Genomic DNA, 55,033 nt, shown 5'->3' with positions numbered 1-55,033 from the left:
CATCGATCTGGTTGAGCGCACGGGCGATGCCGAGACGGAGGGCTCCGGCCTGGCCGGAAGGTCCACCGCCCGAGATACGCGCGATGACGTCGTAGCCGCCGGCGAGGTCGAGGATCGTGAACGGGTCGTTGATGAGCTGCTGGTGCAGCTTGTTCGGGAAGTAGTCGGCGAGCTCACGGCCGTTGACCGTGATGGTGCCGGAGCCGGGGACCAGGCGCACGCGGGCGATGGCCTGCTTGCGACGGCCGACGGCTGCGCCGGGAACGCTGAGCGCCGGACGGGCCGCCTTGGGGGCTGCCTCGGTCGGCGTCTCGGTGGAGAAGCTCTCCGGGGTCTCTGCGATGGAATCTGCGATATTCGCCACTGTAGGAATCCTTATGTCTCTTCGGCGCTTACTGGGCGACCTGGTCGAGGGTGTACGTCTTGGGCTGCTGAGCGGCGTGCGGGTGCTCTGCGCCGGTGTAAACCTTCAGCTTGCGCAGCTGCGCAGCGCCGAGGGAGTTCTTGGGGAGCATGCCGCGAACAGCCTTCTCCACCGCACGGCCCGGGTTTTTCTCGAGCAGTTCGGCGTAAGTCACGGCCTTGATGCCGCCCGGGTAACCGGAGTGGCGGTAAGCCTTCTTCTGGAGGAGCTTCTGGCCGGTGAGGGCAACCTTGTCGGCGTTGATGATGATGACGAAGTCGCCGGTGTCCATGTGGTTGGCGAAGGTCGCCTTGTGCTTTCCACGGAGGAGGATGGCGACGTGGCTGGCCAGGCGGCCGAGCACGACGTCAGTGGCGTCGATGATGAACCATTCTCGCTGGATCTCAGATGCCTTGGGGGAATAAGTGCGCGTCACAGTAGTGCTGCTTTCTTGTCGTAAGTTGGTTGGTCGTGAATCCCGCTCCGTTGGGAGTTCCAGAGGTGGAACGCCGCAGGTGGAGGGCTCAACTTCGGATGCCGCGCTGCAGTCAGCACAGACACCAAGGAGCAATCTTAGCCGCCGTCATCGTCCGGGTCAAACTCAGCGAAGGGATCCCGTCCGTCGGTCAGGGATCTTCGCTGCCGGGTTAGTTCAGCGCGCTGGCCGAGGAGCGCGTCCGACGGATATCCGACCTCGGCGAGCGTCAGCCCCCGAGCCGGCAGAACCGCGAACTCGTTCGACCGTTCCAGCTCGCCGCGCAGCCGTTCGGCGTCGTCCACCCCCAACTTCCCCTCCCCCACGGCGACGCAGACGCCGACGAGGGCGCGGACCATGCTGTGGCAGAAGGCATCCGCCCGCACATCAGCGACAAGGACGCCCCGGCTGTCGCGGGTCCAGCCGAATCTCTGGAGTGTCCGGATGGTAGTCCGGCCCTCCCTCGGGCGGCAGTATGTGGCGAAGTCGCGAAGTCCGACGAGCGATTCGGCGGCGGCGTTCATCCGGTCGGCGTCGAGGGGCGACGGGTGCCAGACGGTCTGTGCGCGCTCGAGCGGGTTGCGGAACGAGAGGCTGTCGGCGATGCGGTATTCGTAACGGCGCCACACGGCCGAGAAGCGGGCGTCGAATCCCTCGGGTGCCGGCGCCGCGTTCGTGATCAGGACGTCGGGATACTGGCCGAGCACGCCGTTCACCTTCCGGCGCAGCGCGCTGCCGGTGGGATGGAGCCCGTCCCGCGGCGGTCGCCCGCGCCTCACCCGCGCCGCCCGGTCCTCGTCGAGATCGATGTGGGCGACCTGTCCGGTTGCGTGCACACCGGTGTCGGTGCGCCCGGCGACCGAGACCCGGATCATTTCACCGTGGCGCCCGAGGATGGTCGTGATGGCCTCCTCGAGCACACCCTGGACCGTGCGAAGGCCCGGCTGGATCGCCCAGCCGGCGAAATTCGAGCCGTCGTACGCGATGTCGAGTCGGAATCGCTGCGGCTGGGTCACCCCGCCAGTTTACGAGACGGCGTCAGTACTCCCGGACGAGCGCGACCTGCTGCGTCGTGGCCCGGAAGCCCAGGCGTTCGTAGAGGCTGTGAGCCCCGGTCGGGCTCGCCGTATCGACGTCGAGCACCGCCCGTTCGAGCCCGGCGTCGCGGTAGGAGCCGAGCAGCCGGGAGATGAGGGCGGGAGCGAGTCGTCGGCCGCGCCATTCCCGGACGACTCCGATGAGGGCGATGTAGCCGGACGTGAACCTTTGCAGCTCCCAGTCGTCCTCGTTGAGAACGCTCAGCGCAAGGGCGATCACCCGGCTGTCGGCGCCGTCGCCGGCGAGGGCGACCCACGACAGGTCCGACCGGAACTGCGAACTCCCGGTAAAGGTCGCCCACTGTTCCGGGAGCCGGGGCTGACTCCCCCAGTGATCACGGAAGGCATCGTTGCGGGCCAGCCGCGTCGATTCGAAGAGGTCCGGCGTGCACGGCACGATCCGGATGCCGTCGACCGGTGCGATCTCGGGGATAGGATCGGCGAGGATCCGGTCCATCCCGGTGAAGTAGCGGGCGATCGTGAAGCCGGTGCTCTCCGCGAGCGCTATCGTGCCGGCGTTCCGATGCTCGGCATGGAGCATCGACCACCCGGGCAGGGTCATGTCCGAGCTTGCCAGTTGCTGCTGCGACCGGCCGACCTGCCAGCCGATCAGTTGCCTGCCGATCCCGCGGCCGCGCCGGTCGGGGCGCACGGTGCCGAAGAGGTACGACTGAACCCGGGTTTCCTGCCCGGGGCCGAGCACGACGTAGCCGTACGCGACGACCGTCCCGTCAGCGGCGAGACCGACGATCGAATCCGACGGGAGGTCCACGTGGGAGGCACCGAAGTCGTCTGCGATCTCCTCCCGCGTCGTCGTCCACTCCGGGTGGTCCACCCGGTCAGCCAGTCTCTGCGCCTCGAGGATCGCGTCGACGTCGTCCATCCGCGCCGCCCGCCAGGTGGCGACATCGGGGTGGTCGGGCACCGGCAGGACGGCCGGGGCATCCACACGGCTGCTGAGGGGAAGAAGAACCTCTGTCATGACACCAGCCTAGGCGGGGAGAACGACGAAGCCCCCGGCGTCGCGAGGACGCCGGGGGCTTCGTGTGAATCGGATGCTTACTTGTCGTCGGCCTTCTCGGCGTCGGCGACCTCTGCGTCGGCTTCGACAGCCTCAGCTTCGGGTGCCTCTTCGACAGGTGCGGCTTCCTCGGCTTCGACCTCAGGAGCGGCTTCTTCCGTGGCGACCGGGGTCGACGCAGAAGCAGCGGTCTTCGACTTCTTCACCTTGGGGGTGACGGGCTCGAGAACCAGTTCGATCTGCACCATGGACGCGTTGTCGCCCTTGCGGAAGCCGAGCTTCGTGATGCGGGTGTAGCCACCTTCGCGCTCGGCGACGAGCGGAGCGATCTCGGTGAAGAGTTCGTGGACGACCGAGGTGTCACCGATGACGCGCATGACGCGACGGCGGGCGTGGAGGTCTCCACGCTTCGCGAACGTGATGAGGCGCTCAGCGACCGGGCGGAGGCGCTTGGCCTTCGTCTCGGTGGTCTTGATGCTCTTGTGGGTGAACAGGGCAGCGGCCAGGTTGGCGAGCATCAGGCGCTCGTGCGCTGGTCCGCCTCCCAGGCGGGGGCCTTTAGTGGGCTGAGGCATTGTCGTTAATCTCCAGTGTCAAAAGTGAAAAGGCGTCGAGGACGAGCCTTAGTTGCTTGTCTCGTCTTCGTAACCCGAGTAGAAGTGGGCGCCGTCGAATCCGGGAACCGAATCCTTGAGCGAGAGGCCCATCTCCACGAGCTTGTCGCGAACTTCATCGACCGACTTCTGGCCGAAGTTGCGGATGTTCATCAGCTGCGTCTCGCTCAGTGCGACGAGCTCGGACACCGTGTTGATGCCCTCGCGCTTGAGGCAGTTGTATGAACGAACCGACAGGTCCAGGTCTTCGATCGGGATCGAGAGTTCGCTGGAGAGCACGGCGTCGACCGGCGCTGGGCCGATCTCGATGCCTTCAGCGGCGTTGTTCAGCTCGCGGGCGAGGCCGAACAGTTCAACGAGCGTGGTACCGGCGGATGCGATGGCGTCACGGGGCGTGATGGCCGCCTTCGTCTCCACATCGACGACCAGGCGGTCGAAGTCGGTACGCTCACCGGCACGAGTCGCCTCGACGCGGTAGGTCACCTTGAGCACGGGCGAGTAGATCGAGTCGATCGGGATCTGGCCGGCCTCGGAGAACTCGTTGCGGTTCTGGGTGGCGGACACGTAGCCGCGGCCACGCTCGATGGTGAGTTCGAGTTCGAACTTCGCCTTGTCGTTCAACGTCGCGATGACGAGCTCGGGGTTGTGCACCTCGACGCCGGCCGGAGCCGAGATGTCGGCTGCGGTGACCTGGCCTGCGCCGGTCTTGCGCAGGTACGCGGTGATCGGCTCATCGTGCTCGCTGGAGACGACGAGGCCCTTGATGTTCAGGATGATCTCGGTCGCGTCTTCCTTCACACCGGGGATGGTGCTGAATTCGTGCAACACGCCGTCGATACGGATGCTGGTCACAGCAGCGCCCGGGATGGAGGACAGCAGGGTACGGCGAAGTGAGTTACCGAGGGTGTAACCGAAGCCAGGCTCCAGGGGCTCAATCACGAACCGGCTGCGGAACTCTGAGATGTTCTCTTCGGTGAGCGTTGGGCGCTGTGCAATAAGCACTATGTGTTCCTTTCGGCTAAGTGTCCGCTATATGACACTTGCAATGGCGAGGTATGAAGTTGTGTTCGTCAACGGGCGATTGAGCAGTGCCGGCAGGCACTGCTCAATCGACCATCAGAGATGCTTAAACGCGGCGACGCTTCGGCGGGCGGCAACCGTTGTGCGCCTGCGGGGTGACGTCGTTGATCGAGCCGACCTCGAGGCCTGCAGCCTGGAGGGAGCGGATCGCGGTCTCGCGGCCTGAACCGGGACCCTTGACGAAGACGTCAACCTTCTTCATACCGTGCTCCTGCGCCTGGCGGGCGGCCGACTCTGCAGCGAGCTGAGCGGCGAACGGGGTCGACTTGCGCGAACCCTTGAAGCCCACTCCACCGGAGGAAGCCCAGCTGATGACGGCACCAGTGGTGTCCGTGATCGACACGATCGTGTTGTTGAAGGTCGACTTGATGTGGGCCTGGCCCACAGCGATGTTCTTCTTCTCTTTTTTACGCGGCTTGCGAGCAGCCGACTTGGGTGCAGCCATTGATTTCTCCTAAATCTTTCTGGCGAGACTCGAGGCCGAAGGCCTAGCGAGCCTTCTTCTTGCCGGCTACGGTGCGCTTCGGGCCCTTGCGGGTGCGAGCGTTGGTCTTGGTGCGCTGACCACGGACGGGCAGGCCGCGACGGTGGCGGATGCCCTCGTAGCTGCCGATCTCGACCTTGCGGCGGATGTCGGCCTGCACTTCGCGGCGGAGGTCACCCTCCACCTTGTAGTTGCCTTCGATGTAGTCGCGGAGCTGGATCAGCTGTTCGTCGCTGAGATCCTTCACGCGAATGTTTCCGTCGATTCCGGTGTCCGCGAGGGTCTTGACGGCCCTTGTGCGTCCAACACCGTAAATGTACGTCAGTGCGATTTCCACGCGCTTATCGCGGGGAATATCTACGCCGGCGAGACGTGCCATGGTGGCTTCTCCTAGGAGTTAGTGGAGGTGTGGAGCAGTTCCTGTGCCCGGGCCTCCGACCCGAGGTGTCACTCGAATGAGATCTGGAACTGCCGATATTGTGTTGCTGGTTTCGCGGTTGAGTTATCGAAATCTGGATTTCGACTGGATCCGGCAAGCGTGCCGGATCCGCTCAATCTTGATCACTCCGAACGCTTCGCGTTCGGGGTGATCAACCCTGACGCTGCTTGTGGCGCGGGTTCTCGCAGATGACCATGACGCGTCCGTTGCGACGGATGACCTTGCACTTGTCGCAGATCTTCTTGACGCTGGGCTTGACCTTCATTGTGGTTCTCTCTTTTCGCTGTCGTCGTGCCCTGATCAGCGCGTGCGGAAATCAGGGCCGTTACTTACAGCACGTCCTACTTGTAGCGGTAAACGATCCGGCCGCGGGTCAGATCGTAGGGGCTGAGCTCAACGATCACACGGTCCTCAGGGAGGATGCGGATGTAGTGCTGACGCATCTTGCCGCTAATCGTGGCAAGTACGCGGTGGCCGTTGGTCAGCTCAACGCGAAACATCGCGTTGGGCAGAGCTTCGACTACTGCGCCTTCGATCTCGATGACACCGTCTTTTTTGGCCATACACTCACTGTCGCTCAAGGTAGTTCGCACTGGTCGTGCGGATGGATTGTGGTGCTGCTTGCTCCGATTGGAGAACACGCCGAAAGCGTGCACAAAGCACCAACGGACAATCCTATGTTAAGAGGGCTGATTTCGCCAATCGGAATCAGGTGCGCCAGGCGGAGACGACGGCGACCAGGTCACCGAACAGCGGATGCTCCGGATCCAGGCCGGTGACGCGTTCCACGAACGCCGAAGCGTCCAGTTCGGCCAGCATCGAGCGCATCTCAAGGCTTTGTTCGTCGTCGGCGACATCGAAGTCGAGGGCCTTGCCCACCGCGTCGAGAAGCGACGGATGCGGGATTCCCCGTTCGGCCAGTTCAGCGGCCGGACCGATGAACCGTTCGTTGCGCGACAGCTTGCGGAGCGGCTGGCGACCCACCCGCTGGACGGTGTCCGGGAGGTGAGGATTGGCGAACCGCACCAGGATCTTCTCCCGGTACGCGCGCTGGGCGTCCTCGTCGATGCCGTGCTTGGCCACGAGGAGCGCACTGGTCTCCTCGAGGACACGGCGCACGGCATCCGCGACGCCGGGGTCGGCGAGCGCATCCGAGATCTTGTCGATGCCCGCGGCGAAACCGTAGTACGCGGCGGTCGCGTGTCCGGTGTTCACGGTGAAGAGCTTCCGCTCGATGTACGGGCCGAGCGCGTCGACGAAGGTGGCGCCCGGGATGTCGGGGCGCGCGTCGCCGAACGGCTCGGACTCGATGACCCATTCGTAGAAGGTCTCGACGGTGACGTCGATCCCGGCTGCGGGGTCCTGGCCGGGGACGATCCGGTCGACGGCGGTGTTGGCGAAGATCGCACGGGGTGCGAGCGCCTCCCACTCGTCGGGGCCGACGCTCGACTGCACCTCTGTCTTCAGCAGGTCGGTGGCGTTGATCGCGTTCTCGCACGCCATTACCGCGAGCGGCGGGAGCCCGGAGTCGCGCAGGGCGAGCGCCCGGGCGATCACCGGAGCCACGAATCTCAGGATGTTCGGGCCGACCGCCGTGGTGACCACGTCGGCCGTCTGGATCTCGGCGATCAGCTCGTTCTCGCTCGTCGCGCTGTTCACGGCCCGGAAGCCGGCGACGGTGCGTTCGCCGCCGCCGTCCCCGACCTCGTGGACCGTGTAGGAATCGCTCCCGGCGAGCGCGTCGATGAGTTCCGCGTTCACGTCGGCGAAGACCACCTCGTAGCCGGCGTCGTGGAGCAACAGACCGACGAAACCTCGCCCGATGTTGCCTGCGCCGAAGTGAACGGCTTTCATTCTGCGTTGACCTCCTCGAGCAGCGTGAACAGTTCGTTCGCGTCTGCCGCATCGATGAGCTTCTGCACCTCGTCCTCATCGGAGAACACGATGGCGATCTTCGACAGGATGTCGAGGTGTTCGTTGTTGAGCCCGGCGATGCCGACAGCGAATCTCACCGGTTCGCCATCCCAGTCGATCGGGTCCGCGTAACGCACCAGCGAGAGCGACGACCGGGTGATGGCATCCTTCGCCTCGTTCGTGCCGTGCGGAATGGCGAGGTAGTTGCCCATGTAGGTCGACACGCTCGATTCGCGTTCGAGCATCGCGTCGATGTACTCGGGCTTCACCGCTCCCGCGGCGACGAGCAGGGCGCCGGCCTCGCGGATGGCCTCGTCCTTCGACGTTGCCGTGCCCCGGGCCACCACGTTCTCGGGTGTCAGGATGTTTTCGGTCATGCGGTTCCCCCCTGGTTGTTGTTGCGCTTGACGATCTCGACGACATCATCGTATTTCGGGCTGTTCATGAAGTTGTCGACCGAGATGTGCTGCGAGTTCGGTGACTTCGCCCGCGCCCGGTCGGTGAGGTCCTGGTGCGTGATCACGAGGTCGGCGTCGCCGGTCAGGTTCGCGATGGACTGGTTGGTGACGGTCACGCCGTCGACACCGGCCTTCTTGATCTTGTTGCGGAGCACCGACGCGCCCATGGCGCTCGACCCCATCCCGGCGTCGCAGGCGAACACGATGTTCTTGACGAGGGTCGCCGTCGCCGTGCCGGTCGCCGACCCCGTGTCGGTGGTGCCCTCGGCGACGAGGCCCTCGAGCACGTCGCTTCGCTTGCCCTTGTTCGCCTCGGTGGCCGCGACGGCCGCGCTCATGTCACCGGCGCTGCCTGAGGCCAGGTCCCGCTTGCGGGAGGCCCGGAGGATGACGGCCGAGATCGAGAACGACACGGCCGCGGCGGCGAGCACCGAGAGGATCACTCCGACCATGCTCGGGAACGGTGTCTGGATGAGAACGGCGATGATGCTGCCGGGCGAGGCCGGCGCGCGGAGGCCGCTCTGGAAGGCGACGTTGACGGCCACGCCGGTCATGCCGCCGGCGATGGCGGCGAGGACCAGGATCGGCTTCATGAGCACGTACGGGAAGTAGATCTCGTGGATGCCGCCGAAGAACTGGATGATGATCGCACCGGGGGCGCTCGCCCTGGCGATCCCGAGTCCGAAGAACGAGTACGCGAGCAGGATGCCGAGGCCGGGGCCGGGGTTGGACTCGATCAGGAAGAGGATACTCTTGCCGCTCTCTTCCACCTGCTGGACCCCGAGCGGGGTGAAGACGCCGTGGTTGATGGCGTTGTTGAGGAACAGGATCTTGGCTGGTTCGACGAAGATGCTGAGGAGCGGCAGCAGAGACAGGGCGATGAGCCAGTTGACAACGCCTTCGAGCAGCGCGCTCAGTGCGGTGATGATCGGGGCGATCCCGAAGAAGGCCACGATCGCGAGGATGGCGCCGAGGATGCCTGCCGAGAAGTTGTTGACGAGCATCTCGAAGCCGGCCCGGATCTTGCCTTCCCAGAGGCTGTCGACCTTCTTCATCAGCCAGGCGGCGAGCGGGCCCATGATCATCGCGCCGATGAACATCGGGATGCTCGATCCGACGATGACACCCATGGTGGCGATCGTGCCGACCACGCCGCCGCGCTCACCGTAGACCATCCGCCCACCGGTGTTGGCGATGAGAAGCGGGAGCAGGTAGGTGATCATCGGGCTGACGAGGCCGACGTACCTCGTGAAGGTCGTGCCGTCTTCGGTCTGGGCGAGTGCTGTTGCCGCGCCCTGCCAGCCGATGACATCCGCGTCTCCGTATCCGCCGAGGATGCCGTTGGGCAGCCAGCCGGTGGCGATGAAGAACGCGGTGATGAGGCCCCACGCGATGAATGCTGCGATGTTGGGCATCACCATGCCGGACAGGAACGTTCCGAACCGCTGGACGCGGACCCGGGCTCCTCCCGGTTTGGTGGGGGTTGACGTCGTCGTCATGATCGTGCCTCTTTCAGTGTGAGTGCAGCGGCGGCAACCGCTGCGCGGGATTCGGCTGCCCCGTCGGCGGCCAGTGCGATGCGGGCGAGGTCTTGAGCCTCGTCGAGGGTGTACGTCAGGAGTGATGCCCGCACGTCGGTGAGCGCCGGGGTCGACATGGACAGGCTCGTCGCCCCGAGGCCGACGAGCACGACGGCCAGGAGCGGGTCGGCGGCGGCCTCGCCGCAGATGCCGACCGGTTTGCCTGCGGCGGCCCCCGCAGCTCCGACCTCGCCGACGAGGCGGAGGACGGCCGGATGCCACGGATCCTGCAGGGCGGCGACCGAACCGAGCATCCGGTCGGCGGCGAGCGTGTACTGGGTGAGGTCGTTGGTTCCGATCGACGCGAAATCGCTCGCGGCCAGCACCTGCGGGGCGAGGAGGGCGAGCGAGGGGACCTCGACCATGACGCCGGCGGTCTTGATGCCGTACTCGCGGGCGAGGGCGACGAAATACTTCGTCTCTTCGACCGTCGACACCATGGGTGCCATCACCCACAGCTCGGCCGACGTTTCGGCATCCGCCTGGGCGAGCGCCGTGAGCTGCTCACGGAGGATGTCCTCGCTCGCGCGAAGGGCACGGAGACCCCGCAGGCCGAGAGCCGGGTTCTCCTCATGGGCGTCGTTGAGGAAAGGCAGCGGCTTGTCTGCACCCGCATCGAGCACCCGGACGACGACCTTCTTGCCACCGAACGCCTGCAGCAACCGGATGTAGTGCTCACGCTGCTGTTCGACCGTCGGGGCCGACCCGCCGGCGTCGAGGAACAGGAATTCGGTGCGGAACAGTCCCACGCCCTCAGCGCCGGCGTCGGCAGCGGCCTGCGCCCCGGCGGACGAGCCGAGGTTGGCCAGGAGGGGGATCGCCGTGCCGTCGGCGAGGGCGCCCGGGGTGACCGGTGCGACGGCGGCGGCCAGTCGTTCGGCGATGCGCCGCTGGGCGTCTGCCGTCTGTTCGTCGGTCGGGTTCGCGATCACGGTGCCGGATGCGGCGTCGAGGATGACGGGCGTGCCGTCGGCCAGCTCCGTGGCATCCGCCGTGCCGACCACGGCGACGATCGACTTCTCGCGGGCGAGGATCGCCGTGTGCGAGGTGGGTCCGCCGTCGCTCGTGATGAGGCCGAGCACCTTGTCGAGGTCGAGCATGGCGGTGTCTGCGGGGGCGAGGTCGCGGGCGACGAGCACGAACGGGTGCTCGGGATTGGGGACGCCTGGGGCGGCGACTCCCCCGAGGTCGGCGATGACCCGCTGTGAGACGTCGTCGAGGTCGGCGGCACGTTCGCCGAGGTACCCGCCCATCGCGGCGAGCTGGTCCCTGAACGTGGCGAAGGCTTCGAAGACGGCCCGCTCGGCGGTCTTGCCTGCGGCGAGCGCGTCGTCGATGGCTTCGGAGAGCATCGGGTCCTCGGCCATCATGGCCTGGGCCTCGAGGACGTCACGGGCGGCGCCACCTGCGGCCAGCCCCCGCGCTTCGAGTTCGCGGGCGACGATGCCCAGGGACGTGCGTGCGCGTTCGGCTTCGTCGGCCTGCGAGCGCGCGCTCGGGACATCCGCGGGTGCGGGCAGAGGATCTGACATCCGTGCGACGATCCCGACGGCGACGCCCTGGCCGATTCCGGTGCCCTGGAGGATGGTCGAGGTGTTACTCGTCATGGTCGGTCACCAGCAGTTCGACGAGGCCGTCAAGGACCTGTTCAGCGTTGTCGCCGTCGGCGGTCAGGGTGACGTAGTCGCCATGGTCGACGCCGAGGGAGATGACGGCGAGGATGCTTGCCGCATTCACCGGGGCGCCGCTGCCCTTCGCGACGGTGACCTTCGAGCCTGATTTGCTCGCGGCCTGGGTGAAGAGCTTTGCCGGGCGCGCGTGCAGCCCGTGTGACGATCCGATTCGAACGGTGCGTTCAGCCATGGGTGGGTCCTCCGTCGCTGCGTTGTGGGTCCCTCTGAAGCGACGTCGCCCCTGCAGCATCCAGGGCGAGGTCGAGGGCTTCATCGCCGGTCGGCGACGAGAAGATGGTGTCGGGCAGCGCGACGACAGCGACGCCCGCCCGGTCGGCGGCGGTCCTGACGGCGTCCAGCCGGTCGCCGAGGTGCGGGCCGAGCAGGATGACGCGGGCGCCGGGGAGCCGTTCGGGCAGGAAATCCAGCGGACACGCCTCAGCGGTGACCGGAAGGGAGCGCGCCGTGGCGGACTTGCGGATGCGCAGGGCGACGAAAGTGCTCGACGCGCCTGCGCCACACACCACGAGGATTCTCACCGATCCGCCTCCGTTGCCGTCCCGTTGCCCTGCACGCGTTGCCTCCCGCAGTGTTCCGCGGGCTGCACCGATTCTCTCGCCGGAGCGCCCCCGCCCGCCACCACGAACCTTTCCGCCCCTGCGGAAAGGGCCGGGTTTCTCCGCCCACAGCGGCCGGGCAGGTGGTTGACTCGTCGTGGGCGTTCCGACCGCGAACCGAATCTCGCCGGCCGCTCGCCCGAAGGAGCCACGATGACACGCGACAGACAAGACCGGATCCTCACCTACCTCTCCCGGGCGGGCACGTGGGTGACGGCCGGGCAGCTTGCCGACGTCCTCGGGGTCACGCCGCGCAGCATCCGCAGTTATGTCACCGCGATCAAGTCGCGGGCCGCCCCGAACACGGTCGTCGAAGCCGGGCCGAACGGGTACCGGATCAACGCGGATGCCTACGCGGCGTTCCTCTCGACGGCCGAGGCCGGCGGGACGGAAACCCCGCGGGACCGGTTGTACGGCATCGTGCGCCGCCTCGTCGACAGCCCCGACGGACTCGACGTGTTCGATCTCGCCGCAAGTCTGCACGTCGCGGAGTCCACGGTCGAATCGGACCTCTCCCGGGTGCGGCTGCTTCTGTCCGAGGCCGAGCTGTCGCTCACGAGGCGCGGAAGCACCGTCGCCCTCGACGGCACCGAGCTGGCCAGGCGGCGGCTGCTGTCTCGCATGTTCCGTGAGGAGACCGAGCGGGGCATGATCGAGCTGGAGGCCATCCAGCGCGAGTTCTCGTCGCAGAGCCTGAGCGAGTTCAAGACCGACCTGATCGACATGCTGAGCGAGCGCAACTATGCGCTCAACGACTACGGGATCGACAACGTCCTCCTCCACATCGCCATCGCCGTCGACCGGGTGTCGAAGAACCGGCCGGTCCCCGAACCGGAGGAGGCGTCCGTCGCGGCGGCCGACGGCATCCCCGCCGCGCTCTCCGCTCTCATCGCGACCCATTTCGACACGGTGCTCGGGGCGGCCGACATCGACTACCTGGCGTACCTCATCACGACCCGGGCGGCGATGAGGACGCAGGACATCGCCGATTCGAGCTACCTTAACCGGGCCGACCTCGACGTCGTCAGGAGCATCGTGCGGAGTGCGGGTGAGGAGTACCTCGTCGACCTGTCAGACGAGGACTTCATCACCCGGCTCACCCTGCACGTGCAGAACCTGTTGCGGCGGGCGCATGAGCACTCGTACTCCCGTAACCCGCTGGCGCGGTCGATCAAGACGTCGTACCCGATGATCTACGAGCTCGCCGTGTACATCGCGAGCCAGTTGCAGACCCACGGCGCGGTGGAGATCAACGACGACGAGATCGCCTACATCGCCATGCACGTCGGGGCGCACCTGCAGCAGCGGGCCGGGTCGGACGACCTGCTGCGGTGCGTGCTGGTCTGCCCGAACTATTACGACATGCACCTGCTGCTGCGCGACCGGATCACGCTTCTGCTCGGCGACGCGGTCGAAGTGGTGCGGGTGGTCACGCGCAGCGACGTGTCGTGGGCGGACCTCGACGCCGACCTGGTGCTGACCACGATCGAGCCACCGGTCCCCGACGAGTCCATCGTCGTCATCCAGCCGTTCTTCACCGAGGGCGACGCCGACCGGGTGCGCCATGTGATCACCCGGGTCCGCCGGGTCCACCGTCGCGCGTTGATCAAGGACGAGGTGCTGCAGTACTTCGACGCGTCGCTGTTCGTGCGGAACGCCGGTGCCAAGGACGAAGCCGACATGATCCGGCAGCTCGGGGACCTCATGGTGGCGCGGGGCATCATCGAGAAGGCGTACGTGGACGGGGCGATCGAACGCGAACGGATGTCGTCGACCGCGTTCACCGATTCGCTCGCGGTGCCCCACGCGATGGCGATGACGGCGAAGAGCACGTCGATAGCGATCGCGGTAAACGAGTCCAGCATGCCGTGGGGTGAGAACCGGGTGAACGTCGTCGCGCTGATCGCCTTCAGCGCGAGCGAGCGGGCGAGCTTCCAGCGGATCTTCGACCAGTTCGTCGAGGTGTTCTCCGAGCGGGAGGACGTTCTGCGGATCGTCAAGAAGTCCGTCGACTTCGGGGCCTTCATCGACGAGCTCGTCCGCACGATGGACTCCTGAGCCCCGCGTGGGTGTCGGGCGCGGACGGCTGGCACGGGCAAAGCGACCCCGCGCGGGTGAAAACTCCTCGCGCGGGTGAAACGCCGCCCGCGCAGAACGAAAAGACCCGCGCCAGCGCTCCCCCGACGTGCGAAGGGTCGCCGCAGCGCCCGTCACCGAGGCTGCCCCCACCGAGCACTAGCGCCTCGCCGGCGCGGGTGAAAACTCCTCGCGCGGGTGAAACGTCGCCCGCGCGCGCCCAAAAGACCCGCGCGAACGCTCAGCAGCACGCTCAGGCGAGCAGCGCCGCGTTCATCCGGGCGGTCAGGGCGAGGTCTGTGAGGATGGCCGTCCCGTCGACCGCGGTGATCGGAGCGGCGAGCCGAACACTCGAGACCAGCCAGGCGGCATCCGACTGGAGCAACTCCCCCACCGGGATCCTGCGGTAGACGCACTCGAAGCCCACGGATTCGAGGAAGGAGAACAGGTCGGCCTGCGTCGTCCCGGCGAGGATGCCGTGCTGGATGGCGGGCGTGACGAGCGTGTTGCCCTGGCGGAGGATCAGCGACGAGGTCGGCCCTTCGAGCGCGAAGCCGTCGGTGGAGGTGAACACGGCGTCATCAGCCCCCCGGCGCTTCGCCTCACGGAGGGCCGCCATGTGAACGGCGTACGACAGGGTCTTCGCGCCGACGAGCAGCCACGGCGCGTTCTCGCCGACGTCGTTGGCGTAGCCCCGGCTGAGCGTGGCCACGCGGATGCCGTCGGTTCGCTCGGGGAAGTCGCTCGCGACGGGTGTTCCGGTGAGCCAGCAGGTCGGCCCGGACCCGGTCCCCCGCGTGATGACCAGACGGATCGACGCCTGGCCGGTGGACGGCAGGGCGTCCAGCAGGGCTTCCACTCCCTCGCGCCACTGGGCGAGGTTCGGGGCGGGGAGGTCCAGTTTGACGGCGGATGCCTCCAGGCGGGCCAGGTGGGCGTCGATGCCCCTGGCGCGGCCATCGCTCACCCCCAGGGTTTCGAAGATCCCGTCGCCGCGGCCGGCACCCGCGTCGAACGCGGTGAGGATCGGCTCGGTCGGCGGCACGAAGCGGAGTGACGCGCGGAGCGCGTTCTCGGGTGCGTCGGCGTCCGCCGGGATCGGGCTGAGGAGGAGAACCTGGGGCGTCGTCATGGATTCGACCCTAGCGCGAGGGTCAGGCGATCGGCGTGGGGGTGATCCCGAACGGCTTCAGGCCGGCTGCTCCACCGTCTTCGGCGGTGAGCACCCAGATGCCGTCCTTGTGCACGGCGACGCTGTGCTCCCAGTGGGCCGCAGCAGAGCCGTCGTCCGTGGCGACGGTCCAGTCGTCATCCTTGGTGTGGGTGTCGATGCTGCCGAGAACGACCATCGGTTCGATCGCCACGACGAGTCCCGGCTTGACCTCCGGGCCCTTCGGCCGCACCCGGTAGTTGAAGACCGGAGGGGCCTCGTGCATGGAGCGTCCGATGCCGTGCCCGACGTAGTCGGTGAGGATGCCGTAATTGCCGCGATCCTCGACGTAGCCCTGCACGGCGTCGCCGACCTCGTTGAGGTGGGAGGCGTTCGCCAGCCGGGCGATTCCGGCCCAGAGCGAGCCCTCGGTCACATCCGAGAGCTTCTGCCGTTCGGCGACGAGGTCAGGGCGGGACGGGTCAGGAAGCACGACGCTGATCGCCGCGTCACCGTTCCAGCCGCCGAGGATGGCACCGCTGTCGATGGAGACGAGGTCACCAGGCTCGAGGGGGCGATCGTTCGGGATGCCGTGGACGACGTCCTCGTTGACCGACGCGCAGATGGTGTGGAAATAGCCGGCCTCGAGCTTGAAGTTCGGGGCCCCTCCCAGCGAGAGGATGGCCTGTTCCGCGGCCGCATCGACCTGCGCCGTGGTCGCTCCGACCTGCACGGCGCTCCGCGCGGCGACGAGCGAGGCGGCCGTGACCCGGCCGGGTTCGAGCATCAACCGCAGCTGGGCGGGTGACTTGTAGATCGATTTGCGCAGCATCAGCAGGTTCAGAACGCGATTCCGGACGCGATAAGGGCGGAGCGCACCCGGGCGCTGACCTCGTCGACGGCTCCGAGCCCGTCGACCTCGACGACGATGCCACGGGACTTGTACGCGGCGATCACCGGTTCGGTCTGCTCGTGGTAGACGTCCTGGCGGTGCCGGATGACCTCTTCGGTGTCGTCGGCGCGGCCCTGCTCCGCCGCCCGCTTCAGGAGCCGCGTGACGACCTCCTCCGGATCGGCGACGAGCTGCACGACGGCGCCCAGTTCAGATCCGGTCTCGGCGAGGATACGGTCGAGTTCTGCAACCTGGTCGGCGGTCCGCGGGTAGCCGTCGAGGAGGAAACCGTCGAGGGCGTCCGGCTGGTGCAGCCGGTCCTGCACGATCGCGTTGGTCAGCGAGTCGGGCACGTATCCGCCGCTCGAGACGATCTCCTGCACCTTGAGGCCCAGTTCGGTGCCCTGTTTGATGTTGGTGCGGAAGATGTCGCCGGTCGAGATCGCGGGGATGCCGAGCGCCTCAGCGAGCACCGCAGCCTGCGTTCCCTTGCCGGCTCCCGGGGGTCCGACGATCAGCAGACGTGCGCTCATCGCAGGAGCCCTTCGTAGTGGCGCTGTTGCAGCTGAGCGTCGATCTGCTTGACCGTCTCGAGCCCGACACCCACGATGATGAGGATGCTGGCGCCGCCGAACGGGAAGTTCTGGTTGGCACCGACGAGGGCGAGGGCGATCAGCGGGATGAGCGCGATGCAACCGAGGTAGAGCGCACCGGCCAGCGTGACACGGGTCAGCACGTAGTCGAGGTACTCAGCGGTCGGCCGGCCGGCACGGATGCCGGGGATGAAGCCGCCGTACTTCTTCATGTTGTCGGCGACTTCTTCGGGGTTGAAGGTGATCGCGACGTAGAAGTAGGTGAAGCCGACGTTGAGCAGGAAGTACAGGGCCATGTACAGCGGGTGGTCTCCGCTGGTGAGGTACGTCGTGATCCAGACGACCCAGGCGGCCGGTTCCTCGCCTGCGGCAGGCGTGTTGAACTGGGCGATCAGCGCGGGCAGGTACAGCAGCGACGAGGCGAAGATGACCGGGATGACACCGGCCATGTTGACCTTGATGGGAATGTACGTGTTGTTGCCGCCGAAGGTGCGACGACCCACCATGCGCTTCGCGTACTGCACCGGGATGCGCCGCTGGGACTGCTCGACGAAGACGACGGCCATCATGATGACGAGGCCGACGGCGAGCACGAGCAGGAACGTGTCGAAGCCCTTGGACTGCTGGATCGCGAGGAGCGAGCCGGGGAACGTGGCGGCGATCGACGTGAAGATGAGGAGCGACATGCCGTTGCCGATGCCGCGTTCGGTGATCATCTCACCGAACCACATGATCAGGCCGGTTCCGGCGGTCATGGTGATGACCATGAGCAGCACGGCGTACCAGGTGTCGTTCGTGAGCAGCTGGCTGCACTCCGCGCTCGTGTTCGTGCCGAAGAGGGCGCCGCTTCGCGCCACGGTGATCAGCGTCGTCGACTGGAGGATGCCGAGGAAGATCGTCAGGTAGCGGGTGTACTGCGTGAGCTTGCCCTGGCCCGCCTGGCCTTCCTTGTGCAGTGTCTCGAAGTGAGGGATGACCACGCGCAGCAGCTGCACGATGATCGAGGCCGTGATGTACGGCATGATGCCCAGGGCGAAGATCGACAACTGGAGCAGGGCGCCACCTGAGAACAGGTTGACAAGCTCGTAGAGCCCGGAGGTGCCCTGGTTCTGCTCGAGGCAGGCCTGGACGTTGCCGAAGTCGACGAACGGCGCGGGCACGAACGACCCGAGGCGGTACAGGGCCATGATGCCCAGTGTGAACCCGATCTTCCGGCGAAGGTCTGGCGTGCGGAAGATCCGCGCAACGGCGCTAAACAAAAAAGGCCTCCTGGTTTCGAGCCGGTTGGTTCAGCTCTTGATACCGGTCATTGGTGCCGTGATCAAACAGGCCCGGCAATCGAATCTACTCGATTACCGGGCCTGTCGAACAATCGGTGTCCCGTGCGCCTGCGCGACGGGACGGACCGGCGTCTGTGGAATTACTTGACAGAACCGCCGGCGGCAACGATCTTCTGTTCAGCCGACCCGGAGACCTTGTCTACCGAGATCGTGAGCTTCACAGAGATGTCGCCGTCTCCGAGGACCTTGACCTTCTCGTTCTTGCGAACGGCGCCCTTGGCCACGAGGTCGGAGACGGTGACGTCGCCGCCCTTCGGGTAGAGCTCGGCAAGCTTCTCGAGGTTGACAACCTGGTACTCGACGCGGAACGGGTTCTTGAACCCGCGCAGCTTCGGAGCACGCATGTGCAGCGGAAGCTGGCCACCCTGGAAACCAGGGCGGACCGTGTTGCGAGCCTTCGTACCCTTGGTACCGCGACCCGCCGTCTTACCCTTCGAGCCTTCACCACGACCGACACGCTGGCGTGCCTTCTTGGAGCCCTCAGCCGGACGGAGGTGGTGGACCTTGAGCACCTGGGCGCGCGGGGTCACTTCTTCGGCCTTCTTGGCGGGAGCCTTTTTGGCCGGAGCCTTCTTGGCTGCAGCCTTGGGAGCGTCTGCAGCGGCGGTCTCGGCCTTGGCCGGGTCCTTCGCAGCAGCTGCCTTCTTGGCCGGAGCCTTTTTGGCCGGAGCCTTGTCGGCGGCCTTGGCAGGCGCCTTCTTCGCGGGAGCCTTTTTGGCGGTCTCCTCGGTGACGTCGGTCTTGTCGTCAGCCATTAGTCGATCTCCTCAACCTTTACGAGGTGAGCAACAGTGTTGACGTAGCCACGGTTCTGCGCGTTGTCCTCGCGGACGACGACAGCACCGATGCGCTTCAGTCCCAGGCTGCGCAACGTGTCGCGCTGGTTCTGCTTCTCACTAATTTTGGACTTGGTCTGCGTGATCTTCAGCTGAGCCATCAGGCACCTACCTTTGCGGTGGCCGCAGCCTTGGCAGCGGCCTGAGCCTCGATCTCCAGCAGCTTGGCAGGAGCGATTTCGGAGTACTCCTTGCCACGGCGTGCGGCAACGGCGCGGGGCTCTTCGAGCATCTTCAGCGCCGTGACAGTGGCGTGAACGATGTTGATCGTGTTCGACGAACCGAGCGACTTGCTCAGGACGTCGTGGATGCCGGCGCACTCGAGTACGGCGCGGACAGGGCCACCGGCGATAACACCGGTACCTGCGGCGGCCGGACGCAGGAGGACGACTCCGGCAGCAGCCTCACCCTGGACGGGGTGCGGGATGGTCGAGCCGACGCGAGGGACGCGGAAGAAGTTCTTCTTTGCTTCCTCGACACCCTTGGAGATCGCGAGGGGAACTTCGCGAGCCTTGCCGTAGCCGACACCGACGAGACCGTTTCCGTCTCCGACGACGACGAGCGCGGTGAAGCTGAAGCGACGACCACCCTTGACGACCTTGGACACGCGGTTGATGGTGACAACGCGCTCGAGGAACTGGCTCTTGTCAGCGTCGCGGCTGTTGCGCTCGCGACCCTGGTTGCGTTCGCCACGGCCGCCACGGCTGCCGCGGTCGCCCCGTGCGTCAACACGCCCGGAGCTCTCGGTTCCGGCTGCGGTCTCGACCGGCTTCTCAACTGGCTGGTCCGCGGAAACGGCCTCAACCTTGCTTGCATCACTCACAGGTTCAACCCACCCTCTCGAGCACCTTCGGCGATTGCCGCAACGCGACCCGCGTACCGGTTACCACCACGGTCAAAAACGACTTCTTCGATACCGGCGCTCTTTGCGCGTTCTGCAACGAGCTCGCCGACCTTCCTGGCTTTGGCGGTCTTGTCACCGTCAAAAGTACGGAGGTCAGCTTCGAGGGTGGATGCCGACGCGAGGGTGAAACCCTTGCTGTCGTCAACGACCTGGACGAAGACGTGACGAGCCGAACGGGTCACGACGAGACGCGGGCGAGCCGCGGTTCCATCGATCTTCTTACGGAGGCGCGCGTGACGACGGTCACGGGCAGCCGACTTGGACTTTACGGCCATGGTTACTTACCAGCCTTTCCGGCCTTGCGGCGAACGATCTCGCCGGCGTAACGCACACCCTTGCCCTTGTAGGGCTCAGGCTTGCGAATCTTACGGATGTTGGCAGCAGCCTCGCCGACGGCCTGCTTGTCGATCCCGGACACCGTGAGCTTGTTGTTGCCCTCGACGGTGAGCGTGATGCCGGCAGGCGGCTCGATCAGGACCGGGTGGGAGAAGCCGAGGGCGAACTCAACCGAGCTGCCCTTCTGTGCCACGCGGTAACCGGTTCCGACAACTTCGAGGCCCTTGGTGTAGCCCTGGGTGACGCCGATGATCTGGTTGCTGATGAGAGTACGGGTGAGCCCGTGCAGGGAGCGCGATTCACGCTCGTCGTCTGGACGGGTAACCAGAACCTGGTTGTCATCGACCTTGGCCTCGATCGGGCTGGCGACGGTGAGCGTCAGCTCACCCTTCGGGCCCTTGACCGTGACGACGGAGCCGTCGACCGCGACGGTGACGCCTGCGGGGATCTCAATGGGGAGTCTTCCAATACGCGACATGTGTGGCTACCACACGTAGGCGAGGACTTCCCCACCCACGCCCTTCTTCTCGGCCTGGCGGTCGGTGAGCAGACCGGAGGAGGTGGACAGGATGGCGACGCCGAGGCCACCGAGAACCTTGGGGATCTCCGTCGACTTTGCGTAGACACGGAGGCCGGGCTTCGAAACGCGCTTGATGCCCACGATGGAGCGTTCACGGTTCGGGCCGAACTTGAGGTTCAGGGTGAGGGTCTGGCCGACGCGAGCGTCTGCAACTTCCCAGCCGGAGATGTAGCCCTCAGAAGTGAGGATGTCGGCGATGTGCGACTTGAGCTTCGAGTGCGGCATCGACACGGTTTCGTGGTGTGCCGAGTTCGCGTTGCGCAGTCTGGTCAGCATGTCTGCGACCGGATCTGTCATTGTCATAGGTGGTTTCCTTCGTTCACCAGGTTTCGTTCACCCGTTACACGAATGACGACCTGTGGTGGTTAGGGGTGAAGCGGATGCTCCGCCCCCCTGATCTTTTTCGCCGCAATGCGCCGGCCCCCCGATTTCGCGAGGAAATCGGGCGACCGGCGCCGCTGGCGATCAAGTTCTTCAGTTGCGCCACGGCACCCAAGCCGGCTGCAAGCAACCGACCTAATATACCGCTACTTCGCTGAGTGTGTTGTTACGCCTGGTTTTCAGCGGTCTTGAACGGGAAACCGAGCGCCTTGAGCAGCGCACGACCCTGTTCGTCGTTCTTCGCGGTCGTGACGACCGTGATGTCCATACCGCGGACGCGGTCGATCTTGTCCTGGTCGATCTCGTGGAACATCGACTGCTCGGTCAGACCGAACGTGTAGTTCCCTGAACCGTCGAACTGCTTCGGGCTCAGGCCGCGGAAGTCGCGGATACGAGGAAGCGCGAGGCTCAGCAGGCGGTCGAGGAACTCCCACATGCGGTCTCCACGAAGCGTGACGTGGGTTCCGATGGGCTGTCCTTCACGCAGTTTGAACTGTGCGATCGACTTCCGTGCCTTCGTGATCTGCGGCTTCTGACCGGTGATCTTGGTCAGGTCGGCGACGGCGCCATCGATGATCTTGCCATCGCGGGCTGCTTCGCCGACACCCATGTTCACGACGATCTTGGTGAGCGTCGGGATCTGGTGCACGTTGGTCAGGCCGAGGTCCTTGAGCAGCTGCTGCTGGAGCTCTGCCTTGTACTTCTGCTTGAGGCGGGGCTGGATTTTGCCAGCCTCCACTGCCGCGATCGTCATTAGAGGTCCTTACCTGACTTCTTGGCGTAACGAACACGGACCGTCTTGGTGACGCCGTTCTTCGTTACTTGCTCATTACGGTGGCCGACGCGGGTCGGCTTCTTGGTCTCGGGGTCGACGAGCGCCACGTTCGAGATGTGGATCGGAGCCTCGTGGGTTTCGATTCCACCGGTCTTCGTTCCACGCTGGCTCTGTCCCTGACGCACGTGCTTGGTGACGTAGTTGACGCCTTCAACGATGACGCGGTTCTTCTCGACCAGCACCTCGATGACCTTGCCCTGCTTGCCGCGTGAACCGCCGCGAGCCTGGGTCGGGCCCGAGATGACCTGCACGAGGTCGCCCTTTTTGATCTTCGCCATGACTAAATAACCTCCGGTGCCAGCGAGACGATCTTCATGAACTTCTTGTCGCGAAGCTCGCGACCGACCGGTCCGAAGATACGGGTACCGCGGGGGTCGCCGTCGTTCTTCAAAATCACTGCTGCGTTCTCATCGAACTTGATGTAGGAGCCGTCTGGACGACGAACTTCCTTCTTGGTGCGAACGATGACGGCTTTGACGACGTCACCCTTCTTGACGTTCCCACCGGGGATCGCGTCCTTGACCGTAGCGACGATCGTGTCGCCGAGGCTGGCGTAACGACGACCAGATCCACCGAGAACACGGATGGTGAGAAGCTCCTTGGCGCCGGTGTTGTCGGCGACCTTTACTCGGGATTCCTGCTGAAGCATTTTCTAACTCCTTATGACAAGCAAGCCGCGAGGCTTACTTGGCCTTCTCGAGGATCTCGACCAGGCGCCAGCGCTTCGTGGCGCTGAGCGGACGGGTCTCACTGATCAGGACGAGGTCTCCGATGCCGGCGGTGTTGAGCTCGTCGTGCACCTTCCTCTTGGAGGTGCGGCGGATGACCTTGCCGTAAAGCGGGTGCTTTACGCGGTCTTCGACCTCGACGACGATGGTCTTGTCCATGCGGTCGCTGATGACGTAGCCACGCACGGTCTTGCGGTAGCCACGAACGACGGCCTGGGCCTCACCTGCGGCGACCTCGGGGGACACGCTGTTGGCGTCAGACTTAGCCATTACTTGGCCTCCTCAGTCTCGGTTTCGGGTGCTGCCTCAACGGCGGCATCCTTCTTCTTGGTTTTCTTCGCAGCCTTGGCAGGCACCTCTGCGGCAACGGGGGTCGCCCGAATGCCGAGCTCGCGCTCACGGATGATCGTGTAGATGCGAGAGATGTCGCGCTTCACGGCACGCAGGCGGCCGTGGGTCTCGAGCTGGCCGGTAGCAGCCTGGAAGCGCAGGTTGAACAGCTCTTCCTTGGCCTTGCGCAGCTCGTCGACAAGACGTTCGTCTTCAAATGTGTCGAGCTCAACGGGGGTGAGCTCCTTGGAACCGATCGCCATTATGCGTCGCCCTCCTCGCGCTTGATGATGCGTGCCTTGAGAGGCAGCTTGTGGATTGCACGGGTGAGTGCTTCGCGGGCAAGCGTCTCAGAGACGCCGGCGACCTCGAAGAGCACACGGCCGGGCTTGACGTTCGCGACCCACCACTCGGGCGAACCCTTACCGGAACCCATGCGGGTTTCGGCGGGCTTCTTGGTGAGCGGACGGTCGGGGTAGATGTTGATCCACACCTTTCCACCACGCTTGATGTGACGCGTCATGGCGATACGAGCGGACTCGATCTGACGGTTGGTCACGTAAGCGGGCGTCAGGGCCTGGATGCCGTACTCGCCGAAGCTGACAACGGTTCCACCGGTGGCCTGGCCAGTGCGGTGGGGACGGTGCTGCTTGCGGTGCTTGACTCGACGTGGAATAAGCATGATTACGCGCTTGCCCCTTCTGCGACGGGAGCCTCGGCACGCGGTGCACGGCGCGGACGGTCGCTACGCTCGGGGCGGGTCGACTTGGCGTTGGCCTGCTCGCGAGCGAGTTCCTTGTTGGTGATGTCGCCCTTGTAGATCCAGACCTTCACGCCGATGCGGCCGAAGGTGGTCTTTGCCTCGTAGAAGCCGTAGTCGATGTTCGCGCGGAGGGTGTGCAGCGGCACACGGCCTTCGCGGTAGAACTCGGAACGGCTCATCTCGGCGCCGCCGAGGCGGCCGGAGACCTGGATGCGGACACCCTTGACGGTTGAGGTGCGCTGGGCGCCCTGCAGTCCCTTACGCATTGCGCGGCGGAAGGCCACACGTGCGGAGAGCTGCTCGGCGATGCCCTGGGCAACCAGCTGGGCGTCAGCCTCGGGGTTCTTGACCTCGAGGATGTTCAGCTGGATCTGCTTGCCGGTGAGCTTCTCGAGGTCGGTGCGAATACGCTCCGCCTCGGCGCCGCGGCGACCGATCACGATGCCCGGACGGGCGGTGTGAATGTCGACGCGAACGCGGTCACGGGTGCGCTCGATCTCGATGCGTGAGACACCGGCGCGGTCAAGCGAGGTGCCCAGCAGTCGACGGATCTTGACGTCCTCGGCGACGTAGTCGCTGTAACGCTGGCCCGGCTTGGTGCTGTCGGCAAACCAACGCGACACGTGGTCGGTGGTGATGCCGAGGCGGAAGCCGTACGGGTTTACTTTCTGACCCATTACTTCGTACCCTCCTCAGGAGTGGCGAGCACAACAGTGATGTGGCTGGTGCGCTTCAGAATCTGGAATGCGCGGCCCTGGGCACGCGGCTGGAAACGCTTGAGGGTTGCGCCCTCGTCGACGAATGCCTTGGCGATGTACAGGTCCTGCTCGTCCAGGAACTGGTTGTCTTTGTCTGCCTTGACGCGAGCGTTCGCGATGGCAGAGGCGACCAGCTTGTAGACGGGTTCTGACGCACCCTGCGGTGCGAACTTCAGAATGGCCAGGGCCTCAGCGGCCTGCTTTCCGCGGATCATGTTGACGACGCGGCGGGCCTTCATGGGGGTGACGCGGATGTGACGCACGCGTGCGACTGACTCCACCATTTCTCTCCTCCTTTTCGTCACCGCGTTAGCGGCGACGACCCTTCTTGTCATCCTTCACGTGTCCACGGAAGGTGCGGGTGGGTGCAAACTCGCCGAGCTTGTGCCCGACCATCGTCTCGGTGACGAACACCGGGATGTGCTTGCGACCGTCGTGCACCGCGATGGTGTGTCCGAGCATGGCCGGGACGATCATCGAACGGCGCGACCAGGTCTTGATGACGTTCTTGCTCTTGGCCTCGTTCGCGCGAACCACCTTGCGGAGCAGGTGGTCATCAACGAAGGGGCCCTTCTTAAGACTGCGTGGCATCTTCTACAACTCCTACTTACGCTTCTTGGTGGCGGTGCGGCGACGAACGATGAGCTTGTCGCTTTCCTTGTTCGGGTGGCGGGTGCGGCCTTCTTTCTGGCCCCACGGGCTGACCGGGTGGCGTCCACCGGAGGTCTTGCCCTCACCACCACCGTGTGGGTGGTCGACCGGGTTCATGGCGACACCGCGGACGGTCGGGCGAACGCCCTTCCAGCGCTTGCGGCCGGCCTTTCCCCAGTTGATGTTCGACTGCTCGGCGTTGCCGACCTCGCCGATCGTTGCGCGGCAGCGTGCGTCGACGTTGCGGATTTCACCGGACGGCAGGCGGAGCTGCGCGTAGATGCCATCCTTGGCGACGAGACGAACCGATGCGCCTGCTGAGCGAGCCATCTTGGCGCCTCCACCCGGACGCAATTCGATTGCGTGGATGACGGTACCGGTCGGGATGTTCTTCAGCGGCAGGTTGTTGCCTGGCTTGATGTCAGCGCCGGAACCCGACTCGACAACGTCGCCCTGTGCGAGCTTGTTGGGAGCGAGGATGTAGCGCTTGGTGCCATCGACGAAGTGCAGGAGCGCAATGCGCGCCGTGCGGTTGGGGTCGTACTCGATGTGAGCGACGCGGGCGTTGACGCCGTCCTTGTCGTTACGACGGAAGTCGATAACGCGGTACTGGCGCTTGTGGCCACCACCGATGTGACGGGTCGTGATGCGGCCCTGGTTGTTGCGGCCACCGGTCTTCGAGAGGGGACGCAACAGCGACTTCTCGGGGGTCGAACGCGTGATTTCAGCGAAATCAGCGACGCTCGATCCACGGCGACCTGGGGTCGTGGGCTTGTACTTACGAATAGCCATAGTTTTTCCTTACGCTCCTAGCCGACAGCCGTGAAGATGTCGATGGAACCGGATTTGAGCGTCACGATGGCGCGCTTGGTGTCCTTGCGCTTGCCGATACCGAACTTGGTGCGACGGGTCTTGCCCGTGCGGTTCAGAGTGTTGACCGAGGCGACCTTGACGTTGAAGATCTTCTCGATGGCGAGCTTGATCTCGGCCTTGTTGGCGTTGGGCTCGACGACGAAGGTGTACTTACCCTCGTCGATCAAGCCGTAGCTCTTCTCTGAAACGACCGGCGAGATGATGACGTCGCGCGGGTCCTTGTTGATGTTGGTCATGGCTAGGCCTCCTCAGTGACGTCAGCGGACGAAGCGACAGCCGTGACCGACTTGCCCCTGGCGGGGCCGGCGACGAAAGCGTCGAAGGCTGCCTTGGTGAAGACGATGTCGTCTGACACCAGCACGTCGTAGGCGTTCAGCTGGTCATGGTTGATGACGTGAACGGTTGGGATGTTGCGAACCGCCTTGTAGCTCTCCACGTCGGCGCGTTCGAGAACGACGAGCACGTGAGGGGAGGTGGCGATGGTCGACAGGTAGTCCACTGCGGCCTTCGTGATGCGCTCTTCAGCGATGACGAGGGTCTCGACGACGTGGATACGCTCGCCACGGGCCCGGTCAGAGAGAGCTCCGCGCAGTGCGGCGGCAATCATCTTCTTGGGGGTGCGCTGCGAGTAGTCACGCGGCTGCGGGCCGTGGACGACGCCACCACCGGTCATCTGGGGGGCGCGGATCGAGCCCTGACGAGCGCGACCGGTTCCCTTCTGCTTGAACGGCTTGCGGCCTGCACCGGAAACCTCACCACGACGCTTGGTCTTGTGGGTTCCCTGTCGTGCTGCAGCGAGCTGGGCAACAACGACCTGGTGGATGAGCGGAACGTTGGTTACTGCGTCGAACAACTCGGCGGGCAGTTCGACAGTGCCGGACTTCTTGCCCTTCGTGTCGAGAACGTCGAGCGTTGCGGTGCTAGTTGCGTCGGTCATCTAACTACGCTCCCTTCACTGCGTTGCGAACGAAAACAATGCGGCCACGAGCGCCGGGAACGGCACCCTTGACGAGCAGCAGGCCCTTGTCGGCGTCAACCGAGTGGACGTGCAGGTTGAGCACGGTCACGCGCTCTCCACCCATGCGACCGGCCATGCGCATGCCCTTGAAGACACGGCTCGGGGTCGACGAAGCACCGATGGAACCGGGCTTGCGGTGGTTGCGGTGGGCACCGTGGGATGCGGAGACACCCTTGAAGTTGTGGCGCTTCATCACACCGGCGAAACCCTTACCCTTGCTGGTTCCGACGACGTCGACCTTCTGGCCGGCTTCGAACGTTGCATCAACGGTGAGCTCCTGGCCCGGGGTGTAGTCGCCGGCGTCAGCGGTGCGGACCTCGGTGACGTGGCGGCGAGGCGTGACGCCTGCCTTGTCGAAGTGTCCTGCGTCCGGCTTGTTCACCTTGCGCGGGTCGATCTGGCCGTATGCGATCTGAACCGCGTTGTAGCCGTCAACCTCGGGCGTGCGAATCTGCGTCACGACGTTCGGGGTGATTTCGATAACGGTCACGGGCACGAGCTTGTTGTTCTCGTCCCAGACCTGAGTCATGCCAAGCTTCTTGCCGAGCAGACCCTTGCTGGTCTTGTTCTGGGTAGACATACGTTCCCTAGTCCTTATCCAGCTCAGAGCTTGATCTCGATGTTGACGTCGGCCGGCAGGTCGAGTCGCATGAGCGAGTCGACGGCCTTGGGCGTCGGGTCAATGATGTCGATCAGACGCTTGTGGGTGCGCATCTCGAAGTGCTCCCGGCTGTCCTTGTACTTGTGGGGAGAACGGATGACACACACCACGTTCTTCTCCGTCGGAAGCGGCACCGGGCCGACAACCGTGGCACCCGCACGGGTTACCGTGTCGACGATCTTCCGCGCCGAGGTGTCAATGACCTCGTGGTCATATGACTTAAGTCGAATGCGGATCTTCTGTCCCGCCATTTTTGACTCGCTCTCTGTCTTGCGTCTTACGAATTCCTTCGCATTGGACGCGCTTCTTAGCGTTGAGGACAACGCTGGGCACTACTTGCTGTCGCACCACTGTTTTACTGTCAAGTCTTTGTCGGCTTCCCGCCCCAGGCTCCGCGCACGCAGAGATACCCTGCGTTGCGGCGTGTGCCAGTGTTGGGATTGTCGACCAAGTCGATGTTCTGCTACCCGCGGCCTAGGTTTGCTTGCTCGGTTTCGAACGTGACCTATGCACTGCCTGGCAGTGATTCCGGCACGAAGGCACGGAAATGTTGAACTAGATGAGTCTGACAGAAAGACCGGCATTGTGCAACCCGGGCGTGTCGCGGGGGCCTCCCCCAGCCGGCGGCCCCTGAGGGGGGATGGGGCCGCCGGTGGTCGTGACCGAGGGGGTGTCGTCACGGCTGACACCAGACTGCCAGAACTGAGGATTGTTCACATCCCTTTTTGCCTGCGCCGGGGGCCCCAGTTCGGGTGTCCCCCGAACCCGAACGAACGAATCAGCCCCTGGGACGAAAAAGGGCCCGGCCTTTCGGCCGGGCCCTTCTTCTGGAGCTACAGGTTCAGGATTACTTGAGAACCTTCGTGACGGTGCCGGCACCGACGGTGCGGCCACCCTCACGGATTGCGTAGCCGAGGCCCTCTTCCATGGCGATGGGCTGGATCAGCTCAACGGTCATTTCGGTGGTGTCGCCAGGCATGACCATCTCGGTGCCCTCAGGCAGCGTGATGACGCCGGTGACGTCCGTGGTGCGGAAGTAGAACTGCGGGCGGTAGTTCGCGTAGAACGGGTTGTGACGCCCACCCTCGTCCTTGGACAGGATGTAGGCCGTGCCCTCGAAGTTGGTGTGAGGGGTAACGGAACCCGGCTTGACGACAACCTGGCCGCGCTCAACGTCTTCACGCTTGGTGCCGCGGAGCAGGAGACCACAGTTCTCGCCGGCCCATGCCTCGTCGAGCTGCTTGTGGAACATCTCGATACCCGTGACGATGGTCTTCTGCGTCGGGCGGATGCCGACGATCTCGACCTCGGAGTTGATCGGGAGGGTTCCACGCTCGGCGCGGCCCGTGACGACGGTTCCACGACCGGTGATCGTGAAGACGTCCTCGATCGGCATGAGGAACGGCTTGTCCTTGTCGCGCACCGGGTCCGGGACGCTGTTGTCCACGGCTTCCATGAGCTCGAGGATGGAGTTGGCCCACTTCTCGTCGCCCTCAAGAGCCTTGAGGCCTGAGACGCGAACGACGGGAGCGTTGTCGCCATCGAAGCCCTGGCTGGAGAGCAGCTCGCGAACCTCGAGCTCGACGAGCTCAAGGATCTCTTCGTCGTCGACCATGTCGGACTTGTTGAGCGCAACGAGCAGGTACGGAACGCCGACCTGCTTCGCGAGCAGAACGTGCTCGCGGGTCTGCGCCATCGGGCCGTCGGTAGCGGCAACCACGAGGATCGCGCCGTCCATCTGGGCAGCACCGGTGATCATGTTCTTGATGTAGTCGGCGTGGCCGGGTGCATCGACGTGAGCGTAGTGACGCGCAGGCGTCTCGTACTCGACGTGTGAGATGTTGATCGTGATACCGCGCTGGCGCTCTTCGGGAGCCGAGTCGATCGACGCGAAGTCGCGCTGAACGTTCGTCTTCGACGGGTACTTGTCAGCAAGCACCTTGGAGATGGCGGCGGTAAGGGTGGTCTTGCCGTGGTCAACGTGACCGATCGTACCGATGTTTACGTGCGGCTTGGTCCGCTCGAACTTGGCCTTAGCCACTATGGTCCTCCTCAGGACTGATGTAACGAAGCCGGGCACTGGTTTGCGACCGGTTTGCTACGGGGATTTGTGTGTTTATGTTACTAGGTTGCGACGGGGGATTGCACAGGAGAGGCTCCAGGCCCTCCCCCGCCGCAGGGCGATTACTCGCCCTTGCTCTTCTGGATGATTTCCTCGGCGACTGCCTTCGGAACTTCCGCGTAGCTTTCGAACGTCATCGAGTACACGGCGCGGCCCGAGGTCTTGCTCCTCAGGTCACCGATGTAACCGAACATCTCCGACAGCGGCACCTTGGCGGCGATCACCTTGACGCCGGACGCGTCTTCCATCGACTGGATCTGTCCGCGGCGGGAGTTGATGTCGCCGATGACGTCGCCCATGTACTCCTCGGGGGTACGCACCTCGACGGCCATGAGCGGCTCGAGAAGAACCGGGTCAGCCTTGCGTGCGGCCTCCTTGAAGCCCATCGATCCGGCGATCTTGAACGCCATTTCAGACGAGTCAACATCGTGGGCGGCTCCGTCGAGCAGGATCGCCTTCACACCGACGAGCGGGTAACCGGCGAGGATTCCGACCTGGAGTGCGTCCTGGAATCCGGCATCGATGGAGGGGATGTACTCGCGAGGGATACGACCACCGGTGACCTTGTTGTCGAACTCGTAGGTCTTCTCAGCGGAGATCTCGAGCGGCTCGAGGCCGAACTGGATCTTCGCGAACTGGCCCGATCCACCCGTCTGCTTCTTGTGGGTGTAGTCGTGCTTCGGGACGGCGCGGCGGATCGTCTCGCGGTAGGCGACCTGGGGCTTGCCCACGTTCGCCTCAACCTTGAATTCGCGCTTCATGCGGTCGACGAGGATGTCGAGGTGGAGTTCGCCCATGCCGTGAATGACGGTCTGGCCGGTCTCCTGGTTCTGCTCGACGCGGAACGTCGGGTCCTCTTCGGCGAGCTTCTGGATGGCTGTTCCCAGCTTCTCCTGGTCCTGCTTCGTCTTCGGCTCGATGGCGACCGAGATGACGGGCTCAGGGAAGGTCATCGACTCGAGAACGACCTGGTCGCTCGGGTCGCAGAGGGTGTCACCGGTTGTCGTGTCCTTGAGGCCGATCACCGCGTAGATGTGGCCGGCGGTCACGAAGTCGACCGGGTTCTCCTTGTTGGCGTGCATCTGGAAGATCTTGCCGATGCGCTCCTTCTTGCCCTTGGTCGAGTTGATGACCTGGGCACCGGAGTCGAGCCGGCCGGAGTAGACGCGCACGTAGGTGAGGCGACCGAAGAACGGGTGCACCGCAACTTTGAACGCCAGCGCCGCGAACGGCTCGGAGGCATCCGGGTGACGGAGGATGATCTTCTCTTCGTCGCGCGGGTCGCGGGCTTCGGTTGCCGGCACGTCGAGCGGGTTCGGCAGGTAGTCGATGACGGCGTCGAGCATCGGCTGGACGCCGCGGTTCTTGAACGCCGAGCCACAGAGGACCGGGTAGATCTCGCTGTTGACGGTGAGCTTGCGGATCGCGGCCTTGATCTCTGCGACAGAAAGCTCTTCGCCACCGAAGTACTTCTCGAGCAGCGCGTCATCGGTCTCGGCGACGGTCTCGAGGAGGAGCTTGCGGTATTCAGCAGCCTTCTCGACGAGGTCGGCCGGGATTTCCTCGATGGCGTACTTGGCGCCCATCTCGACGTCACCCTTGGAGTCTCCGCGCCAGGTCAGCGCGCGCATCTCGACCAGGTCGACGACGCCCTCGAAGTCGCTCTCAGCGCCGATGGGCAGCTGGATGACGAGGGGCTTGGCGCCGAGGCGCTTGATGATGGTGTCGACGGTGAAGTAGAAGTCAGCGCCGAGCTTGTCCATCTTGTTGACGAAGCAGATGCGCGGGACGTCGTACTTGTCGGCCTGGCGCCAGACGGTCTCGGACTGGGGCTCAACGCCCTCCTTGCCGTCGAACACGGCGACGGCGCCGTCGAGGACGCGGAGCGAACGCTCCACCTCGACGGTGAAGTCGACGTGACCGGGGGTGTCGATGATGTTGATCTGGTTGTTGTCCCAGAAACAGGTGGTGGCAGCAGAGGTGATCGTGATTCCACGCTCCTGCTCCTGCTCCATCCAGTCCATCGTGGAGGCACCGTCGTGGGTCTCGCCGATCTTGTGGTTGACGCCCGTGTAGAACAGGATGCGCTCAGTCGTGGTGGTCTTACCGGCATCGATGTGCGCCATGATGCCGATGTTGCGGACCTTGTTCAGGTCGGTGAGCACGTCAAGTGCCACGGGGTTCCTCCAGGAAGTTGAATGTGGGTTGGTCGAACGGGCGGAGCGGATGCCCCGGCGCGGTTGCCGCGCCGGGACATCCGTTCGCGGCTACCAGCGGTAGTGAGCGAAGGCCTTGTTCGACTCGGCCATCTTGTGGGTGTCTTCGCGGCGCTTGACCGCGGCACCGAGGCCGTTTGATGCGTCGAGGATCTCGTTGGTGAGACGCTCGGTCATCGTCTTTTCGCGACGGCCCTTGGCGTAGGTGGTGAGCCACCGGAGCGCGAGGGTGTTCGCACGGTGAGGCTTGACTTCGATCGGCACCTGGTAGGTCGAACCGCCGACGCGGCGTGACCGGACCTCGAGGGTCGGGCGAACGTTGTCGAGAGCCTTCTTGAGGGTGACGACGGCGTCCTGGCCGTTCTTCGACGACACGCCTTCGAGCGCGGTGTAGACGATGCGCTCGGCGAGGCCCTTCTTGCCGTCAACGAGGATCTTGTTGACGAGCTGGCTGACGATCGGTGCGCCGTAGACGGGGTCTGCGACGACGGGGCGCTTCGGTGCTGGTCCCTTACGAGGCATTACTTCTTCTCCATCTTTGCGCCGTAACGGCTGCGAGCCTGCTTGCGGTTCTTCACGGCCTGCGTGTCGAGCGCGCCGCGGATGATCTTGTACCGGACACCCGGGAGGTCCTTCACTCGTCCGCCACGGACGAGGACCATCGAGTGCTCCTGGAGGTTGTGGCCTTCACCTGGGATGTAGGCGGTGACCTCGGTGCCGTTGGAGAGCTTCACACGAGCGACCTTGCGCATCGCCGAGTTCGGCTTCTTCGGGGTGGTGGTGTACACACGGGTGCATACGCCACGCTGCTGGGGGTTGGCCTTCAGGGCGGGAGCCTTGGTCTTGGTGACCTTCGGCGTGCGACCCTTGCGGACCAACTGCTGAATGGTTGGCACTACTTCTCCTTGTTTTTGCTGCACGGTGACAGCTGCAATGTGTTTGCTAGCATTCGCACGAGGCGAGTTCGTTTGGACCCACCGGCATCGCAGAAGAGCGTTGCTTCAGTGGTGGGTATGCCGTGGGGGCTGGCGCATGAGCTATCCGACCCAATGGCGTGAGTTGCCGACCTCGTCACCGGCCCGTCGGGACGACTTCGAAGCGTGACAAAGCACACACCTTGGAAATTGTAGCCGCCGGGGGTGTTCCGGTCAAATAGCGGGGGCTCACCGAGCAATGCCGCCCGGTCACCAGGATGGCGGCGAGTCGAGTTCCAGGGTGAGGTCGGCGAGCAGCGCTTCGATCTGTGGTTCGACGTACTGGGCGACCGCCGCCTGGATCCGCTCGCGGTGCGCCTCGATCGAGATGCACACGAGCTTGCCCGCGTGGATGGCGCACTCGTCGGCGAGGCGGATCTCGGTGCGCAGCGCCGCCTTCTCCTCGTCGGTGAGGGGCACGGGCAGCTCGTCGTCGTCGGCGGGTTCCTCCCCCGCCAGCCCGGCGAGGGTGAAGAGATAGGGCTCCCCCGGTACCGGCTCCGGGTCGACCGGGAGGCCGTCGTACTCGGGTTCGAGTCCGCGTTCCGGCCGGTACTGGCGTTCCCGGCGGAGTTCCGCCTCCCGCAGTTCCCGCTGGAGGAGCGGGAGGTTGCGCTGGGTGTAGTCGTCGACGATATCGTCGACGATCGCCTTGACCCGCGTCGAGAGCCCGTGCTGCACGGCGTGGGGAACGTCATGGTCGAGCCCGACCGCGGCCATGATCGGCGAGCCGAAACACCGGCGGCACAACCGGGTGCGTCCCCGGTGCGTGGACGGTTGCCAGCGCGGCAGCCAGCGCAGCCACGCGTCGACTGCCTGACTCACTCGCGTGTCGAGCGACCGGTCCATGACTCTGAGAGTACTCGCCCTATCGCTCCCACGGCCACAAAGGACGCGCCGGATGTTCCCCACCGCTGCCGAGGACGAGCATGTAGGTGACCGCGATCGCCGCTGCCAGGACGCCGACGGCGATCGCATACCCGCTGAGCGCGGAACCGGCGGCGAAGAGGACCATTGAGAAGAGCTGGGCTGTCGCGATCGAGTAGGCGAACGCGCCGACGAGCACGTAGACGACGTAGCTGACGATGCCGATCAGCACGGCCCGGCCGAGCGGGAGCCGCACCGGGTCGCCGATCGACGCGGCGATCGCCTCGTGGAGGTCTTTCTCATACCTCCGCCCGATGCCGAGCAGGTAGAGGAGCACGGTGACCACGGCGGATCCGGTGGCGACGGGGCCGACGAGGGGGCCGGCATCCGTCTGGGAGACCACGTCGGTGTCGGTGAGGAGGCTGAGGAAACCGAACGCGCAGACGACGAGAGCGAAGTACAGCACGGCGGCGAAGATCGCGAGGGTATAGGGGAAGGATGCCGGTCGCTCGCCCTGTCCCGGATTCGACATGGGCTCAGCCGACGGCGACGTGCACCCGGTACTCGCCGAAGCGCACGTCCGTGTCGGCGGGAATCGGCGTGGCGACTTCCGGCGTGCACAGGGTCTCGGTTCCGTCGTCAGCGAGAAGGACCGTGCCGTTCGTCGAGTTGAGGTCGAGGACCCAGATCGTGCCGTCGGAGATGCCGAGGATGGCGTGCGTCTTCGAGACACTGCGCTCGACGTCGTGCAACCGGGCGCGTTCCGTCACGCCGTAGCCCTCCTGCGGCTGCGGGTCGCGACCGACGATGAGGCCGTTCTCGAGCGGGAGCACTCGGCCGTCGGGCAACTCCAGCCGCGGGTTGGGAAGGGACGTGACCACGGGGGCCGGAGCGGTGACCGGAGCGGTGACCGGCGCGACAGGGACACCGGCTGGGTTCGGGGTGGGTGCGGCGCCGAACTCGGGCCGGGCCACGGGAACAGGGATGCCGTGGTCAGACGACGGCACGGTATCGAGTGACGGCTCCATGCCGGGCGGCATCCCGATTTTGCGGACGGGGGCTGCCGGGTCGGATGCGGGCAGGGGCGGACGCGGCGGGATCTCGAACCCGTTCCACTCGTTTCCGCCGGTCGTGCTCATTTCTTCCCTCTGTCCGTGTGCCCGGGCCGCGTGCCGGGTGCCGTGAGGCGTTCGGTCACCGTTCGTACCGAGTTGATCCGGAACCGGCTCGCCTGTCGGCGCCACCAGCCTACCTCCGCGGCCGCACCGGCCGAGGATTCCGTCGTCGTCTGCCACAGGGCTTCGATCCGCTCTTCGGCCAGGTCACGCCCGGAGAACACGGCTTCATCCGTGCCGTGCGCGAGGCGGGTGAGGGTGGCGACGCCGCCGGGGTGTTCGCGGGCGGGATCCGCGGGCCCCGGGCGGGTCTCGACCTGGCTGCCGAGGTTTGCGGCGACCATCCGCCGTGTCCCGGTTTCGGGCAGCACGTAGCCGACTTCGGCGTAGCGGTCGAGCATTTCGTCCCAGGCGCCTGCGGCCCGGGCGTCAGCGGCGTCTGCGTTGCGGCGGCGACGCATCCGGCGCCGTTTGATCGCGGCGACGATGAGCAGCGGCACGATGTAGAGCAGAAGCAGGATGCCGACGCCGCCGCTGAGGATCCAGACCCAGAGCGGAACGGAGGCGGCCTCCTCGGTCTTGTCGTCGTCTTCGCTGTCGTTGATGTCGACCTCGGTGAGCAGGTCGTCGTCCTGCTTCTCGGCCCGCGGCGGCTGGCGCACCTGCGGCTGGGGCTCGGTCTTGGGCTTCGGGTTCTGGTCCTGCGGGATTTCCTTCTCGTCGGGAGTCGGGGCGAAGCTGATCCAGCCGACGCCCTCGAACGGGACTTCGACCCATGCGGTGACGTCCTCACCGGTCACCGCGACGGTGGCGCCTTCCTCCACGTTCTCCGGAGCGAAGCCCATCACGACCCGGGCCGGGTACCCGAGCGACCGGGCCATCAGCGCGAAGGCCGCAGCGAATTGTTCTTCATCGCCGATCATCTGGTTGCGGGTGAACAGTTCCTCGATCCGGTCGGCGCCGTGACCGGCTCGCGACGGAACACTGTCGGAGGCGAGACCGTGGCTGAGGAACCCGTTGATCTTGATCGCCTGCTCCATGGCACGCAATCGGTCGATCGGGGTCGTGGCGGTGCCGACGTATTCGGCGGCCTTGGCGGCGACGACGTCGGGGACCCGCTCGACGATGGGAAGTTCGACCGGCGCGACCGGCACGGCGGCGAGGGCTTTGTCGCTGTAGGCGTCCTGCACGTCCGCTGTGAAGCTGTACCGGTCGCCCCTGCCGACGCCCGACGTCACGACGGTGGTCGCCGTGGCCGAGTTGTAGCGCAGGTCGGGTGTCTTGTCGATCGGTTCGGCCGGCAGGGCGAGGGTGTCGGGGTAGCCGACCACGGGGAGCCAGACGCCGGAGTACCCGTCGACGGTGACGCTGATCGAGCGGCCTCCCGACGAATCGAGCAGCGTCGGCGTCGGCAGGTCGTCGCCGACGAGACGGAACGATCCGGAACCGTCGGTCTGGTCCTCGGCGCCGGAGACGTCCCAGAGCCGGCCGTCGTAGCTGTCCATGACGGCGAGCCGAACCCGGTCGGATGCCGCCAGCCCGGTGACCGAGAACAGCTCGGTCTCGCCCAGGTCCTTGGTGTATTTGCGGAAGCCGCTGAGCGGGCTCGGGTAGTCCTGCGGGTCGAACGGCGGCACGACCTCGTCGCGGAGGACGAAGCGCGACTCGGGCGCCGGAATGAGGATCGACCCGGCGACGGCGGCAACGAGCACGGCGGCCACCGCGACGATCCCGCTGCCGACGAGTTTCGTGCGGCCCCGTCCTTTGCGTTCCTGGAGGCTGGCGTTGGTCGCCGCGCCTCGACGCCAGCCGAGCCAGAGCAGGGCCAGAACAGCGAACGAGATACCACGCACTGTGGCGAGGAACGGTGTCGAGGTTCCGTAGAGAACGCCGAGCAGGTAGAGGGCGGCCGGGCCGACCAGCAGCACCGAGAGCCGCCCTGCCGAACGGTCCTGGCGCGGGAGCCAGCGGAGCGTGAGCACCGTCGTGACGAGGCCGACCAGGCAGGCAGCCGCATACGGAAGAACAGTGATGTAGTCGGGGGCACCGACGGGGGCGGCAAGGGTGATGATGTCGGCCCAGCCGAACACGGCGCCGAGCGCCAGTCCGCGGAGAGTTGTCAGGGTCGGCAGCACGGCGAACAGGGCATACCCGGGCATCGCGAGGGCGCTGCCGAGCACGAAGTAGCACAGGATGGCGCCGAGCCCGGTGACGAAGGCGTGAAACCGGAACAGGTGCGACAGGTAGCCGGCCGCCGTCCCGACGAGGAGCCCGCCGAGGCCGGCGAGCAGGAAGCCGGAATCGCTGAACGCCGGCGCGAGTCCCCACACGCCCAGCGCCGACAGCGCGCTCACCACGGCGAGGTCGCGCCAGGTGGCCGGAGTGACCGTTCCCCGCGGGAGCTTCGGGGCCGGCGGCCTGGGGGTCTTCGGCGGTGTGGCTGCCTTCGCCGGTTTGGCTGCCTTCGGTGCTGTGGGTGCCTTCTCGCTCATACTGCCCTCGCCATCACGCGAGGCAGGTCACCGATGGCGCCGAGGGTGACGATCGAGAGCCCGGCGACGTCCTGCACACGGGGCCGCGAACCGTGCTCGATCCGCAGGGCGATCACGTTGGTCTCTCCGCCGAAGAGGCGCTGGATCGCTCGGTAGTCGGGCGCTTCCATCGCCGAACCGGCCACGATCACGACGACGCTGGGCGGCGGGAGACGCTTCGTTGCTTCGCGGGCGAAGTCCCGCGGCGTGGCCGTCGAGCCGAGGATCTTCTCGATGCGGCAGCTGTCGTCGAGGAGGCTCGTCACCGAGTGGGTCTTGAGAATGCGTCCTTCGGTGACGACGCTGATCTGGGTGCCGTCGCGGATGACCTGCGCACCGACGGATGCCGTCACCGAGACGGCGAGTTCGAACTCATCGTCGTTGGCGTAGTAGCGGTCGTCGCTCGAATGGATGATGGTGAGCTGGCTGCGCCTCGACTCTTCGAACTGGCGCACCATGAGCTGCCCGGTGCGGGCTGAGGTGCGCCAGTGGACGTAGCGCACGTCGTCGCCGGTCACGTAGGCGCGCAGCGCGTGGAACGAGATGTCGGTGTTGGTGATCTTCTTGGTGACCTGGCCCTCGAGGTCGCGGACGAGCCCCGCGGCCGTCGGGTGCAACCGGGCGGTGACCGGGTGGACGAACAGTTCGATCTGGTCGGTCCAGCGCACCGCGCGCCGGAACAGGCCGAGCTGGTCGCCGCGGATCGACACGGCAGGGCCGGCGAGGATCACCGCGCGCCGGTTGGTGGGGACGGCGAAGAGTTCCTCGGTCTCGGCTCCGGGCTGGAGGGATCCGATCGAGAACGCGGCCAGGCCCTGACCGACGGGGACCTCGAGCGTTGTCGCCGTCGACACCTTCTTGCCGGTGTTCGTGACGAGGACGCGGCCGATCGCCCGCTCCCCCACGGTCACCCGCCGCGGGGTGAGCGCGATGTCGACGGCATACGTGGCGCGTCCGATCAGGAACAGCGCGGCGACGGCCAGCGCGGCGAAGAGGGTGATGGCCACGACGGTGAGCTCGGCCCAGCCGAGCAGCAGCCCCGCGACCAGGGCGACGACGGCGCTTCCGAGAACGAGTGCGCCGAGCCCGCTCACCACCGCGAGGTACGGCTTGACGGTCGTCCACAGCCAGAGCGCCCACGACGAAACGATGCGCGCCAGCCAGACGAATGGCCCGCGGGCGTTCGCAGCGGCCCGCTTCATCCCGGCGAGACGCGAACCCCGCGGCGCGGCATCGCTCCGACCTGCCGCCGGGGCCCGGTCGACGGGCTGCGCATCCTCAACCGGGTCGTCAAGCACCGCCGCGTCGGGCTCGGTCGTGACTGTGCTGCTCATGGGGCTCCGAAACCGGGGATCTACGCGGCGCGGTGGGCGGGAACGGGCATCTCGACGAGGATGCCTGCGACGACATCCTCTGCCTTGACGCCGGCGAACTCGCTCTCGGCGTCGACGATCAGACGGTGCGCGAGCACCGGGACGGCGAGGGCATTCACGTCGTCGGGCGTCGCGTAGGTCCTTCCGTGGGCAAGGGCCCAGGTCTTGATCATCCGGGCGAGTGCCAGGCCGCCGCGCATGCTGGAGCCGAGCGCGATGTCCTTGTGCGAGCGCGTCGCGTGCACGATGTCGGTGATGTATTCCATCACCGAACGGTCGACGTGCACCGCGGATGCCAGCTGCGACATCGCGATCAGGGACGGCCCGCCGATGATCGGGTTGATCTGTGCGGCACGCGAGCGGTTGGCCGAGTCGAGAAGCAGGTCGACGGCGGTGGCCCGGTCCGGGTAGCCGAGCGACGTCTTGATGAGGAACCGGTCGAGCTGCGCTTCGGGCAGCTTGTAGGTTCCGGCCTGCTCGACCGGGTTCTGGGTCGCGATGACCATGAACGGCTTGCCGACCGGGTAGCTCTCACCGTCGACGGTGACCTTACCCTCCTCCATCACCTCGAGCAGGGCGGACTGCGTCTTCGGCGACGCGCGGTTGATCTCGTCGGCGAGGACGACGGAGGCGAAGATCGGTCCCTTGTGGAACTCGAACTTGTTCGTCGCCTGGTTGTAGATCGTGACGCCGGTGACGTCGGACGGCAGCAGGTCGGGCGTGAACTGGATGCGCGAGTTCGTGCCCTCGAGCGTGTTCGCGAGGGCTTTCGCGAGCACTGTCTTGCCCGTGCCGGGGAAGTCCTCGAGCAGCACGTGCCCCTCGGAGAGCATGGAGGCGATCACGAGTTTGATCGTCTCCTCCTTGCCGAGGATCGCCAGGCTCACGTTGGTCACGAGCGAGTCGAAGGCTCCGGCGAACCATTCGGACTGTTCTTGCGTTACTGACATCTATAGTCCCCACGTCATTCTGTTAGAAGGAATTCTGGTGCCGTCGCGTGGATCGATCACTTCGATCCAGTGCTCACCCTTGTACTCGTTGTAGCAACCCGAGGTCCACGAGGCGTTGCCGTTCCCGTTGGTCGTGTACGTGCCACCGGTCCGCGGCGCAGCGGACTCGTAGTCCCAGGTGTTCGGCCCGTTGGACACGCCGGGCCCGCGGCAGAACACCCGGAGCTTGGTGTTCGCCGGAAAATCGCTGACGGTGAACTTGTGGTACATCCCGTCCTCGTTGCCCGTGAGCCTCACGGACGGCGAGGGTGGCGGCGGTGGTGGCGGATCTGCGACGTTGACCGCGTTTGATTCCTGCCACGGCCCGCAGTCGAACTGCCCGCACGCCTGCACGCTGACCGTGTAGTTTCCCTTACCCACGTTGCCCTTTGTCGCCGAACGCGCGGTCGTCGAATCTCCGCCGCCGCCCGAGAACGTCCAGTTGTAGTTCTTGATCAGGCCGCCATCGTCGGACGGAGCATTCCATGTCGCTCTCAGCGTGGTCGGCGCATCGCCTCCCTCGTTCCTGAGCGTCACGTCCCGGGGTGCACCAGGCGTGCCGTACGAGGTCGCCGAGGCAGACGGCGACTTCTCACTGTCGCCGACCTTGTTCGTCGCGAACACGGTGAAGGAGTATTGCGTTCCGTTCTGCCCGGCGAATTCGATGGTCTCGCCGGCCTGTGCCCGGCGGACGACCGAGTCGCCCCCTCCGGTGCGCGTCACCGTGTAGCCGGTGATCGCGGCGCCGTTGCTCGACGGCGACGGATTGACCGTGGCTCGGATCTTCTCGGGAACCGCGGCGAGTTTCGGAGCAGGCGGCTGGTCGGGCGCACTCGTGACCATGACGTCGGCACGTCCCTGGACGTGCCTGTTCACGTCCTCCGTGGCATCCTCGATCTTGTAGATCACGCTGATCTGCTGGGTCTTGTCCGGGCCGGGGGTGATGATGAGGTTCGACCCGCTGATCGAGACCGTCGCGTTCGCCCCGTTGCTCACGTCGGCCGTGAGAATTCTCAACGGCGTACCGGGGAACGGGTTGAAGTCGTTGGCGAGGACCGGGAGGGTGACGGCTCTGCTGGAGCGCCCGTCCGGGTAGGAGTCGTCCACCGCGCTCGGCAGCGGCTGCGAGGACGACACGACCCGCACGTGGACAGTGCCCGGGATGGTGAACGTGCCGTAGCTGACCGTGAAGTTCAGTGTCGTCGCCGTTCCCGGCTGCACACCGAACGGCGCCGACACCGACAGGGTCGAGCCGGACAGCCCGGCCACGATGCCTCCGGTCGCCGCGGAGAGTCCGTTGTAGGTGAGCGAGGCGAGCACGTCGGGATTGGGATGGTCGCTCGACAGCCGCAGGTCGAGGGTTTCAGGGTCGGCGCCGGCTTCGATGGTGATCTCCGGAGGAGTGAAGGTCGGTGCGACGTCCTTCATGTCGGGGTCGCCGACGGTGATCGGCAGCACAAGGATGGCAACGCCCGTGCTCGAGCCATCGGTTGCTTCGAAGGAGATGCTTCCCGGCCCGCGGTAGTCCCTTTGCGGGGTGAACGTCAACGTCTGGTCGTCGACGAAGTTCGGCCTGCCGTCGCTGCTGATCGAACTCACCGTTCCCGCCCCGGTGATCCGGATCTTCTTGCCGGTGGGCGATTCGGCGATGTCGGACAGCTTCCACGTGCGCGTCTCGTTCATGTCGACGTATTGCGTCGGCAGGTTGAGCTTGATTCGCGGCGGTAGGCCGTCGGAGAACGGCGGGACAACGATGAAGGCGGCCGCGCTGAGATCGTCCGTCGTGTTCGTCAGCCGGTAGGCGACCGCGCTGCGTGCGTCGCCGAGGGTGACGCGAACCAGGCCGTTCTCGAGCCGTTCGGCGCTGGCCGCGTTGGGCCCTTCGACCGAGATCTCGAGATCCTCGACACGACCGCCGGAATTGTTTGCCCCCGCGGTCACATCGATGTCGATCGTCTTCTCGCCGAGGACCTCGTCCGGTTCGAGAATGTGATCGATGGCCGTCGGCGGCGCGATCGACGCCTCATTCGTCACGCGCACCTGGACGAAGGCGGTGTCGAATCCTCCCTGGCCGTTGGTGATCTCGTAGCGGACGACGAAGCTTGTCTCTTCGTCGGGAGCTTCGATCTCGACGGACTTCTTGTTCTTGACGACAGCGGTGACGCCCTCGGGTACGTCCCTGAGCTTCTTGCTGACCTCGATCGTGTAGCCGTTGGGGTCGGAGTCGTTGCCGAGCACCGGCACGGTTGCGACCCTGCCGGGCTGCACCTCGATGGTGTCGTCCACAGCGATCGGCGGGGAATCCTGCGCCGGCCTCTCGATGACGCCGATCCGGACGACGCCGATTGCTGTCGCACCGTAGACGTCGCGGACCTCGTAGCTGAAGACGTCTGTGCCGGCGGAGGTGGGTGCTGCGGTGTAGGTGAAACTTGTGCTCGTGGAATCGGTGACGGTTCCCAGGGTGGGTGCCGTCGAGAGGGCGCTGAAGACCACCGAATCGCCGTTCGGGTCCAGGCCGTCGAGCGGCACGTTGACGGTGACGGACGAATCGGCGAAAACGCGTGCTGTGAGCGTCTTCGGGGCCGGCGCTTCGTTCACCTTCTTGTCGGCGGCGACGACGTTGAATGTGACCGTGGCCACATCCTGCTGCTTGAAGTCGTCGGTGACGGCATACGTGGCCGCGTAGACCCCCGGCTCGAGCGGCGCCTGGAATCGAACCCGGTCGGCGGCGACGAAGGCGAGGCCCGCCGAAACCGGTTGGGCGAGGTCGGGCGACAGCGTCATCACCGCATTGTCGGGGTGGATGTCGTTGTCGAGCACGGGGACGCTGGCGATGTCTCCCGCCCGGACGGTCACGAGATCGTCCGACGCGATCGGCGCCTGGTGCTTCGTCAGCGGCGGAACCGGCACGATCGCAACCGTGCTCTGGGTTTCGTTCACGCCGTCCGACACCGTGTAGCTGAACTGCAGTTGCTCGGTCACGGCGGCGCTCGACGTCACCCGGACCACCGACGAGTTGAGCACTTCGATTGACAGCACCCGGGCCTCGTCGGGGATGTCGAGGGAACGCAGGGCGAGCACCTTGCCGCTGGGCGACACGTCGTTGGTGAGCACGTTGACGACGGTGGGCTCGTTGGGGCGCAGGTACCCGGTGTCGTGGACGGCGATCGGAGCCTGCGCCTGCTCGGGAACGTCCTTGACGTCGACCCGCAGCATCCCGATACTCGTCGCCGGACCCGCGCCGACGGTGTACTGGATGTAGTAGGTTCCGGTCTTGCCCGAGACGACCTGCATCGAGTTGGTGTCGGGCTTGAGGGTGACCGAGAGTCCCCCGGCCAGGGCCTCCGCGCCGAGGAGGGACAGCTGCGAGCCGTTGGTGGAGAGGTCGTTCTCGAGCGGGAACGCCTCGACCGGTTCGCCGACGAAGGTCTCGACGTGGTCGGGTGTGCCGATCGGGTTGAGCGTGCCAGCCGCCTTGACGTCGACGACGAAGGTTCCGGATGCCGTCTCGGTGCCATCCGAGACGACGTAGACGATGTCGCGCGGGCCGAGCTGCGCCGACGTATGGGTGACGGTCACGAAGCCCTGATGCGAGAACCGCACGAGGTCGCCGCTGTCGCTCGCCGCCGACTGCAGGAAGACGTCGTCGCCGTCGGGGTCACGCCAGTCGATCAGGGGGTTGTAGGTGATGCTCTGGCCGGCTTCGACCGACACCGCGCCCTTGCGCTGCTCGACGGGTGCGCCGTTCGCCTCGGCTGGCATGATCGTGACGCTGACATTCGCCTCAGAGACACCGCCGGAGCGGCCGTCGGAGACGGAGTACCGGAACGAGACGGTACCCGCGGACTGCTCGGGGTTCGGCGTGAACTGGAGCGCGCGTCCGCCGTCGATGAACTCGACGGTTCCCGACTCGGGGGCGAGCCCCTGGAGGTTCCGCCCGATGGTGAGAACATCGCCGTCGGGGTCGGTGTCGTTGTCGAGAACCGGAAGGATGGTGCTCTTGCCCGGGCGGGCGCCGAGGAGGTCGTCACGCGCGATCGGCGGGCGGTTCTGTTCGGTGCGGTCGGCGAGGGTGTCTTCGAACGACTGGGTGGATGCTTTTTCGTCGCCTTCCTCGCCGTCGTCTTCCTGGGGCGGGGTGACTTCCTCCCAGTTCTTGACGAGCCGCATGTTCGCGTCGACGAGCCAGACGTCGCCGGTCTGCAGGTTGTTCAGGGCGATGACGTTGCGGTTGACCCGGAACTCGAGGGTCGCTCCTTCGGCGAGCGGCTCGATGTCCTGGCGAGACGGGGGCGCCTCCCCGCAGACGGCGAGGTACCGGCTCGCGCCGGACCAGGCGCCGTGGGCACAACCGTTGAGATTCACCGGCGAGGAGACCTCGCCCGGCTTCGTCACCGGGTTCGTGATGTTGGCTTTGATCGTCTGCGGTGTGCTGTCGTTGAGCCTGGCGCGAAGGAGGGAGGAGCCGGTGGCGACGATCACTTCACCGTCGGTGGCGCTGACCTGCTGAATCTGGAGGCCCTTGTCCGGCAGCTCGATCGACGTTTCGGCATCCGTGACGAGGCGGTTCTTGGCCAGGTCGAGGATGACGGCCTGCTCCCCCGCAGCCGTGAGCTGGTACTCGGTGAGCTTTGGGAGGGGGGTGACGGTCGGTTCGCCGCCGGCGGCTGGGTACGCGTAGAGCTTCTTCTTGGTCGGGGACACGGCGAAGACGGTGCCCTCGCTCGAGACGACGCTCTGCGCGTCCGCCCCGAGTTTCGCGATCGGTTCGGTGTCGATCGTCGAGAACCGCAGCTCCTCGGCCGTGGGGGTGACCCAGAGCTCGCCGGTGTCGGGTTCGAGGATCGACAGGGTCGTGTCGCCGAGCGACAGCGCCGAGTTGGGCGGGAGTTCCGCGCGCTCGACGAGCGTCGTGAAGGCGGAGTCGATCCGTTCGACGCTGGACGCTGAGCGGTCGTGCAGAAGCACGTTCTCGCCGTTCTGCAGCACGTCGATGTCGTTGGAGACCGCGGCGACAGAGGCGTTGAGCTCTTCGATCTGCCGGTTGAGACGCCCGGCCATGAGTTCGGAACTGTTGGTGACCCAGACGTCCCGCGCGCTGAGGTCGACATCGGTGACCGGGAAGCCCTCGTGGAGCACAGCGACGGTGACCGGCACCGCGACGAGGACGGAGAGCGCGACGACGGAGGCCGTGACTTTGCGCCCCTTGAGCCACTTCAGCACGCTGACGTCCCCCCACGATCACGTTGAATTTCGGTTCCTGGAACAAATCTCCCCGGCAGGATCCGGGTCTACGCTAACAGGTTGTCCAGCGCCCTCTTGCAAACGCTTGCAGAGGCCCTGAATCCCGGTCGCCGTCACGCGTCGGGCGGGACGGTCGCTTCCGTTTGCTTCTCGCGATCGAGCAGGACCAGGTCTGCGGCGTCGACCAGCCGCGACGACACGGCGTACTCGACGAGGCGGGCACGCCGTCCTGTCGCGAGTTTGCTTCGGCCGCCTCGCAGCCCGCGCACCCCGATCCGGTCGAGCTTGTCGCAGACGTTGTCGAGTTTGCGGTTGAACGCCGTCTGCGTCCAGCCGAGCCGCACCGCGGCATCCGCCGACGCCGGGATCTCGCCCCGGCCCGGGGAGTCCTGCCGCAGCACGTTCTCGGCGAGCGCCACAATCAGCAGCCGCTGGCTGCTCGTCAGGTGCACCGGCCCGACGGTCGTCGTGCCGGCCTGCAGCGTCGTGAGCGACGTCGTGCCGAAGTACTCGGCTTCGGAGTGGATCGTGAACTCGTAGGTGGTGGAGCCCGCGCTGAACATCACCTGCAGTTCGGGGAACACGACGGGAAGCCGCGCTCCGGGTGCGAGCCAGGCCTGGACCTGGCCGGTCGTGTCGGTCACCGTTGCAGCCAGCAGGTTGCCCACGTTCGACAGCCACCACAGGTCGTTCTCGTGGCTGATCGAGAGGAACCGGCGGTGCAGGAACGGGTTCTCATCGATGACGAGGTCTGATTCCCGGCCGACGAAGAACGGCTGGTCGGGGGTCAGGTCGTACCATTCCCCGCAGAACTCGATCCGTGGCGCCTTCATTTGCTGCACATCTCCAGGGGCTCTGTCGACAGCTTGCCGCTCGTGCGGACGATGACGACCTCGACGCAGACCTGCGTGTTCGAGTCGACGCCCTCGATCGTGGTCAGTCCGTGCTCTGTCGGGGTTTTCGCACCCTCGTTCGGGCCGTCGCTGCGGTTCCAGATGAATCTGTCGCCGTCCTGGGGTTCCGGGTTCTCCCATTCGAACGTGACCTGGCTGCCGTCGGTGCTGGGCGTCACCGCTACCGCTGCGGGCGTCGGGACGCCGAGGGTGATGATGTCGGAGGAGGCGGTCGGGGTCGGCCTGGCATCGGTCCCGGTGGGCGCGAAGACGACAGCGGCGGCGACCACGCTTCCGATCACCAGCACGCTGGCGGCGCCGGCAACGATCGGCCAGAGCCTGCGCCGCGGAGCTGCCGCCGGTTCCGGTTCGGGCTCCCCCTGGGCCCGCGGGCGGACGACCGTGTGTTCCGGGTTTTCGGACCAGGGGCTGACGTCTGCGTGGGGCTGGACCGACGGCATCCGCCGGATCACCGTCGGATCCGCGCCCTGCGGGCCGGCGACCGGGGGCAGCGGAGCGGCTGGCTGGGCGTGGATGGTGGCGACGCCCCGGATGCGCGTTGCGTCGCCCGCGTCGGCTGTCTCGGCGTCGTGGACCCGCTCGAGGATCGTGAGGTTCGGTACGTCGATTGCCGTCGGCGCATAGGACAGTTCCATTTCGACGCGCTGGAGGGCGCGGGCGAAGTCCACGGCGGTTGCGAACCGGTCGTCGGCGGAGGCCGCCATACCCTTGTGCAGGATCGCGACCAGAGACCGGGGAATGTCGGTGCGGGTGATCGGGGTGATCGTGCCACGCTCGATCCGGCCGATCAGGTCGACGGTGCCGTTGGGTTTGCCTGGCACTTCGAACGGGGTGTGGCCGACGAGCAGCGTGTACAGGGTTGCCGCCAGGGAGAAGACGTCGCTGCGCACATCGGGCTGGGGGTGGTCATCGAACATCTCGGGCGGTGACCACGGGATCGACATGCCGATGGTTCCTGTGCCCGTTGCGGCGCCCGCGGCGTTCATGGCGTCACGGGTCGTCGTGTTCACCGGCAGCTCGATGTCGACCGCGCTCGAGATACCGAAGTCGGTGAGCGCCGGCCAGCCGTAATTGTTCGTCAGGACGTTGGCCGGCTTGATGTCGCGGTGCAGGATGCCGGCGGCGTGCGCGGTCGCGACGGCGCTGGTCACCCGCACGCCGGTTCGCAGGGCGTCGGCGACGCCGATCGGCGCGCGTTTGTACTGCTCGGCGAGGCTCGGGCCGGAGCAGTATTCCATCACGAAGTACGGCCGGCCGTCGGCGGCGACCGCGGCGTTGTAGATCGTGACGATATACGGGTGCGCCGACAGTTGCGCCATGAGGTTCGCTTCGGCGACAAAGGCGGCCTGCGACGCGTCGCTGAGGTCCTCGGAGGCGAGAACCTTGACAGCGACGAGGCGGCGGGGAAGGTCCTGCTCGTACAGGTAGACGTCGCTGAAACCCCCTGAGCCGAGCAGCCGGGTGTACCTGAGGCCGGGCAGCTCAGGTGGTGTGGCCACGGAACGGGCGGCCACGATCAAGCCCCCGTGACGCGCAGCAGCACGTCACTGCCCAGGTCGATCGTCGTGCCGGTGATGACCGGGGTCGGTTCGCCGGCGCGCAGCAGCTGCGGCAGCTTTCCCGGCGCGATCACGTGGGTGCCGTTGCTCGAGTGGAGATCGGTCACCACGACGGTGTCACCTTCGACGGCCACGCGGACGTGGCTGCGTGAGATGTCGTCACCGGCGAGCGTGACGAGGTGCGGCAGAACGGATGCCGGGACGTTCGACACACTCGGCGCCCGACCGAGGATCACCGGCGCTGAGAGCGCCTGCGACGTACCGTCAGGGAGCGTGAGCTCGTAGCGGTGCGCGGGAGGCCGCGGGGCGGCCGACGCGGATCCCCGGCGCTTCCGCGCAGCCTGGATCTCCGACGCGAGGATCGTGCGCCCGTCGTGGTCGCCGAGAACGGGCGCGGGCGGACCCGCCGTGGGGCTGGTCAGGAACGCAGGCATGGGCAGCTCGGAGGCGTCGTCGTCCTCGTCGTCTGCGAGCACGGCAGCGGCGCCGATGGGGCGGAAGACCGTGGCCCCGAAGAGGTAGTCGTACCCGTCGGCCCCGGGCTCGCCTGTCTCAGCCGCGGACGGCTCCGGCGTCGCGGATCCGCTGCGTGTGGCCGTGTGGAACACACGGGTCTCTTCGTGCAGGGGCTCGGGTGCGGCGGCCGGCGTGGGTTTCGGCGGGGCGTCAGCGCGAGCAGCGGCAGCGCCGGCGGGCTCGGCCGGAGCCGGGCTCGGGGACGCGGCGGGTGCGGCGGGGATGCTCGAGGCGGCGGGAACCCCGCTGTCCGAACGGATGCTGTCGAGCCGGATCCGGCTGACCCAGGCCGCCCCCTGCTGGAGCGGGAGCGCCGGCATCCCGGACGGTGCCGGTCCGTCGAGCTCGACCCGGAATCCGGTGGGGCTTTCGATCACCTGCTCGGTCCAGGTGGTGACGCCGCGCGACGACACCGTCACCTCGCCGTCGTTCGTGTCGATGATCACGGTGGCCGTGCCGCGCACGATGACGCCGAGTCCCTTGCCGGTGAGGTCCCCGTCGACCCAGAACAGGAGGGCGAACGGCCCGGTCGCGCCGAGTCCGTCAGCGGTGAGCACCTCGAGCACGCCCTGGACGGTCGTCGACGGATCGCCGGTGGCGGCGAGTTGCGCCACACGGTCGGAGCGGTCGTCGACCCGGGCGACAAGAAGACGGCCGGCCGTCGTGACGGCCAGCCATTCGTGCGCTCGCGCAGGCTCGTAGCTGTATCCGGTCATGCCACCCCTCACACTCTCGGCAGGGTCTGCTCGAGATAACCGAGAGACCGATTGTCATGATATCCCGGGCGCGGCGGCGTGGTGTCGACGCTGCGGGAGTCGACGATCAGCACGGTGACGTTGTCGCGGGCCCCTGCCTCGAGCGCGAGTTCGACGAGCCGGTCCGCCGGGTCCGCGACTCCCGACCGCAGCACCGCTTCGATCTGCTCGGTCGACACCTCGCGGGTCAGCCCGTCTGAACAGATCAGGAACACCTGGTGGTCGGATGCGGGGAGCAGCCAGACGTCGGGGTCGGCATCCGTCTCGACGCCGACGGCCCGGGTGACGACGTTGCGTTCGGGATGGGTCAGCGCTTCGAAGGCGGTGATCGAGCCGGCGTCGATCAGTTCCTGGATCGCCGAATGGTCGACGGTGACCTGGCGGAGGACGAAGCCGTTCCAGAGGTAGACGCGGGAGTCGCCGATGTTGAAGGCCATCCAGTGGCAGTCCGCCTGGCTCGACAGGGTCACGAGGGCGAGCCCGGCCACGGTCGTTCCCGCGATGCCCGACTGCTCTGCCCACGACCTGATGAACGAGTTGGCGGCGGTGATGGCGGTGAACACAGCCTCCGGTGTCGTCGGCTCCCCCGGGCGGATGCTGTGCGACAACTGGTGCACCATCGCCTGGCTGGCGAGGTCGCCGCGGGAGTGCCCTCCCATGCCGTCGGCGACAGCGAAGATCGGGGCGGAGGCCAGCAGGCTGTCTTCGTTGTGCTCACGCACGTGCCCGGTCTCGCTTCGGCCGGTCACCGCGACGGTGACGACAGAACGCGACGTGGTGATGGTTTCAATCCGTGGAGCCATGGTTCTGTCGATCCTCAGGTGTACGACTCGACGCGTTCGACGGGCAGGCCCGAACGCCACGCGTTGAGCCCCATCGCGACGGATGCGACGAGCAACGCGACACCCGCTCCGGCGAACGCGAACGCATACGACGCGCTGTCGAGGTGGATGCCGAGGGGGCTCAGTCCCAGCGCCGCGCCGGCGAGGCCGGCGAGAACCAGCTCACCGCGCCAGATGTGGGAGAGGCGGCGCCAGGCGACCTGCGCAGGCGACCCGTCGACGATCGAGGCGCGCCCGCGTTCCAGGAACCGGTTGTAGGTGAGCTTCTTGAGAAGCGATACGGCGATGACCCCGGCAAGTGCTCCGGTCACCACGGAGTAGACGACGACGGTGAACCAGAACTGTTTCGCCGCCGATGAGCCCGGAGGCGGGTTGACCGTACCGGCTGTCTCGAGCAGCACGGGCACAGGGCAGACCAGGACCCAGACGGCCACGGAGGCCAGCAGGAACAGAACGTGCAGAACCACGCTGACCGGGCGGAGATCCACGCGGAACGACCCGCTGCTGAGCACCGAGGTCTTCCCGCTGGAACCCCAGCGACCGCGCGTCGCGAACTGGCCGAAGAAGAAACCGGTCGTGGCCAGCAGAAGCAGGAGGAAGGGGGAGGCGATCGTCATCGTGCCCGCTGAATCGTCTTCGAAAACGGAACCGATCGACACACCCTGGTTCGTGAACCCGAGGATCGCGGCCACGGCGGCAAGCGCCACGAGCAGGGCGACCACCCCGACGACGTTTCCGCCGATACCGACGACCCGGCGCGATGTGGCTGCCCGTTCACCGCGATCAGCCTGTGATGGTGGGGTGACCGTTCTGGTGTCCTCAGCCACGAACGGCCTCCGTTGTGTTGTTGGGCGTGTGGTCGGGCGTGTCGACGGTCGCGTCGTTAAGCCATCCAAGCGACCCGATGATGGTGTCGAAGAGCTCCAGCCACAACGGCGGCGTGTGCGCCATCGGAGCCTTGACGTACACCCGGACGATGCTGCTGCCGTCGCCGACGGGCAGCCAGTAGTTGATCTTCAGGTCCTGCGACGATTCCTCGTCATAGGTCGTGGTGACCATTTCGTGGCGCCGCACGATCGGTCGCGGCGCGCCCTCCTCGACGAGGACCGAACCGGGATACGCCGTGAGGAGACGCTGCTCCTGGGATGCACCAGGGTCGCCTGCGGTGCCCGGCCAGTCGAGCGGCAGAATCACGAGCGACGCCGGAAAGGGGATGCCGGGGAGGATTTCGAGCGAGATCGCGAGCCCGACGGCGCCGAGGTCGACGGCTTCGCGCACCGATGCGTTGATGCTTTCCCGGAGCTCGCGTCGCAAACCCGCAAGGCGGTCGTTGCGACCCAGCTGCTTCTTGATCAGGGCGGACACACGTCGTTCTCCGGCGCCGGCGGACGTCAACGGGATGACGGCCCAGGAGCCGGGCAGCACGATCGAGAGGTCTGCCCCGGTCAGGGTCACCTGGCGGGTCACGCCGGAGCCAGGTCGAAGGTCATGGCGTTCACGATCGCACTCGTTTCGGTTGTCATGTCGGCGAAGGCGCCCAGCCGGGCGGTGCGGAAGGTGATGCGGACCATCCTCGATTCACCGGGAGGGAAGACGGCGAACACGGCTCGTTCTTCCAGGCTGCTTTCGGCATCCGGGTCGGGGGTGACGAGGGCGAGATGGCTGTAGCCGATCAGTTCACCGCTCGGGTGAGCGGACCGCCAGGTCGAGAAGGCCGAAATGTCGAGCTCGGGAGTGCGCAGGTCCCGATGCGATTCGACGAACTCGAGGTAGCTCTCGGGAGAGTCATCGACATCGAGCTCGAAGACGTCGACGATCATGGCAGCACCGATGATGCCGTTGTTGGGCTGGGGCAGGTAGAGCGCGGCCCAGTCGACGGAGTCCTCGACGAAGGTCTCGCGGATGGCGGCAAGCGCGCGGGACATCGCGGTGGCATCGGCACGATCCGTGAATTCCAGCCCGAGCGAGCCGAGCCATGCCGTCGGGTCAGCCGAACCGAGCTCGACCTCGAACCAGTCGTCGGGGAGGTGCAGGATCATGCCGGCGGTGTTCAGGGAGGAAGGCATAGACGTCTAACCTACCGACTCAGCGGGCGCCGACAGCGCCGTCGACCATGTTGCCGACGCTCTCGGAGACCGGCTTCGAAACCTTCCCGGCCAGTGACTCGACGGTGAACGGTACGTCGCCGAGAAATGGCTTGGACAGCGTCTCCATTGCCCCGCCGATGACCTTCGAGCCTTCAAAGATGATCTCCACCTTGAGGCTCATGGGCAGGTCTTCGAACGACACGGAATTGCTCGTCGCGTTGCCGAGCATCTGAAGATACTTGGGGTCGTGACCCCGCGACATGGCCTCACGCAGGACACCCTCGTGGCCTTTGATCATCGCCTTCACGAAGTCGGATGCTTCACCCGGTGTCGTCATTCCCTTACCGAGGTCGGTGAACGGCTTCACGAACGTTTCCTTCAGCGGTTTCGTGATGTCTTTCGTGGTCGGTTTGAAAGCGTCCTTGAAGTCCTTGACGGCGTCACGCTTGTCGCCCTGTGCCTTGTTGTTGTTCTGGCGCGCGTTCCGCGAGGTCGGCCTGTCGGCCATCTTCGCGGCCGTTTTGGCCGCCTTGCTCCCGGCCTGGAGGGACTTGAGCCCCTTCAACGCGACCATCAGGGCCTTTCCACCCACGATGCTCAGCACGACACCGACGGCGGCGCCGATGACCTCGCCGAGCGTCATCTCACCCTTCACGAATTTCAGCAGCGAATCGATGAGTTTGATGATGCTGATGATGGCGGCGAGCACGAGCAGGACCTGGCCGAGCCCGGGCACCCACGACAGCAGGAGTGCGGCGATAGCGACCCAGTCGCCGATTTTCTCGCAGAAGTCGACGAGGACGTCCCACCAGCTGTCGCTGATTCCGTCGTCGGAAACGACCCGGTTGATGGCATCCGCTGCGGTGTTGCCGGCCTTGTCCTTGTCGGCGACGGCCTCGTTGTACTTGGCCTGGGCGGAACCCATGCGCGAGGCGAGGGTCGACGCCTGCGAGCCCCAGGTGGCTGCCGACTTCGCGTCGGCGGCCTGGTCGGCGCCCGGCAGGAGCGCCTTGTCGGTGAACTCGTCTGCCTTCGCCTGTGCGGCTGCGTGGCTTCCCTGGGCTGACTCGTATTCTCCGCGGGCCTGGACCGCCTTCGCCTGGGCGTCCTCGAGGGCGCCTGAGTAGGTGAGAAGGGCCTGCGCGGTGGTGCGGTAACGAGCCTCGGCCTCACCGATGTCTTCCCCGCCCTTCCTGGCCTTGCCCCGGACCTCATTGACGGCGAGGGAGACCATGCTGTCGCTGCCCTCTCCCACGGCCTTGAGCGCGGCGGACGCGCTCTGGATCGCGTCGGCGATCTGCAGGTAACGCGTCGCGTAGGTCTTGAGCTGCGCGGGCTCTCCGGTCAGGTCAGAGAAGTCAGTCATGAGGATGGTGCCTATCTGTCAGCAGAACGGAGGTCAGGAGGCCGGAGGGATGCCAGGGACGGGGTTCACGGGGCCGGCCGTACTGGCGAGCGCCTTCTTGAGGTCGGCGTCGAGGTTGTTGAACGCGTCGTTGATGGCGGCGATCGAGTCCTTGAGCGCGGTCACCGATTTGATCGTCTCGGTGCGCTTGATGTTCCAGCTCGAGGCGAAACTCCGCACTTCTTCTTCGAGGCGCGGGTGGCCGGTAAGGGTCGCGACCTGTTCGCTGAACTTCTCGGCACCCTCGAATTCAGTGAGGATCGACTGCAGGTTGGTCTGGGTCTGCGCGAGCAGGTCACCCTCGATCACGAGTTTGTCGGCCATGGTGTCCCCCTGGAACGTACGTGGAAGTGCGGAAACTGCGCGAGATCATGCATCGGGGAGGGCCGGCGACGGCCCTCCCCGATGCGTGAGTGGTCTTAGCCCCGGATGGCGTTGGCGAGCTCCTGGTCGGCGCTCTGCAGCGAGTCGGCCGCCTTGGTGAGGTAGTCGGCCATGCCCTGTGCGCCGCCGACAGCCTGGGTCGCGCCCTGCGTGAAGGTGGTGAAGGATTCCTGGAACGCACCGGAGGCCTGGTCGGTCACGAAGCCGCTGGAGACCAGGTCGGTGACGAGGCGCTGGAGTTCGTTGATCTTGTCTTCGAGAGCGCCCTTGCCGGTGAGAATCTGGCCCGAAGCGGTCTTCAGGTCCTGGAAGGTTACGTTGATGTTTGCCATGGTGATGTTCCAATCCTTTGCTTGGAGATCCCGTTTGGATCGCCCCCACGTGAACAACCTAACGGAGCCGTCTCTCCACCGTCGATGGGGAGCACTCCCCATGTCATCCCACGGGCACCGGTGCGTGCGCCAGCGGGAGCTGGATGCGCACGAACTTGCCGCCGGACACGAGGACGCCGCGGCCCTCGGGGAACTCCGCCCGCTGCATCCGCGGCAGGCTGGTTTTGAGCACGATGTCGCCGTCGATCGTCTCCGGTTGCAGCAGCAGCCCCCTCCGCGCGTTTTTGAACTCTCCCAGCAGCGGCCAGGAACTCGACCACGAACTGGACTCGGCCTCAGCGAGGATGAAGTGGTCGCTGCGTTTGATGGCGCGGATCAGGTCGACGATCGGGTTGTCGGCCGGCGTCTGCAGGAAGTCGCCGATCTGCTCGACGATCACCGCGATTCTTCCGTCGGTGTCCGGATCCACCACCGCGGCGAGGAGTTCCTTGGCAAGGGTGGCGGCATCCTCGATCGTCACGGCGGCCGAGAGGAAGGCCGGGTGGCGGCCCACCGCTGACCGCCTGTTGCCGATGTAGTACAGGCGGGTGTCCGGGTCGAACCGGGTGACCGCGTCGATCATGCCGAGAAGCGCTGTCGTTCGCCCGCTCGCCGGTGGCCCGCCGATGAGGAACGTGCCGGCGAGTTCGATGCCGGTGGGTCCGAGGTCGTCATCGCTGAGCCCGATCGCCGGGAACGCGCCGACGCGCGCCGGGAGTTCGGAGGCCGGGTATTCCTTCGGCAGCGACCGGATCGGCTGCGCCGGGATCACACCGGCGCGGGTCATCGCCGCGGCCAGTTCTTTCGTCGCGGCCGACTGGTCCGACAGCGAGGCGGACCCGCCGAGCACGGCGATCTGGGTCTCTTCGCCGTCGACGATCGCTCGGCCGGCCGGTGACGACGTCGACAGGATGTCGCTCGGAACGTCGACCATCGCGTACGCGGTCTCATCGGCGAGGCGGAGTACGACCCGGCGCTGCACGCTCGAGCTGATCGAACTGGGCACCGATCCGGTGCGGTCGGCGGTGAAGGCGACGTGCATCCCCACCTGCCGGCCACCGGAGATGATGTCGGCGAAGACGTTGTACCACTGCGACCGCCCGGCGGGGATCTCGAAGTCCTGCCGGAAGTTCTGGAAGCCGTCGATCACAAGGAGGATGCGGCGCTCGTTCGGCCGGTTGGCGAGCTGTCGGTAGTCGACGATCGACG

General features: G+C 66.0%; 63 protein-coding genes (2 of these 63 only partly in view). 1 reads left to right on the top strand and 62 read right to left on the bottom strand.

The features are described 5' to 3' along the window. From rpsI to ABIE24_RS09545, 16 genes are all read right to left on the bottom strand, one after another. Nucleotides 1–364, bottom strand: the 5' portion of a protein-coding gene (gene rpsI, locus ABIE24_RS09620; protein ID WP_354499082.1) for a 30S ribosomal protein S9. The gene continues 122 nt to the left of window position 1, outside the view; the window shows 364 of its 486 coding nt (coding positions 1–364); the start codon lies at nucleotides 362–364; its stop codon lies off the left edge, out of view. Between the two features lie 28 nt (nucleotides 365–392). Next, on the bottom strand, nucleotides 393–839 hold the full coding sequence (gene rplM / locus ABIE24_RS09615; protein WP_354499080.1) for a 50S ribosomal protein L13: 447 nt from the start codon (nucleotides 837–839) through the stop codon (nucleotides 393–395). 137 nt (nucleotides 840–976) lie between these two features. Beyond that, complete coding sequence (gene truA / locus ABIE24_RS09610; RefSeq protein WP_354499078.1) at nucleotides 977–1,894, bottom strand: tRNA pseudouridine(38-40) synthase TruA; 918 nt, start codon at nucleotides 1,892–1,894, stop codon at nucleotides 977–979. 22 nt (nucleotides 1,895–1,916) lie between these two features. Continuing rightward, entirely contained in the window at nucleotides 1,917–2,957 is a 1,041-nt protein-coding gene (locus tag ABIE24_RS09605) for a GNAT family N-acetyltransferase (RefSeq protein WP_354499076.1), read from the bottom strand. 77 nt (nucleotides 2,958–3,034) lie between these two features. Further along, complete coding sequence (gene rplQ / locus ABIE24_RS09600; protein ID WP_354499074.1) at nucleotides 3,035–3,571, bottom strand: 50S ribosomal protein L17; 537 nt, start codon at nucleotides 3,569–3,571, stop codon at nucleotides 3,035–3,037. Between the two features lie 48 nt (nucleotides 3,572–3,619). After that, a complete protein-coding gene (locus ABIE24_RS09595; protein WP_354499072.1) occupies nucleotides 3,620–4,612 on the bottom strand; it encodes a DNA-directed RNA polymerase subunit alpha in 993 nt (330 codons plus the stop codon). 124 nt (nucleotides 4,613–4,736) lie between these two features. Beyond that, entirely contained in the window at nucleotides 4,737–5,135 is a 399-nt protein-coding gene (gene rpsK, locus ABIE24_RS09590) for a 30S ribosomal protein S11 (protein ID WP_018191944.1), read from the bottom strand. Between the two features lie 43 nt (nucleotides 5,136–5,178). Beyond that, nucleotides 5,179–5,553 (bottom strand): 30S ribosomal protein S13, encoded by a 375-nt coding sequence (rpsM, locus tag ABIE24_RS09585; protein ID WP_354499070.1) that lies wholly within the window; start codon nucleotides 5,551–5,553, stop codon nucleotides 5,179–5,181. Between the two features lie 211 nt (nucleotides 5,554–5,764). Further along, nucleotides 5,765–5,878: a 50S ribosomal protein L36 gene (gene rpmJ, locus ABIE24_RS09580; RefSeq protein WP_021759549.1), complete on the bottom strand. Its 114-nt coding sequence runs from the start codon at nucleotides 5,876–5,878 to the stop codon at nucleotides 5,765–5,767. A 76-nt stretch (nucleotides 5,879–5,954) separates the two neighbouring features. After that, a complete protein-coding gene (gene infA, locus ABIE24_RS09575) occupies nucleotides 5,955–6,176 on the bottom strand; it encodes a translation initiation factor IF-1 (protein ID WP_111720612.1) in 222 nt (73 codons plus the stop codon). Between the two features lie 145 nt (nucleotides 6,177–6,321). Then, nucleotides 6,322–7,467, bottom strand: a complete 1,146-nt coding sequence (locus ABIE24_RS09570; protein ID WP_354499068.1) for a mannitol-1-phosphate 5-dehydrogenase — start codon at nucleotides 7,465–7,467, stop codon at nucleotides 6,322–6,324. After that, the gene (locus ABIE24_RS09565) at nucleotides 7,464–7,904 is read right to left on the bottom strand and encodes a PTS mannitol transporter subunit IIA (RefSeq protein ID WP_354499066.1); all 441 of its coding nucleotides are present in this window, start codon (nucleotides 7,902–7,904) and stop codon (nucleotides 7,464–7,466) included. Before ABIE24_RS09565 ends, ABIE24_RS09570 begins: the two co-directional genes overlap by 4 nt. Continuing rightward, nucleotides 7,901–9,484 carry a PTS mannitol transporter subunit IIBC gene (locus ABIE24_RS09560; protein ID WP_354499064.1) on the bottom strand — a complete coding sequence of 528 codons (1,584 nt, stop codon included), beginning with the start codon at nucleotides 9,482–9,484 and terminating at the stop codon, nucleotides 7,901–7,903. The genes ABIE24_RS09565 and ABIE24_RS09560 overlap by 4 nt, the downstream gene beginning before the upstream one ends. Further along, a complete protein-coding gene (ptsP, locus tag ABIE24_RS09555; protein WP_502916266.1) occupies nucleotides 9,481–11,097 on the bottom strand; it encodes a phosphoenolpyruvate--protein phosphotransferase in 1,617 nt (538 codons plus the stop codon). The genes ABIE24_RS09560 and ptsP overlap by 4 nt, the downstream gene beginning before the upstream one ends. 64 nt (nucleotides 11,098–11,161) lie before the next feature. Further along, nucleotides 11,162–11,428 (bottom strand): HPr family phosphocarrier protein, encoded by a 267-nt coding sequence (locus tag ABIE24_RS09550; RefSeq protein WP_354499060.1) that lies wholly within the window; start codon nucleotides 11,426–11,428, stop codon nucleotides 11,162–11,164. Further along, nucleotides 11,421–11,777 carry a PTS sugar transporter subunit IIB gene (locus ABIE24_RS09545; protein ID WP_354499058.1) on the bottom strand — a complete coding sequence of 119 codons (357 nt, stop codon included), beginning with the start codon at nucleotides 11,775–11,777 and terminating at the stop codon, nucleotides 11,421–11,423. The genes ABIE24_RS09550 and ABIE24_RS09545 overlap by 8 nt, the downstream gene beginning before the upstream one ends. A 231-nt stretch (nucleotides 11,778–12,008) precedes the next feature. On the opposite strand from ABIE24_RS09545, the gene ABIE24_RS09540 reads away from it, so the two are divergent. Continuing rightward, nucleotides 12,009–13,913 (top strand): BglG family transcription antiterminator, encoded by a 1,905-nt coding sequence (locus ABIE24_RS09540; RefSeq protein WP_354499056.1) that lies wholly within the window; start codon nucleotides 12,009–12,011, stop codon nucleotides 13,911–13,913. 271 nt (nucleotides 13,914–14,184) lie between these two features. Here the strand turns inward: ABIE24_RS09540 and ABIE24_RS09535 are convergent, their stop codons facing one another. From ABIE24_RS09535 to ABIE24_RS09310, 46 genes are all read right to left on the bottom strand, one after another. Next, nucleotides 14,185–15,063, bottom strand: coding sequence for an aminodeoxychorismate lyase (locus tag ABIE24_RS09535; RefSeq protein ID WP_354499054.1), 879 nt, complete (start codon nucleotides 15,061–15,063; stop codon nucleotides 14,185–14,187). Nucleotides 15,064–15,085: 22 nt separating this feature from the next. Continuing rightward, nucleotides 15,086–15,913: a type I methionyl aminopeptidase gene (gene map / locus ABIE24_RS09530; protein WP_502916263.1), complete on the bottom strand. Its 828-nt coding sequence runs from the start codon at nucleotides 15,911–15,913 to the stop codon at nucleotides 15,086–15,088. 8 nt (nucleotides 15,914–15,921) lie between these two features. After that, the gene (locus ABIE24_RS09525) at nucleotides 15,922–16,506 is read right to left on the bottom strand and encodes an adenylate kinase (protein WP_354499052.1); all 585 of its coding nucleotides are present in this window, start codon (nucleotides 16,504–16,506) and stop codon (nucleotides 15,922–15,924) included. Next, nucleotides 16,503–17,825, bottom strand: a complete 1,323-nt coding sequence (secY, locus tag ABIE24_RS09520) for a preprotein translocase subunit SecY (RefSeq protein ID WP_354499050.1) — start codon at nucleotides 17,823–17,825, stop codon at nucleotides 16,503–16,505. The genes ABIE24_RS09525 and secY overlap by 4 nt, the downstream gene beginning before the upstream one ends. A 161-nt stretch (nucleotides 17,826–17,986) precedes the next feature. Further along, a complete protein-coding gene (gene rplO, locus ABIE24_RS09515) occupies nucleotides 17,987–18,661 on the bottom strand; it encodes a 50S ribosomal protein L15 (protein WP_354499048.1) in 675 nt (224 codons plus the stop codon). Next, nucleotides 18,661–18,843, bottom strand: a complete 183-nt coding sequence (rpmD, locus tag ABIE24_RS09510; protein WP_354499046.1) for a 50S ribosomal protein L30 — start codon at nucleotides 18,841–18,843, stop codon at nucleotides 18,661–18,663. The genes rplO and rpmD overlap by 1 nt, the downstream gene beginning before the upstream one ends. After that, nucleotides 18,843–19,565, bottom strand: a complete 723-nt coding sequence (gene rpsE, locus ABIE24_RS09505) for a 30S ribosomal protein S5 (protein ID WP_354499044.1) — start codon at nucleotides 19,563–19,565, stop codon at nucleotides 18,843–18,845. The genes rpmD and rpsE overlap by 1 nt, the downstream gene beginning before the upstream one ends. Continuing rightward, on the bottom strand, nucleotides 19,562–19,921 hold the full coding sequence (gene rplR, locus ABIE24_RS09500; protein WP_090712305.1) for a 50S ribosomal protein L18: 360 nt from the start codon (nucleotides 19,919–19,921) through the stop codon (nucleotides 19,562–19,564). Before rplR ends, rpsE begins: the two co-directional genes overlap by 4 nt. Nucleotides 19,922–19,923: 2 nt before the next feature. After that, nucleotides 19,924–20,460, bottom strand: a complete 537-nt coding sequence (gene rplF, locus ABIE24_RS09495; protein ID WP_354499042.1) for a 50S ribosomal protein L6 — start codon at nucleotides 20,458–20,460, stop codon at nucleotides 19,924–19,926. Nucleotides 20,461–20,466: 6 nt separating this feature from the next. Next, complete coding sequence (gene rpsH, locus ABIE24_RS09490; protein ID WP_196833374.1) at nucleotides 20,467–20,865, bottom strand: 30S ribosomal protein S8; 399 nt, start codon at nucleotides 20,863–20,865, stop codon at nucleotides 20,467–20,469. A gap of 244 nt (nucleotides 20,866–21,109) precedes the next feature. Continuing rightward, nucleotides 21,110–21,697 carry a 50S ribosomal protein L5 gene (rplE, locus tag ABIE24_RS09485; RefSeq protein WP_354499040.1) on the bottom strand — a complete coding sequence of 196 codons (588 nt, stop codon included), beginning with the start codon at nucleotides 21,695–21,697 and terminating at the stop codon, nucleotides 21,110–21,112. Next, nucleotides 21,697–22,056: a 50S ribosomal protein L24 gene (gene rplX / locus ABIE24_RS09480; RefSeq protein WP_090712297.1), complete on the bottom strand. Its 360-nt coding sequence runs from the start codon at nucleotides 22,054–22,056 to the stop codon at nucleotides 21,697–21,699. Before rplX ends, rplE begins: the two co-directional genes overlap by 1 nt. 2 nt (nucleotides 22,057–22,058) lie before the next feature. After that, complete coding sequence (rplN, locus tag ABIE24_RS09475) at nucleotides 22,059–22,427, bottom strand: 50S ribosomal protein L14 (protein WP_090712295.1); 369 nt, start codon at nucleotides 22,425–22,427, stop codon at nucleotides 22,059–22,061. Between the two features lie 34 nt (nucleotides 22,428–22,461). Beyond that, nucleotides 22,462–22,776 (bottom strand): 30S ribosomal protein S17, encoded by a 315-nt coding sequence (gene rpsQ, locus ABIE24_RS09470; protein WP_354499037.1) that lies wholly within the window; start codon nucleotides 22,774–22,776, stop codon nucleotides 22,462–22,464. After that, a complete protein-coding gene (gene rpmC, locus ABIE24_RS09465; RefSeq protein ID WP_354499035.1) occupies nucleotides 22,776–23,099 on the bottom strand; it encodes a 50S ribosomal protein L29 in 324 nt (107 codons plus the stop codon). The genes rpsQ and rpmC overlap by 1 nt, the downstream gene beginning before the upstream one ends. Then, nucleotides 23,099–23,518: a 50S ribosomal protein L16 gene (gene rplP, locus ABIE24_RS09460; RefSeq protein ID WP_090712289.1), complete on the bottom strand. Its 420-nt coding sequence runs from the start codon at nucleotides 23,516–23,518 to the stop codon at nucleotides 23,099–23,101. The genes rpmC and rplP overlap by 1 nt, the downstream gene beginning before the upstream one ends. Before the next feature lie 2 nt (nucleotides 23,519–23,520). Continuing rightward, the gene (gene rpsC / locus ABIE24_RS09455; protein WP_090712286.1) at nucleotides 23,521–24,276 is read right to left on the bottom strand and encodes a 30S ribosomal protein S3; all 756 of its coding nucleotides are present in this window, start codon (nucleotides 24,274–24,276) and stop codon (nucleotides 23,521–23,523) included. Next, a complete protein-coding gene (rplV, locus tag ABIE24_RS09450) occupies nucleotides 24,276–24,641 on the bottom strand; it encodes a 50S ribosomal protein L22 (protein WP_090712284.1) in 366 nt (121 codons plus the stop codon). The genes rpsC and rplV overlap by 1 nt, the downstream gene beginning before the upstream one ends. Before the next feature lie 25 nt (nucleotides 24,642–24,666). Beyond that, on the bottom strand, nucleotides 24,667–24,948 hold the full coding sequence (gene rpsS / locus ABIE24_RS09445; protein WP_090712282.1) for a 30S ribosomal protein S19: 282 nt from the start codon (nucleotides 24,946–24,948) through the stop codon (nucleotides 24,667–24,669). Nucleotides 24,949–24,960: 12 nt separating this feature from the next. Next, entirely contained in the window at nucleotides 24,961–25,800 is an 840-nt protein-coding gene (rplB, locus tag ABIE24_RS09440) for a 50S ribosomal protein L2 (RefSeq protein ID WP_354499032.1), read from the bottom strand. Nucleotides 25,801–25,817: 17 nt separating this feature from the next. After that, nucleotides 25,818–26,117 (bottom strand): 50S ribosomal protein L23, encoded by a 300-nt coding sequence (gene rplW / locus ABIE24_RS09435; RefSeq protein WP_354499031.1) that lies wholly within the window; start codon nucleotides 26,115–26,117, stop codon nucleotides 25,818–25,820. Between the two features lie 2 nt (nucleotides 26,118–26,119). Continuing rightward, the gene (gene rplD, locus ABIE24_RS09430) at nucleotides 26,120–26,818 is read right to left on the bottom strand and encodes a 50S ribosomal protein L4 (protein ID WP_354499029.1); all 699 of its coding nucleotides are present in this window, start codon (nucleotides 26,816–26,818) and stop codon (nucleotides 26,120–26,122) included. Between the two features lie 4 nt (nucleotides 26,819–26,822). After that, complete coding sequence (gene rplC, locus ABIE24_RS09425) at nucleotides 26,823–27,479, bottom strand: 50S ribosomal protein L3 (RefSeq protein WP_354499027.1); 657 nt, start codon at nucleotides 27,477–27,479, stop codon at nucleotides 26,823–26,825. Nucleotides 27,480–27,502: 23 nt separating this feature from the next. Then, a complete protein-coding gene (gene rpsJ / locus ABIE24_RS09420; RefSeq protein WP_005050520.1) occupies nucleotides 27,503–27,811 on the bottom strand; it encodes a 30S ribosomal protein S10 in 309 nt (102 codons plus the stop codon). 596 nt (nucleotides 27,812–28,407) lie between these two features. Then, nucleotides 28,408–29,601 (bottom strand): elongation factor Tu, encoded by a 1,194-nt coding sequence (gene tuf / locus ABIE24_RS09415; protein ID WP_354499024.1) that lies wholly within the window; start codon nucleotides 29,599–29,601, stop codon nucleotides 28,408–28,410. 143 nt (nucleotides 29,602–29,744) lie between these two features. Next, complete coding sequence (gene fusA, locus ABIE24_RS09410; RefSeq protein ID WP_354499022.1) at nucleotides 29,745–31,859, bottom strand: elongation factor G; 2,115 nt, start codon at nucleotides 31,857–31,859, stop codon at nucleotides 29,745–29,747. Between the two features lie 90 nt (nucleotides 31,860–31,949). Next, on the bottom strand, nucleotides 31,950–32,420 hold the full coding sequence (gene rpsG / locus ABIE24_RS09405; RefSeq protein ID WP_354499020.1) for a 30S ribosomal protein S7: 471 nt from the start codon (nucleotides 32,418–32,420) through the stop codon (nucleotides 31,950–31,952). Further along, entirely contained in the window at nucleotides 32,420–32,794 is a 375-nt protein-coding gene (gene rpsL / locus ABIE24_RS09400) for a 30S ribosomal protein S12 (protein ID WP_108391783.1), read from the bottom strand. Before rpsL ends, rpsG begins: the two co-directional genes overlap by 1 nt. 288 nt (nucleotides 32,795–33,082) lie before the next feature. Beyond that, nucleotides 33,083–33,721, bottom strand: a complete 639-nt coding sequence (locus ABIE24_RS09395) for a spermidine/putrescine ABC transporter substrate-binding protein (protein ID WP_354499018.1) — start codon at nucleotides 33,719–33,721, stop codon at nucleotides 33,083–33,085. Between the two features lie 19 nt (nucleotides 33,722–33,740). Further along, a complete protein-coding gene (locus tag ABIE24_RS09390) occupies nucleotides 33,741–34,271 on the bottom strand; it encodes a DUF6121 family protein (RefSeq protein ID WP_354499016.1) in 531 nt (176 codons plus the stop codon). 4 nt (nucleotides 34,272–34,275) lie between these two features. Continuing rightward, nucleotides 34,276–34,878 (bottom strand): FHA domain-containing protein, encoded by a 603-nt coding sequence (locus ABIE24_RS09385; RefSeq protein ID WP_354499014.1) that lies wholly within the window; start codon nucleotides 34,876–34,878, stop codon nucleotides 34,276–34,278. Then, nucleotides 34,875–37,346, bottom strand: a complete 2,472-nt coding sequence (locus ABIE24_RS09380; RefSeq protein ID WP_354499012.1) for a transglutaminase TgpA family protein — start codon at nucleotides 37,344–37,346, stop codon at nucleotides 34,875–34,877. The genes ABIE24_RS09385 and ABIE24_RS09380 overlap by 4 nt, the downstream gene beginning before the upstream one ends. Continuing rightward, nucleotides 37,343–38,719, bottom strand: a complete 1,377-nt coding sequence (locus ABIE24_RS09375) for a DUF58 domain-containing protein (RefSeq protein WP_354499011.1) — start codon at nucleotides 38,717–38,719, stop codon at nucleotides 37,343–37,345. Before ABIE24_RS09375 ends, ABIE24_RS09380 begins: the two co-directional genes overlap by 4 nt. A 20-nt stretch (nucleotides 38,720–38,739) precedes the next feature. Beyond that, the gene (locus tag ABIE24_RS09370; RefSeq protein ID WP_354499009.1) at nucleotides 38,740–39,708 is read right to left on the bottom strand and encodes an AAA family ATPase; all 969 of its coding nucleotides are present in this window, start codon (nucleotides 39,706–39,708) and stop codon (nucleotides 38,740–38,742) included. Beyond that, on the bottom strand, nucleotides 39,709–44,970 hold the full coding sequence (locus tag ABIE24_RS09365) for an Ig-like domain-containing protein (RefSeq protein ID WP_354499007.1): 5,262 nt from the start codon (nucleotides 44,968–44,970) through the stop codon (nucleotides 39,709–39,711). Nucleotides 44,971–45,104: 134 nt separating this feature from the next. Next, nucleotides 45,105–45,824, bottom strand: coding sequence for a hypothetical protein (locus ABIE24_RS09360; protein ID WP_354499005.1), 720 nt, complete (start codon nucleotides 45,822–45,824; stop codon nucleotides 45,105–45,107). Then, nucleotides 45,821–47,404 carry a serine/threonine-protein kinase gene (locus ABIE24_RS09355; RefSeq protein WP_354499003.1) on the bottom strand — a complete coding sequence of 528 codons (1,584 nt, stop codon included), beginning with the start codon at nucleotides 47,402–47,404 and terminating at the stop codon, nucleotides 45,821–45,823. The genes ABIE24_RS09360 and ABIE24_RS09355 overlap by 4 nt, the downstream gene beginning before the upstream one ends. A 17-nt stretch (nucleotides 47,405–47,421) precedes the next feature. After that, entirely contained in the window at nucleotides 47,422–48,696 is a 1,275-nt protein-coding gene (locus tag ABIE24_RS09350) for an FHA domain-containing protein (RefSeq protein ID WP_354499001.1), read from the bottom strand. Nucleotides 48,697–48,704: 8 nt separating this feature from the next. Then, nucleotides 48,705–49,538, bottom strand: a complete 834-nt coding sequence (locus ABIE24_RS09345) for a PP2C family protein-serine/threonine phosphatase (protein WP_354498999.1) — start codon at nucleotides 49,536–49,538, stop codon at nucleotides 48,705–48,707. A gap of 14 nt (nucleotides 49,539–49,552) precedes the next feature. After that, nucleotides 49,553–50,404, bottom strand: a complete 852-nt coding sequence (locus tag ABIE24_RS09340) for a hypothetical protein (RefSeq protein ID WP_354498997.1) — start codon at nucleotides 50,402–50,404, stop codon at nucleotides 49,553–49,555. After that, the gene (locus ABIE24_RS09335) at nucleotides 50,397–51,044 is read right to left on the bottom strand and encodes a hypothetical protein (protein ID WP_354498995.1); all 648 of its coding nucleotides are present in this window, start codon (nucleotides 51,042–51,044) and stop codon (nucleotides 50,397–50,399) included. The genes ABIE24_RS09340 and ABIE24_RS09335 overlap by 8 nt, the downstream gene beginning before the upstream one ends. Beyond that, nucleotides 51,041–51,643, bottom strand: coding sequence for a hypothetical protein (locus ABIE24_RS09330; protein ID WP_354498993.1), 603 nt, complete (start codon nucleotides 51,641–51,643; stop codon nucleotides 51,041–51,043). The genes ABIE24_RS09335 and ABIE24_RS09330 overlap by 4 nt, the downstream gene beginning before the upstream one ends. 19 nt (nucleotides 51,644–51,662) lie before the next feature. Then, nucleotides 51,663–53,030, bottom strand: coding sequence for a hypothetical protein (locus ABIE24_RS09325; RefSeq protein ID WP_354498991.1), 1,368 nt, complete (start codon nucleotides 53,028–53,030; stop codon nucleotides 51,663–51,665). 33 nt (nucleotides 53,031–53,063) lie between these two features. Continuing rightward, nucleotides 53,064–53,393, bottom strand: coding sequence for a hypothetical protein (locus ABIE24_RS09320; protein WP_354498989.1), 330 nt, complete (start codon nucleotides 53,391–53,393; stop codon nucleotides 53,064–53,066). A 95-nt stretch (nucleotides 53,394–53,488) separates the two neighbouring features. After that, the gene (locus ABIE24_RS09315) at nucleotides 53,489–53,785 is read right to left on the bottom strand and encodes a WXG100 family type VII secretion target (protein WP_354498987.1); all 297 of its coding nucleotides are present in this window, start codon (nucleotides 53,783–53,785) and stop codon (nucleotides 53,489–53,491) included. A gap of 103 nt (nucleotides 53,786–53,888) precedes the next feature. Continuing rightward, nucleotides 53,889–55,033, bottom strand: the 3' portion of a protein-coding gene (locus ABIE24_RS09310; protein ID WP_354498985.1) for a type VII secretion EssC family protein. 3,358 nt of this gene lie beyond the right edge of the window; 1,145 of the gene's 4,503 nt are visible here — the last part of the coding sequence; its start codon lies off the right edge, out of view; the stop codon is at nucleotides 53,889–53,891.

Origin of the sequence: Mycetocola sp. 2940 (genome assembly GCF_040548835.1) — a bacterium.
Lineage (GTDB): Bacteria > Actinomycetota > Actinomycetes > Actinomycetales > Microbacteriaceae > Mycetocola_A.
Note: the sequence above shows the minus strand (reverse complement) of the source record. Positions and strands in the feature narration are given on the sequence as shown.

Bases quoted from the DNA above. Each gene is read 5' to 3' on its own strand.
- rplB (WP_354499032.1), bottom strand. From the start codon at position 25,800: ATGGCTATTCGTAAGTACAAGCCCACGACCCCAGGTCGCCGTGGATCG.
- ABIE24_RS09325 (WP_354498991.1), bottom strand. From the start codon at position 53,030: ATGACTGACTTCTCTGACCTGACCGGAGAGCCCGCGCAGCTCAAGACC.
- ABIE24_RS09360 (WP_354499005.1), bottom strand. From the start codon at position 45,824: ATGAAGGCGCCACGGATCGAGTTCTGCGGGGAATGGTACGACCTGACC.
- rplN (WP_090712295.1), bottom strand. From the start codon at position 22,427: ATGCTTCAGCAGGAATCCCGAGTAAAGGTCGCCGACAACACCGGCGCC.
- rpsQ (WP_354499037.1), bottom strand. From the start codon at position 22,776: ATGGCTAAGTCTGACGCCAACAGCGTGTCCCCCGAGGTCGCCGCAGGT.
- rplE (WP_354499040.1), bottom strand. From the start codon at position 21,697: ATGACGATCGCGGCAGTGGAGGCTGGCAAAATCCAGCCCCGCCTCAAG.
- ABIE24_RS09370 (WP_354499009.1), bottom strand. From the start codon at position 39,708: ATGTCAGTAACGCAAGAACAGTCCGAATGGTTCGCCGGAGCCTTCGAC.
- ABIE24_RS09550 (WP_354499060.1), bottom strand. From the start codon at position 11,428: ATGGCTGAACGCACCGTTCGAATCGGATCGTCACACGGGCTGCACGCG.
- ABIE24_RS09385 (WP_354499014.1), bottom strand. From the start codon at position 34,878: ATGAGCACGACCGGCGGAAACGAGTGGAACGGGTTCGAGATCCCGCCG.
- rpmD (WP_354499046.1), bottom strand. From the start codon at position 18,843: ATGGCTCAGCTGAAGATCACGCAGACCAAGTCCAAAATTAGTGAGAAG.
- map (WP_502916263.1), bottom strand. From the start codon at position 15,913: ATGCTGCGCAAATCGATCTACAAGTCACCCGCCCAGCTGCGGTTGATG.
- ABIE24_RS09345 (WP_354498999.1), bottom strand. From the start codon at position 49,538: ATGGCTCCACGGATTGAAACCATCACCACGTCGCGTTCTGTCGTCACC.
- ptsP (WP_502916266.1), bottom strand. From the start codon at position 11,097: ATGTCAGATCCTCTGCCCGCACCCGCGGATGTCCCGAGCGCGCGCTCG.
- rplD (WP_354499029.1), bottom strand. From the start codon at position 26,818: ATGACCGACGCAACTAGCACCGCAACGCTCGACGTTCTCGACACGAAG.
- ABIE24_RS09320 (WP_354498989.1), bottom strand. From the start codon at position 53,393: ATGGCCGACAAACTCGTGATCGAGGGTGACCTGCTCGCGCAGACCCAG.
- ABIE24_RS09350 (WP_354499001.1), bottom strand. From the start codon at position 48,696: ATGACCGGATACAGCTACGAGCCTGCGCGAGCGCACGAATGGCTGGCC.
- ABIE24_RS09375 (WP_354499011.1), bottom strand. From the start codon at position 38,719: ATGAGCAGCACAGTCACGACCGAGCCCGACGCGGCGGTGCTTGACGAC.
- rpsJ (WP_005050520.1), bottom strand. From the start codon at position 27,811: ATGGCGGGACAGAAGATCCGCATTCGACTTAAGTCATATGACCACGAG.
- ABIE24_RS09315 (WP_354498987.1), bottom strand. From the start codon at position 53,785: ATGGCAAACATCAACGTAACCTTCCAGGACCTGAAGACCGCTTCGGGC.
- rplO (WP_354499048.1), bottom strand. From the start codon at position 18,661: ATGGCTGACGACAAGACCGACGTCACCGAGGAGACCGCCAAAAAGGCT.
- rplV (WP_090712284.1), bottom strand. From the start codon at position 24,641: ATGGTGGAGTCAGTCGCACGCGTGCGTCACATCCGCGTCACCCCCATG.
- rpsG (WP_354499020.1), bottom strand. From the start codon at position 32,420: ATGCCTCGTAAGGGACCAGCACCGAAGCGCCCCGTCGTCGCAGACCCC.
- rplW (WP_354499031.1), bottom strand. From the start codon at position 26,117: ATGACCAACATCAACAAGGACCCGCGCGACGTCATCATCTCGCCGGTC.
- ABIE24_RS09560 (WP_354499064.1), bottom strand. From the start codon at position 9,484: ATGACGACGACGTCAACCCCCACCAAACCGGGAGGAGCCCGGGTCCGC.
- rplR (WP_090712305.1), bottom strand. From the start codon at position 19,921: ATGGCCGTAAAGTCCAAGTCGGCTGCCCGTGACCGTCGTCACGCGCGC.
- ABIE24_RS09565 (WP_354499066.1), bottom strand. From the start codon at position 7,904: ATGACCGAAAACATCCTGACACCCGAGAACGTGGTGGCCCGGGGCACG.
- ABIE24_RS09540 (WP_354499056.1), top strand. From the start codon at position 12,009: ATGACACGCGACAGACAAGACCGGATCCTCACCTACCTCTCCCGGGCG.
- ABIE24_RS09390 (WP_354499016.1), bottom strand. From the start codon at position 34,271: ATGTCGAATCCGGGACAGGGCGAGCGACCGGCATCCTTCCCCTATACC.
- ABIE24_RS09605 (WP_354499076.1), bottom strand. From the start codon at position 2,957: ATGACAGAGGTTCTTCTTCCCCTCAGCAGCCGTGTGGATGCCCCGGCC.
- ABIE24_RS09570 (WP_354499068.1), bottom strand. From the start codon at position 7,467: ATGAAAGCCGTTCACTTCGGCGCAGGCAACATCGGGCGAGGTTTCGTC.
- ABIE24_RS09330 (WP_354498993.1), bottom strand. From the start codon at position 51,643: ATGCCTTCCTCCCTGAACACCGCCGGCATGATCCTGCACCTCCCCGAC.
- rpsC (WP_090712286.1), bottom strand. From the start codon at position 24,276: ATGGGTCAGAAAGTAAACCCGTACGGCTTCCGCCTCGGCATCACCACC.
- rpsK (WP_018191944.1), bottom strand. From the start codon at position 5,135: ATGGCTGCACCCAAGTCGGCTGCTCGCAAGCCGCGTAAAAAAGAGAAG.
- rplQ (WP_354499074.1), bottom strand. From the start codon at position 3,571: ATGCCTCAGCCCACTAAAGGCCCCCGCCTGGGAGGCGGACCAGCGCAC.
- rplX (WP_090712297.1), bottom strand. From the start codon at position 22,056: ATGGCGAAGATCAAAAAGGGCGACCTCGTGCAGGTCATCTCGGGCCCG.
- rpsM (WP_354499070.1), bottom strand. From the start codon at position 5,553: ATGGCACGTCTCGCCGGCGTAGATATTCCCCGCGATAAGCGCGTGGAA.
- rplC (WP_354499027.1), bottom strand. From the start codon at position 27,479: ATGTCTACCCAGAACAAGACCAGCAAGGGTCTGCTCGGCAAGAAGCTT.
- ABIE24_RS09395 (WP_354499018.1), bottom strand. From the start codon at position 33,721: ATGGACCGGTCGCTCGACACGCGAGTGAGTCAGGCAGTCGACGCGTGG.
- ABIE24_RS09535 (WP_354499054.1), bottom strand. From the start codon at position 15,063: ATGACGACGCCCCAGGTTCTCCTCCTCAGCCCGATCCCGGCGGACGCC.
- rpsH (WP_196833374.1), bottom strand. From the start codon at position 20,865: ATGACAATGACAGATCCGGTCGCAGACATGCTGACCAGACTGCGCAAC.
- ABIE24_RS09380 (WP_354499012.1), bottom strand. From the start codon at position 37,346: ATGAGCGAGAAGGCACCCACAGCACCGAAGGCAGCCAAACCGGCGAAG.
- rpmC (WP_354499035.1), bottom strand. From the start codon at position 23,099: ATGGCGATCGGTTCCAAGGAGCTCACCCCCGTTGAGCTCGACACATTT.
- rplF (WP_354499042.1), bottom strand. From the start codon at position 20,460: ATGTCGCGTATTGGAAGACTCCCCATTGAGATCCCCGCAGGCGTCACC.
- ABIE24_RS09525 (WP_354499052.1), bottom strand. From the start codon at position 16,506: ATGAGCGCACGTCTGCTGATCGTCGGACCCCCGGGAGCCGGCAAGGGA.
- rpsS (WP_090712282.1), bottom strand. From the start codon at position 24,948: ATGCCACGCAGTCTTAAGAAGGGCCCCTTCGTTGATGACCACCTGCTC.
- infA (WP_111720612.1), bottom strand. From the start codon at position 6,176: ATGGCCAAAAAAGACGGTGTCATCGAGATCGAAGGCGCAGTAGTCGAA.
- rpmJ (WP_021759549.1), bottom strand. From the start codon at position 5,878: ATGAAGGTCAAGCCCAGCGTCAAGAAGATCTGCGACAAGTGCAAGGTC.
- rplP (WP_090712289.1), bottom strand. From the start codon at position 23,518: ATGCTTATTCCACGTCGAGTCAAGCACCGCAAGCAGCACCGTCCCCAC.